The sequence below is a fragment of the Caulobacter sp. GW821-FHT10E02 genome, assembly GCF_059415225.1.
This window is the reverse complement of the sequence record NZ_JBWKMV010000002.1, coordinates 833,183-887,071: the sequence shown is the minus strand read 5'-3', so window position 1 is coordinate 887,071 and position 53,889 is coordinate 833,183. Positions and strand designations below refer to the sequence as shown.

58 protein-coding genes and 3 pseudogenes (2 of these 61 only partly in view) are annotated in these 53,889 nt (G+C 67.7%); 28 read left to right on the top strand and 33 right to left on the bottom strand.

The features are described 5' to 3' along the window. The 4 genes from rho to hemE all read right to left on the bottom strand — a co-directional run. On the bottom strand, positions 1–231 hold the beginning of the coding sequence (rho, locus tag AC07NI_RS14020; protein WP_494620020.1) for a transcription termination factor Rho. Its footprint begins 1,203 nt before the window's first position; the window shows 231 of its 1,434 coding nt (coding positions 1–231); the start codon lies at positions 229–231; its stop codon lies beyond the left edge, outside the window. Between the two features lie 267 nt (positions 232–498). After that, positions 499–966: a CopD family protein gene (locus tag AC07NI_RS14015; protein WP_494620018.1), complete on the bottom strand. Its 468-nt coding sequence runs from the start codon at positions 964–966 to the stop codon at positions 499–501. Next, positions 963–1,991, bottom strand: coding sequence for a ferrochelatase (hemH, locus tag AC07NI_RS14010; RefSeq protein WP_494620016.1), 1,029 nt, complete (start codon positions 1,989–1,991; stop codon positions 963–965). The genes AC07NI_RS14015 and hemH overlap by 4 nt, the downstream gene beginning before the upstream one ends. Beyond that, entirely contained in the window at positions 1,991–3,034 is a 1,044-nt protein-coding gene (hemE, locus tag AC07NI_RS14005) for a uroporphyrinogen decarboxylase (protein WP_494620014.1), read from the bottom strand. The genes hemH and hemE overlap by 1 nt, the downstream gene beginning before the upstream one ends. A 447-nt stretch (positions 3,035–3,481) precedes the next feature. On the opposite strand from hemE, the gene AC07NI_RS14000 reads away from it, so the two are divergent. From AC07NI_RS14000 to dnaQ, 5 genes are read left to right on the top strand one after another with little or no spacing between them, the layout of a single operon-like run. Continuing rightward, the gene (locus AC07NI_RS14000) at positions 3,482–4,387 is read left to right on the top strand and encodes a pyruvate, water dikinase regulatory protein (protein WP_494620012.1); all 906 of its coding nucleotides are present in this window, start codon (positions 3,482–3,484) and stop codon (positions 4,385–4,387) included. Beyond that, positions 4,384–4,977 (top strand): Maf family protein, encoded by a 594-nt coding sequence (locus tag AC07NI_RS13995; RefSeq protein WP_494620010.1) that lies wholly within the window; start codon positions 4,384–4,386, stop codon positions 4,975–4,977. The genes AC07NI_RS14000 and AC07NI_RS13995 overlap by 4 nt, the downstream gene beginning before the upstream one ends. After that, positions 4,974–5,825 (top strand): shikimate dehydrogenase, encoded by an 852-nt coding sequence (aroE, locus tag AC07NI_RS13990; protein WP_494620008.1) that lies wholly within the window; start codon positions 4,974–4,976, stop codon positions 5,823–5,825. Before AC07NI_RS13995 ends, aroE begins: the two co-directional genes overlap by 4 nt. Position 5,826: 1 nt before the next feature. Then, on the top strand, positions 5,827–6,426 hold the full coding sequence (gene coaE / locus AC07NI_RS13985; RefSeq protein ID WP_494620006.1) for a dephospho-CoA kinase: 600 nt from the start codon (positions 5,827–5,829) through the stop codon (positions 6,424–6,426). A gap of 31 nt (positions 6,427–6,457) precedes the next feature. Beyond that, positions 6,458–7,168 (top strand): DNA polymerase III subunit epsilon, encoded by a 711-nt coding sequence (dnaQ, locus tag AC07NI_RS13980; RefSeq protein WP_494620004.1) that lies wholly within the window; start codon positions 6,458–6,460, stop codon positions 7,166–7,168. Here the strand turns inward: dnaQ and AC07NI_RS13975 are convergent. Continuing rightward, positions 7,165–8,001, bottom strand: a complete 837-nt coding sequence (locus AC07NI_RS13975) for a helix-turn-helix transcriptional regulator (RefSeq protein ID WP_494620002.1) — start codon at positions 7,999–8,001, stop codon at positions 7,165–7,167. The two genes, dnaQ and AC07NI_RS13975, sit on opposite strands and share 4 nt — an antisense overlap. A gap of 94 nt (positions 8,002–8,095) precedes the next feature. On the opposite strand from AC07NI_RS13975, the gene AC07NI_RS13970 reads away from it, so the two are divergent. Continuing rightward, positions 8,096–8,962, top strand: a complete 867-nt coding sequence (locus AC07NI_RS13970; RefSeq protein WP_494620000.1) for an SDR family oxidoreductase — start codon at positions 8,096–8,098, stop codon at positions 8,960–8,962. Here AC07NI_RS13970 and AC07NI_RS13965 read toward each other — a convergent pair. Further along, entirely contained in the window at positions 8,959–9,765 is an 807-nt protein-coding gene (locus tag AC07NI_RS13965) for an exodeoxyribonuclease III (RefSeq protein WP_494619998.1), read from the bottom strand. The two genes, AC07NI_RS13970 and AC07NI_RS13965, sit on opposite strands and share 4 nt — an antisense overlap. Positions 9,766–10,018: 253 nt before the next feature. Continuing rightward, positions 10,019–10,666 (bottom strand): outer-membrane lipoprotein carrier protein LolA, encoded by a 648-nt coding sequence (locus tag AC07NI_RS13960; RefSeq protein ID WP_494619996.1) that lies wholly within the window; start codon positions 10,664–10,666, stop codon positions 10,019–10,021. A gap of 111 nt (positions 10,667–10,777) precedes the next feature. On the opposite strand from AC07NI_RS13960, the pseudogene AC07NI_RS13955 reads away from it, so the two are divergent. After that, positions 10,778–10,913, top strand: a pseudogene (locus AC07NI_RS13955) (hypothetical protein); the annotation flags it as partial. Positions 10,914–10,928: 15 nt separating this feature from the next. Here the strand turns inward: AC07NI_RS13955 and AC07NI_RS13950 are convergent. Both AC07NI_RS13950 and AC07NI_RS13945 read right to left on the bottom strand, forming a co-directional pair. Then, entirely contained in the window at positions 10,929–13,421 is a 2,493-nt protein-coding gene (locus tag AC07NI_RS13950) for an FtsK/SpoIIIE family DNA translocase (protein ID WP_494619994.1), read from the bottom strand. A gap of 204 nt (positions 13,422–13,625) precedes the next feature. Further along, positions 13,626–14,474, bottom strand: a complete 849-nt coding sequence (locus tag AC07NI_RS13945; RefSeq protein WP_494619992.1) for a glutamate racemase — start codon at positions 14,472–14,474, stop codon at positions 13,626–13,628. Between the two features lie 122 nt (positions 14,475–14,596). On the opposite strand from AC07NI_RS13945, the gene AC07NI_RS13940 reads away from it, so the two are divergent. Then, positions 14,597–16,723 carry a M3 family metallopeptidase gene (locus AC07NI_RS13940; RefSeq protein WP_494619990.1) on the top strand — a complete coding sequence of 709 codons (2,127 nt, stop codon included), beginning with the start codon at positions 14,597–14,599 and terminating at the stop codon, positions 16,721–16,723. Between the two features lie 11 nt (positions 16,724–16,734). Here the strand turns inward: AC07NI_RS13940 and AC07NI_RS13935 are convergent. Continuing rightward, a pseudogene (locus AC07NI_RS13935) lies at positions 16,735–16,845 on the bottom strand (hypothetical protein); the annotation flags it as partial. Positions 16,846–16,888: 43 nt separating this feature from the next. Here AC07NI_RS13935 and AC07NI_RS13930 point away from each other — a divergent pair. Then, the gene (locus tag AC07NI_RS13930) at positions 16,889–17,860 is read left to right on the top strand and encodes a TraB/GumN family protein (RefSeq protein ID WP_494619988.1); all 972 of its coding nucleotides are present in this window, start codon (positions 16,889–16,891) and stop codon (positions 17,858–17,860) included. 31 nt (positions 17,861–17,891) lie between these two features. Then, on the top strand, positions 17,892–18,416 hold the full coding sequence (locus tag AC07NI_RS13925) for an SRPBCC family protein (RefSeq protein ID WP_494619986.1): 525 nt from the start codon (positions 17,892–17,894) through the stop codon (positions 18,414–18,416). 56 nt (positions 18,417–18,472) lie between these two features. Here AC07NI_RS13925 and creS read toward each other — a convergent pair whose 3' ends face one another. Together creS and ahpD are read right to left on the bottom strand one after the other, a co-directional pair. Next, complete coding sequence (gene creS, locus AC07NI_RS13920) at positions 18,473–19,846, bottom strand: crescentin (RefSeq protein WP_494619984.1); 1,374 nt, start codon at positions 19,844–19,846, stop codon at positions 18,473–18,475. Between the two features lie 150 nt (positions 19,847–19,996). After that, the gene (ahpD, locus tag AC07NI_RS13915) at positions 19,997–20,533 is read right to left on the bottom strand and encodes an alkylhydroperoxidase, AhpD family (protein WP_494619982.1); all 537 of its coding nucleotides are present in this window, start codon (positions 20,531–20,533) and stop codon (positions 19,997–19,999) included. Positions 20,534–20,766: 233 nt separating this feature from the next. Here ahpD and AC07NI_RS13910 point away from each other — a divergent pair, with 233 nt between their 5' ends. Beyond that, entirely contained in the window at positions 20,767–21,669 is a 903-nt protein-coding gene (locus AC07NI_RS13910) for a hydrogen peroxide-inducible genes activator (protein WP_494619980.1), read from the top strand. A gap of 142 nt (positions 21,670–21,811) precedes the next feature. Here the strand turns inward: AC07NI_RS13910 and AC07NI_RS13905 are convergent, their stop codons facing one another. The 6 genes from AC07NI_RS13905 to AC07NI_RS13880 are packed head-to-tail and all read right to left on the bottom strand — an operon-like array spanning position 21,812 to position 25,903. Beyond that, positions 21,812–22,267: a hypothetical protein gene (locus AC07NI_RS13905; RefSeq protein WP_494619977.1), complete on the bottom strand. Its 456-nt coding sequence runs from the start codon at positions 22,265–22,267 to the stop codon at positions 21,812–21,814. Further along, positions 22,257–23,027, bottom strand: coding sequence for an ABC transporter ATP-binding protein (locus AC07NI_RS13900; protein ID WP_494619975.1), 771 nt, complete (start codon positions 23,025–23,027; stop codon positions 22,257–22,259). The genes AC07NI_RS13905 and AC07NI_RS13900 overlap by 11 nt, the downstream gene beginning before the upstream one ends. Next, positions 23,024–23,833: an MlaE family ABC transporter permease gene (locus tag AC07NI_RS13895; RefSeq protein WP_494619973.1), complete on the bottom strand. Its 810-nt coding sequence runs from the start codon at positions 23,831–23,833 to the stop codon at positions 23,024–23,026. Before AC07NI_RS13895 ends, AC07NI_RS13900 begins: the two co-directional genes overlap by 4 nt. Before the next feature lies 1 nt (position 23,834). Further along, complete coding sequence (mlaD, locus tag AC07NI_RS13890; RefSeq protein ID WP_494619971.1) at positions 23,835–24,353, bottom strand: outer membrane lipid asymmetry maintenance protein MlaD; 519 nt, start codon at positions 24,351–24,353, stop codon at positions 23,835–23,837. Between the two features lie 27 nt (positions 24,354–24,380). After that, on the bottom strand, positions 24,381–25,046 hold the full coding sequence (locus tag AC07NI_RS13885; RefSeq protein WP_494619969.1) for an MlaC/ttg2D family ABC transporter substrate-binding protein: 666 nt from the start codon (positions 25,044–25,046) through the stop codon (positions 24,381–24,383). Further along, complete coding sequence (locus tag AC07NI_RS13880; RefSeq protein WP_494619967.1) at positions 25,043–25,903, bottom strand: MlaA family lipoprotein; 861 nt, start codon at positions 25,901–25,903, stop codon at positions 25,043–25,045. The genes AC07NI_RS13885 and AC07NI_RS13880 overlap by 4 nt, the downstream gene beginning before the upstream one ends. Before the next feature lie 246 nt (positions 25,904–26,149). On the opposite strand from AC07NI_RS13880, the gene AC07NI_RS13875 reads away from it, so the two are divergent. Continuing rightward, the gene (locus tag AC07NI_RS13875) at positions 26,150–26,737 is read left to right on the top strand and encodes a PadR family transcriptional regulator (RefSeq protein WP_494619965.1); all 588 of its coding nucleotides are present in this window, start codon (positions 26,150–26,152) and stop codon (positions 26,735–26,737) included. 13 nt (positions 26,738–26,750) lie between these two features. Continuing rightward, on the top strand, positions 26,751–27,086 hold the full coding sequence (locus AC07NI_RS13870; protein WP_494619960.1) for a DUF2218 domain-containing protein: 336 nt from the start codon (positions 26,751–26,753) through the stop codon (positions 27,084–27,086). Positions 27,087–27,095: 9 nt separating this feature from the next. On the opposite strand, the gene AC07NI_RS13865 is transcribed toward AC07NI_RS13870, so the two are convergent. The 5 genes and pseudogenes from AC07NI_RS13865 to AC07NI_RS13845 all read right to left on the bottom strand — a co-directional run bounded on the left by AC07NI_RS13865 (position 27,096) and on the right by AC07NI_RS13845 (position 33,987). Then, the gene (locus AC07NI_RS13865) at positions 27,096–28,181 is read right to left on the bottom strand and encodes a GNAT family N-acetyltransferase (protein ID WP_494619959.1); all 1,086 of its coding nucleotides are present in this window, start codon (positions 28,179–28,181) and stop codon (positions 27,096–27,098) included. Positions 28,182–28,279: 98 nt separating this feature from the next. Continuing rightward, positions 28,280–30,388 carry a prolyl oligopeptidase family serine peptidase gene (locus AC07NI_RS13860; protein ID WP_494619954.1) on the bottom strand — a complete coding sequence of 703 codons (2,109 nt, stop codon included), beginning with the start codon at positions 30,386–30,388 and terminating at the stop codon, positions 28,280–28,282. Positions 30,389–30,430: 42 nt separating this feature from the next. Further along, positions 30,431–32,598, bottom strand: a pseudogene (locus AC07NI_RS13855) (prolyl oligopeptidase family serine peptidase). 38 nt (positions 32,599–32,636) lie between these two features. Continuing rightward, the gene (locus AC07NI_RS13850) at positions 32,637–33,413 is read right to left on the bottom strand and encodes a potassium channel family protein (protein ID WP_494619951.1); all 777 of its coding nucleotides are present in this window, start codon (positions 33,411–33,413) and stop codon (positions 32,637–32,639) included. Next, the gene (locus AC07NI_RS13845) at positions 33,406–33,987 is read right to left on the bottom strand and encodes a hypothetical protein (RefSeq protein WP_494619947.1); all 582 of its coding nucleotides are present in this window, start codon (positions 33,985–33,987) and stop codon (positions 33,406–33,408) included. The genes AC07NI_RS13850 and AC07NI_RS13845 overlap by 8 nt, the downstream gene beginning before the upstream one ends. Before the next feature lie 60 nt (positions 33,988–34,047). Between AC07NI_RS13845 and dapF the strand changes: the two genes are divergently transcribed. From dapF to AC07NI_RS13820, 5 genes are all read left to right on the top strand, one after another. Then, a complete protein-coding gene (gene dapF / locus AC07NI_RS13840; RefSeq protein ID WP_494619945.1) occupies positions 34,048–34,902 on the top strand; it encodes a diaminopimelate epimerase in 855 nt (284 codons plus the stop codon). After that, on the top strand, positions 34,815–35,720 hold the full coding sequence (locus AC07NI_RS13835) for an SDR family NAD(P)-dependent oxidoreductase (RefSeq protein ID WP_494619941.1): 906 nt from the start codon (positions 34,815–34,817) through the stop codon (positions 35,718–35,720). The genes dapF and AC07NI_RS13835 overlap by 88 nt, the downstream gene beginning before the upstream one ends. Beyond that, positions 35,717–37,048, top strand: a complete 1,332-nt coding sequence (mtaB, locus tag AC07NI_RS13830; protein ID WP_494619939.1) for a tRNA (N(6)-L-threonylcarbamoyladenosine(37)-C(2))-methylthiotransferase MtaB — start codon at positions 35,717–35,719, stop codon at positions 37,046–37,048. Before AC07NI_RS13835 ends, mtaB begins: the two co-directional genes overlap by 4 nt. Positions 37,049–37,122: 74 nt before the next feature. Next, entirely contained in the window at positions 37,123–38,016 is an 894-nt protein-coding gene (locus AC07NI_RS13825) for an endonuclease/exonuclease/phosphatase family protein (RefSeq protein WP_494619937.1), read from the top strand. 4 nt (positions 38,017–38,020) lie between these two features. After that, positions 38,021–38,452 (top strand): GFA family protein, encoded by a 432-nt coding sequence (locus AC07NI_RS13820; protein ID WP_494619935.1) that lies wholly within the window; start codon positions 38,021–38,023, stop codon positions 38,450–38,452. Here the strand turns inward: AC07NI_RS13820 and AC07NI_RS13815 are convergent. Beyond that, the gene (locus AC07NI_RS13815) at positions 38,440–39,081 is read right to left on the bottom strand and encodes a trimeric intracellular cation channel family protein (protein ID WP_494620536.1); all 642 of its coding nucleotides are present in this window, start codon (positions 39,079–39,081) and stop codon (positions 38,440–38,442) included. The two genes, AC07NI_RS13820 and AC07NI_RS13815, sit on opposite strands and share 13 nt — an antisense overlap. 91 nt (positions 39,082–39,172) lie before the next feature. Between AC07NI_RS13815 and ftsY the strand changes: the two genes are divergently transcribed. The 3 genes from ftsY to AC07NI_RS13800 all read left to right on the top strand — a co-directional run bounded on the left by ftsY (position 39,173) and on the right by AC07NI_RS13800 (position 41,396). After that, positions 39,173–40,114 carry a signal recognition particle-docking protein FtsY gene (gene ftsY, locus AC07NI_RS13810; protein ID WP_494619933.1) on the top strand — a complete coding sequence of 314 codons (942 nt, stop codon included), beginning with the start codon at positions 39,173–39,175 and terminating at the stop codon, positions 40,112–40,114. A gap of 3 nt (positions 40,115–40,117) precedes the next feature. After that, on the top strand, positions 40,118–40,729 hold the full coding sequence (locus tag AC07NI_RS13805; RefSeq protein ID WP_494619930.1) for an inner membrane-spanning protein YciB: 612 nt from the start codon (positions 40,118–40,120) through the stop codon (positions 40,727–40,729). Positions 40,730–40,835: 106 nt separating this feature from the next. Next, positions 40,836–41,396: a MarR family winged helix-turn-helix transcriptional regulator gene (locus AC07NI_RS13800; RefSeq protein WP_494619924.1), complete on the top strand. Its 561-nt coding sequence runs from the start codon at positions 40,836–40,838 to the stop codon at positions 41,394–41,396. A 10-nt stretch (positions 41,397–41,406) separates the two neighbouring features. Here AC07NI_RS13800 and AC07NI_RS13795 read toward each other — a convergent pair whose 3' ends face one another. Then, on the bottom strand, positions 41,407–41,682 hold the full coding sequence (locus AC07NI_RS13795; RefSeq protein ID WP_494619922.1) for a hypothetical protein: 276 nt from the start codon (positions 41,680–41,682) through the stop codon (positions 41,407–41,409). A gap of 106 nt (positions 41,683–41,788) precedes the next feature. Here AC07NI_RS13795 and AC07NI_RS13790 point away from each other — a divergent pair, with 106 nt between their 5' ends. After that, positions 41,789–42,172: a hypothetical protein gene (locus AC07NI_RS13790; RefSeq protein WP_494619920.1), complete on the top strand. Its 384-nt coding sequence runs from the start codon at positions 41,789–41,791 to the stop codon at positions 42,170–42,172. Here the strand turns inward: AC07NI_RS13790 and AC07NI_RS13785 are convergent. The 4 genes from AC07NI_RS13785 to AC07NI_RS13770 form a co-directional block, all read right to left on the bottom strand. Continuing rightward, entirely contained in the window at positions 42,169–42,681 is a 513-nt protein-coding gene (locus AC07NI_RS13785; protein ID WP_494619918.1) for a DsbE family thiol:disulfide interchange protein, read from the bottom strand. The two genes, AC07NI_RS13790 and AC07NI_RS13785, sit on opposite strands and share 4 nt — an antisense overlap. Further along, positions 42,678–42,842 (bottom strand): heme exporter protein CcmD, encoded by a 165-nt coding sequence (gene ccmD / locus AC07NI_RS13780; protein WP_494619916.1) that lies wholly within the window; start codon positions 42,840–42,842, stop codon positions 42,678–42,680. The genes AC07NI_RS13785 and ccmD overlap by 4 nt, the downstream gene beginning before the upstream one ends. Further along, positions 42,839–43,582 carry a heme ABC transporter permease CcmC gene (ccmC, locus tag AC07NI_RS13775; RefSeq protein ID WP_494619912.1) on the bottom strand — a complete coding sequence of 248 codons (744 nt, stop codon included), beginning with the start codon at positions 43,580–43,582 and terminating at the stop codon, positions 42,839–42,841. Before ccmC ends, ccmD begins: the two co-directional genes overlap by 4 nt. 107 nt (positions 43,583–43,689) lie before the next feature. Continuing rightward, a complete protein-coding gene (locus tag AC07NI_RS13770) occupies positions 43,690–44,313 on the bottom strand; it encodes a Spy/CpxP family protein refolding chaperone (protein ID WP_494619910.1) in 624 nt (207 codons plus the stop codon). Positions 44,314–44,548: 235 nt separating this feature from the next. Here AC07NI_RS13770 and AC07NI_RS13765 point away from each other — a divergent pair, with 235 nt between their 5' ends. Further along, entirely contained in the window at positions 44,549–45,442 is an 894-nt protein-coding gene (locus AC07NI_RS13765) for a DMT family transporter (RefSeq protein ID WP_494619907.1), read from the top strand. Here AC07NI_RS13765 and ccmB read toward each other — a convergent pair. Then, the gene (gene ccmB, locus AC07NI_RS13760; RefSeq protein WP_494619905.1) at positions 45,439–46,104 is read right to left on the bottom strand and encodes a heme exporter protein CcmB; all 666 of its coding nucleotides are present in this window, start codon (positions 46,102–46,104) and stop codon (positions 45,439–45,441) included. The genes AC07NI_RS13765 and ccmB overlap by 4 nt on opposite strands. Next, on the bottom strand, positions 46,101–46,715 hold the full coding sequence (gene ccmA, locus AC07NI_RS13755) for a heme ABC exporter ATP-binding protein CcmA (RefSeq protein ID WP_494619903.1): 615 nt from the start codon (positions 46,713–46,715) through the stop codon (positions 46,101–46,103). The genes ccmB and ccmA overlap by 4 nt, the downstream gene beginning before the upstream one ends. Before the next feature lie 183 nt (positions 46,716–46,898). On the opposite strand from ccmA, the gene acnA reads away from it, so the two are divergent. The 3 genes from acnA (at position 46,899) to AC07NI_RS13740 (ending at position 51,380) form a co-directional block, all read left to right on the top strand. Further along, positions 46,899–49,589, top strand: coding sequence for an aconitate hydratase AcnA (acnA, locus tag AC07NI_RS13750; protein ID WP_494619901.1), 2,691 nt, complete (start codon positions 46,899–46,901; stop codon positions 49,587–49,589). 173 nt (positions 49,590–49,762) lie between these two features. Next, positions 49,763–50,494 carry a DUF1223 domain-containing protein gene (locus tag AC07NI_RS13745; RefSeq protein WP_494619899.1) on the top strand — a complete coding sequence of 244 codons (732 nt, stop codon included), beginning with the start codon at positions 49,763–49,765 and terminating at the stop codon, positions 50,492–50,494. 553 nt (positions 50,495–51,047) lie between these two features. Then, entirely contained in the window at positions 51,048–51,380 is a 333-nt protein-coding gene (locus tag AC07NI_RS13740) for a DUF2794 domain-containing protein (RefSeq protein WP_494619897.1), read from the top strand. A gap of 3 nt (positions 51,381–51,383) precedes the next feature. On the opposite strand, the gene AC07NI_RS13735 is transcribed toward AC07NI_RS13740, so the two are convergent. Further along, entirely contained in the window at positions 51,384–51,743 is a 360-nt protein-coding gene (locus AC07NI_RS13735; protein WP_494619895.1) for a hypothetical protein, read from the bottom strand. Between the two features lie 136 nt (positions 51,744–51,879). Then, a complete protein-coding gene (locus tag AC07NI_RS13730) occupies positions 51,880–52,632 on the bottom strand; it encodes a Bax inhibitor-1/YccA family protein (RefSeq protein WP_494619893.1) in 753 nt (250 codons plus the stop codon). Positions 52,633–52,831: 199 nt separating this feature from the next. On the opposite strand from AC07NI_RS13730, the gene AC07NI_RS13725 reads away from it, so the two are divergent. Continuing rightward, a complete protein-coding gene (locus tag AC07NI_RS13725) occupies positions 52,832–53,884 on the top strand; it encodes an aldo/keto reductase (protein ID WP_494619891.1) in 1,053 nt (350 codons plus the stop codon). 2 nt (positions 53,885–53,886) lie between these two features. Beyond that, a protein-coding gene (gene thpR / locus AC07NI_RS13720) for an RNA 2',3'-cyclic phosphodiesterase (protein ID WP_494619889.1) crosses the window boundary here: on the top strand, positions 53,887–53,889 show its beginning. Its footprint extends 543 nt past the window's final position; the window shows 3 of its 546 coding nt (coding positions 1–3); its start codon is at positions 53,887–53,889; its stop codon lies beyond the right edge, outside the window.

The following is a 53,889-nucleotide window of genomic DNA, read 5'->3' as shown; positions in this document are numbered from 1 at the left end:
GGCGAACGCCAGCAGGTCGGCCGGGGATTTCTCCTTCAGCTCCTGCAGGGACATGGACTTCAGGCCCAGGGCGGCGACGGCGTCGGCGATGCCCGAACCGTCGTCTTCGCCTTCGGCCTCGGCTTCCGCATCGGCGGACGCGGCCTCGACCGTGGTGTCGATGTCGACAGTGGTCTCTTCGGTGGCAGCTTCTTCAGCGGCCGGGATTTCGTTTTCGGTTTCTTCGGTCATGACAAGACTCAAGGAGGGCCGCGGACCCCAAGACGGAGTCCGGCCGGTAGAACTTTGAAAGTCATGCTGGCCAAACCCGTCGGGCAGACCAACATGCGCGTCGATTGGCGATGACGCGGTCGCTTGGGGGACAGACCTTGGAGCGGATTGCTCGCGGGGCGCGCCAGGACGGGCGCCGGTCCGTGAAGAGAGACGGTTTCCTGGAAAGAAACCCTCTCCGGATGCAAACCACGCGCGGGACGGCCGGTCAAGCGCCGGCCGCTCTCGCTAGTGGTTCAGGAACTTCGTCGTCACCGAGATGACGATGACGATCGCCAGCACGAACGGGATCTCATTGGTGATCCGCCAGAACTTCTCCGAGCGGACATTCTCGCCGCGCTCGAATTTCTTGCGCGCGGCCGACAGGAAGCCGTGCCAGCCATAGAGGCCGACCAGGGCGATCAGCTTGGTGACCATCCAGGGCTGAGCCAGGAAGCCCCAGCCGCGGATGGCGCTGTCGGCCAGGATCAGGCCAAGGCCAAACACCGCCGTGGCGATCGAGGCCGGGTTGATGATCCCGCGCAGCAGCCGGCGCTCCATGACCTTGAAGGTCTCGTCCATCTCCGAGCCCGGCGTAGCCTTGGTGTGATAGACGAACAGGCGCGGCAGGTAGAGCATCCCGGCCATGAAGGCGATGACCGACAGGATGTGCAGCCCGCGCACGACGTTGAAGTGCGCCACCAGGAAATCGATCACGCCGAGTGTTCCTCATTGCAGGGACAGTTTTCGGGTCCGCGCCAATCACCGCCAGGAATAACCCCGCCGGTGGTCATGGCCTTGGTGACCATCCCCGCCAGGCCAGCGATGAACTCCGGCGCCACACCTAGGGCCGGCACGCGGATGTAGGGGGCGACCCCGACCTCCTGCGCCAGCTCGGCGTATTCGTGGTCCAGCTCGACCAGGGTCTCGACATGCTCGGAGACGAAGGCGATCGGAGTGACGATCACACCCTTCCCCTCCTCGCCGGCCCGGCGGATCTCATCGTCGGTCGAGGGACCGATCCACTTCATCGGCCCGACCCGGCTCTGGTAGCAGACCGTCCAGTCCAGACCGGGCGGCAGCTTGGCGGCGACCGCGGCGGCCGTGGCCTCGACCTGCTTCTGGTAGGGGTCGCCGGCCAAGATCACCTTCTCCGGCAGACCGTGGGCCGAGAACAGCAGCCGCACGTTCGTCGGCGAACCGGCCTTCTCCCAGGTCTCGCGGATCAGTCGGGCGTGGGCCTCGACCAGGCCGGCCTCGTCCGGATAGCAGCAGACCGTCGTCTGACGGCCACCGCCCTTGTAGGTCTCGCGCCAGGCCTTCAGCGAAGACGCGGTCGTGGTCGCCGAATATTGCGGATAGAGCGGCAACAGCACGATCTCATCCGGTGCGAATGCACCGACCTTCTTGGCCGTCTCACCGGTCAGCGGGTTCCAGTAACGCATGGCGATGAAGCACTTGGCCTCGACGTCCGGCAGCGCCTTGGCCAGCTCGGCCTCCAGCGCCCGCGCCTGCTTCTCCGTCTCCGGCAGCAGCGGCGAGCCGCCGCCCATGATCGCGTAGTTGGCCTTGGCGGTCTTCTCGCGGGTCGTGGCGATCAGCGCCGCGATCGGATAGCGGGCGATCGCCGGCAAGCCGATGATCGCCGAGTCCCGGAACAGGTTGAACAGGAACGGCCGCACCGCGCGCGGACCATCCGGCCCGCCGAGGTTGAACAGGACGACGGCGAGCTTCTTGCCCACTAGCCGCCGACCTTCTGGCCGGTGACCCGCTCAAGCACCAGCTCGACGTTGGCGATCGGCGTGTCGGGCAGGATGCCGTGGCCCAGGTTGAAGATGTAGGGACCCTGGTTCCACTGCTCCAGCAGTTGGTCGACGCGACGAAGGAGTTCATCGCCGCCGGCCCGCAGCAACAGCGGGTCGAGCGCGCCCTGGATGGTCTTGGTCTTCTGGATCGATTGGCCCAGCTTCGCCGACGCCGAGGTGTCCAGCGCCACGCCCTGAACCGGGACCTTGGCCGCGTAGTCCTCGACCAGCGTGCCGGCCCCACGCGGGAAGCCGATGATCGGAGCCGTCACGCCGCGCGCGCGCAGGCCTTCGATGATCCGGATGTGCGGCTGGGTGACCAGGCGATCGAACAACGGCTCGGACAAACCCTCGGCCCAGCTCTCGAACAGCTTCAGGGCCTGGGCCCCGGCGCCGACCTGCATGGCTAGGTAGTCGACCGTCGAGTCGACCAGCACCTGGATCAGGGCGTCCAGCTTCTCGGGGTTCTGGTAGGCGTAGGTCCGCGCGCCGCTGCGATCGCTGGAGCCGCCTTCGATCATGTAGGTCGCCACGGTCCACGGCGCGCCGGCGAAGCCGATCAAGGCCTTGGACGGATCGAGCGCCGATCGAACCCGGGTCAGCGTCTCCCCGACGAGCTTGAGGGCCTCGCCCGCATTCCCGGCCTTGTCGGCCATGGACTCGATCGACGGCATCTCGCCCAGCTTCGGGCCTTCGCCGGCCTCGAACCAAACCTTCTGGCCCAGCGCGCCGGGGATCAGCAGGATATCGGCGAACACGATCGAGGCGTCGTACGGGAACCGCCGCATCGGCTGCAGGGTGACTTCCGCCGCCTTTTCCGGATCGAAGCAGAAGCTGATGAAGTCCGGCGCCGTCGCTCGCACCGCGCGATACTCGGGCAGATACCGGCCCGCCTGACGCATGAACCAGATCGGCGGGTTCGCGTGCGTCTCGCCAGCGAGCGTTGAGAGAAATTTAGGAGTTTGCGTGGGAGACGTCATGGCTCGGGTTAAAGCCCGGTCCTCGCTTGGGCTCAAGCCCGTAAGACCCTTAAGACCCTCCCTTCATATCTTAATAAGAATTTAAGATTTTAAAGAGGGAGTTGGAGGGCAACTGCATAGTGGGGAAAACGCCTGACGGGCGAGTGACTCGCACAGCTGATCCGCCTTTTCCCCCAGGCCTTCCCACATGTGGTTAAGGGTCTGTTAATCATGTGGACAGGCTTGCAGGGCCTTGAAGGTCTTAATGAAATCTTAACTCGCGACGGCGGGACAAAGAGCCTTCACAGGACTCATTCCCAGGCCTTGGATAGCCGGGATTCACGCTTCAGGGGATGCGGGGTGAGCCTGGGGATGGTACGCGAGCAATGCGACCGTTGATCACAGCGGCGCCATGACACGACACCTTCTGGGCCATTTGGCGCCCGGGCGTCCCCAGAGGCACGGCAAGTGGTTAAGCAACCGTTAACGGATGATCCACAGGAGAGTCTGGCTCAGGGGGAGGGGGAACGGCTGCCGCCGCGCTTCGCCACCTACTTCCATATCCACCTGGTTTCGGACTCCACGGGCGAGACCTTGAACGCCATGGCGCGGGCGGTCTGTGCGCGTTTCACCGACATCCTGCCCATCGAACACATCTACGCGCTGGTTCGTTCCACGCGTCAGCTGGACCGAGCGCTCGAGGAAATCGCCGGTGCGCCGGGCGTGGTGATGCACACCATCGTCGATCCCAACCTGCGCGCGGCGCTGGAAGAGGGCTGCCGCAAGCTGGAAATGCCCTGCATCGCCGCCCTGGATCCGGTGATCAGCGCCATGTCGCGCTATCTGGGCGCGCGGATCTCGACCCGGGTCGGGGCCCAGCATGCCCTGACCAACGACTATTTCGACCGCATCGAAGCGCTGGACTACGCCATCGCCCATGACGACGGCCAAGGCGGTCAGGACCTGACCCAGGCCGACGTCATCCTGGTGGGCGTGTCGCGGACCTCCAAGACTCCGACCTGCATCTATCTGGCGCACCGGGGTGTGCGCGCCGCCAATGTGCCGCTGGTCCCGGGCCGGCCGCCGCCGCCCGAGCTGTTCGAACTGAAGAACACCTTGATCGTCGGCCTGATCACCTCGCCCGATCGCCTGATCCAGATCCGTCGCAACCGCTTGCTCTCCCTCAAGGAGAACAGAGAGAGCGACTATGTGGACAGCGACGCCGTCCGCCAGGAGATCATCGCTGCTCGCCGGCTGTTCGAGCGGATGAACTGGCCGACCATCGACATCACCCGCCGTTCGGTCGAGGAGACGGCTGCGGCGATCATCAACCTGCTGTCGGGCGGCCGCGGCAAGGTCGAGGTCCTGGGATGACGCCTGTTACCCTCGCGTCGAAGAGTTCGGCGCGCCAGATGATCCTCAAGAACGCCGGCGTCGCCTTCGAGGCCGTCAGCCCCGGCGTCGACGAGGACGCCGCCAAGGCCGGCCTGTTGGCTGAAGAGGTCACGCCCCGCGACATCGCCGACGCGCTCGCGGAGATGAAAGCGGTCAAGGTCTCGGCCAAGCGGCCGGGCCTGGTGATCGGGGCGGACCAGACGCTCGACCTCAAGGGCAAGCTGTTCGACAAGGCCGAAACCCTGGCCCAGGCGCGCGAGCATCTGCTGGAGCTGCGCGGCACGACCCACAAGCTGCATTCGGCCGTGGTCGTGGCCCGCGATGGCCAGCCGATCTGGCGGATCGTCGAGAGCGCCAAGCTGTCGGTGCGCCCGTTCAGCGAGGAATGGCTCGACGCCTATATAGAGCGTCGCGGTGAGGCCCTGCTGTGGTCGGTCGGCTGCTACGAGCTGGAGAGCGAGGGCGTGCAGCTGTTCGACGCCGTCGACGGCGACTATTTCACCATCCTGGGCCTGCCGCTGATCGGCCTGCTCGACTTCCTGCGCCTGCACGGAGCGCTCGCGGCATGACGATCTCTGGAGCCGCCTTCGTCGGCGGCGTCTGCGGTGCGCCGATCAAGCATTCGATGAGCCCGGTCCTGCACAACGCCTGGATCGATGCGGCCGGCCTGGACGCGGCCTATGTCCCGTTCGCCCCAACCCTGGACGGGTTCGAAGCCTTCATCGGCGGCCTGCGCGGCGGGGCGATCAAGGGACTCAACGTCACCATCCCGTTCAAGGAACGCGCCCTGGCCCTGGCCGACACCGCCAGCGATCTGGCCAAGATGGCTGGCGCGGCGAACCTGCTGGTCTTCAACGCGGACGGCAGCGTCCACGCTGACAACACCGACGGCCCCGGCCTGCTCGACGCGATCGCCGTCCAAGCTCCGGGCTTCGATGTCACCGCCGCGCCGGTCGTGATCCTCGGGGCCGGCGGCGCTGCGCGGGGCGCGGTGGCGGCGCTGCTGCTGGCCGGCGCGCCCAAGGTCACGATCGTCAACCGCACCGTGGCCCGCGCCCAGGAGCTGGTGGACGCCTTCGGGGCCAAGGTCGTCGCGGCCGACGAAACCGCCCTGCCCGGCCTGCTGCCCGAGGCCGGCCTGATCATCAACGCCACCTCGCTCGGCCTGAACGGTGGCGACGGTCCGGCCGCCGACTTCGCCCTGACGCCGCGGACGGCCGTGGTCATGGACATGGTCTACAAGCCGCTGCGCACCGAATTCCTGCGCCGCGCCGAAGCGGCCGGCCGTCGCACGGTTGACGGCCTGGAGATGTTGCTGCGCCAGGCGGTCCCATCCTTCGAAGCCATCTATGGCGTTGCTCCGCCGGCGCAGGTCGACGTGCGGGCCATCGCGCTGAAGCTGCTGGGCGAGGCCTAAGATGCTGATCCTGGGCCTCACCGGTTCGATCGGCATGGGCAAGTCGACGACCTCGACCTTGTTCCAGGCCGAGGGCGTGCCGGTCTACGACTCCGACGCGGCGGTCCACGCCCTCTACGCCACCGGCGGCGCGGCGGTCGGGCCGGTGGAAGACGCCTTCCCCGGCGTAGTGGTGAATGGCGCGATCGACCGCGCCAAGCTCAGCGCCCAGGTGGTCGGCAATTCCGAGGCCCTGGCCAAGCTGGAGCAGATTGTCCACCCACTGGTCGGCGCCCACCGCATCGGCTTCTTCGAGACGGCCCAGGCCGAGGGCCACGAGATCGTGGTCCTCGACATCCCGCTGCTGTTCGAGACCGGCGGCGAGAAGAAGGTCGACAAGGTCGTGGTCGTCTCGGCCCCGGCCGACGTCCAGCGCGCCCGTGTCCTGGCCCGCCCCGAGATGACGCCGGAGAAGTTCGAAGCCATCCTGGCTCGCCAGACGCCGGACGCCGAAAAGCGCGCGCGCGCCGACTTCGTCATCGACACCAGCCGTGGCGTCGAGGCCGCCCACGATCAGGTCCGCGACCTTCTGACTCTGTTGAGAACTCCCGGCTCCGCTTGAAGCCGGCGACGAAGCGGGCCATTGAAAAGCGATGGCCCGGGAAATCATCCTCGACACCGAAACCACCGGCTTCGATCCGAAGACGGGCGACCGCCTGGTCGAAATCGGCTGCATCGAGGTGGTCGACTTCATGCCGACCGGCCGCTCATTCCACGAATATTGCGACCCGCTGCGGGACATGCCGGCCGAGGCCGAGAAGGTCCACGGCCTGTCGTCGGCCTTCCTGACCGGCAAGCCGAAGTTCCACGAGGTCGCCGACAAGTTCATCGAGTTCGTCGGCGACAGCGTCGTCGTCGCCCACAACGCCGCCTTCGACCGTAGCTTCATCAATTTCGAGCTGGAGAAGTGCGGCCGCGCGCCGATCCTGGAAGAGCGCTGGATCGACACCCTGGCCATGGCCAAGAAGCGCTTCCCGGGCATGTACAACTCGCTCGACGCGCTCTGCAAACGCTTCAAGATCAGCCTCGACAGCCGCGACAAGCACGGGGCGCTGATCGACTCGCACCTCCTGGCCGAGGTCTATCTGGAACTGCAGGGCGGCAAGGAACGCGCCCTGGAACTGACCCACGTCGAGTCCCTGTCGGTCTCGGCCGCGATCCAGGGCTCGTACGGCGCCCGCCCGCGTCCCCTGCCCCTGCGATCGACCGACGCCGAACGCGAGGTCCACGCCGCCTGGATCCGCAAGAACCTCAAGGACAAGGCCCTGTGGATCACCCAGGGCGTCGTGGCGCTCGAAGGCTAGACGCTTTCAACCAGCGCTCGCACGCGCTCCAGGTCCTCCGGCGTCGCCGGGTTGTAGACGATCATCCCCAAGTCCGGCCGGCCATCGACGGCGAAGGCGGAATATTCGAACGACACCTGGCCTAGCGCCGGATGGCGCAGGGTCTTGATGCCGTCGCCATAGTAGCGGACGTCGTTCTCGGCCCACATGGTCGCGAAGTCCGGGCTGCGGCGGGTCAGCTCCTCGACGAGAGCGTTGACCGAGGCCTCGGCCCCTGCCCCGGCGCGGGCGACATCGGCGCGGAAGGCGGCGACCACGAACCGGGCGACGTGTTCCCACTCGGTGTTGAACGCCCGCGCGCGGGGATCGCAGAAGATCCGCCGCAGGATGTTGCGCTCCTCCAGCGGCAGGTCGCCATAGTCGGCCAGCACCACGGTGGCGGCGCGGTTCCAGGCGATGACGTCCCAGGTCAGGGTCTTGATCATCGCCGGGCTGGGGTCCAGCGCGTCGAGCACACGCTGTAGGCGGGGCGAGACGCCTTCGGTCTCGCGGTAGCGGACCTCCGGCGGCCGGCCCAGGCCTAGCAGGTAGAGGTGCTCGCGCTCGACCTCGGTCAGCATCAGGGCGCGGGCGATACGGTCCAGCACGTCGGCCGACGGCGCCCCGCCCCGGCCCTGTTCCAGCCAGGTGTACCAGGTGGCGCTGATATGGGCGCGCTGGGCGACCTCCTCGCGGCGCAGGCCCGGCGTGCGGCGGCGCGCGCCCGGAAAGCCCAAGGCGGCGGCGTCCAGCTTGGCCCGGCGGTCGCGCAGATAGGCGCCCAGTCTATTATCGGTCAGGTGCGGCGCGTTCATCCTGTTAGGCCTTATACCCGTATAAGATCACTACTTTAACAGGATGATCTTAGCGCACAGGGTGTTCCACGTGAAATCCTTGGAGCGTTTTCCCATGCGTGTTTTCGTCACCGGCGCGACCGGCTTCGTCGGCTCGGCCGTCGTCCAGGAACTGCTCGCCCACGGCCACCAGGTGCTGGGGCTGTCGCGCTCCGACGCCGGCGCGGCCCAGCTGCAGGCGGCCGGCGCGGAGGCCGTGCTCGGCACGCTCGACGACCATGACGTGCTGGCCAAGAGTGCGGCCGCTTGCGACGGCGTGATCCACACGGCCTTCAATCATGACTTCTCCAAGTTCGCCGAGAACGCCCAGCAAGACGGCCGGGCGATCGGGGTCTTGGGCGGCGCGCTGGAAGGCACGGCCAAGCCGATCCTGGTGACCTCGGGCACAGCCATGCTGGCCTCGGGCCGAATGGCCACCGAGGAGGACCGGCCCGGCGGCGGCTCGCCCCGCATCTCCGAGCCCTCGGCCGACGCCCTGGTCGCCAAGGGCGTCCGCGCCTCGATCGTCCGCCTGGCGCCGACGACCCACGGGGCCGGTGACCACGGCTTCGTGCCGATGCTGATCAACCTGGCCCGCGAAAAGGGCGTCGCGGCCTATATCGGCGAGGGCGCCAACCAGTGGTCGGCCGTCCATCGCTCGGACGCCGCCCGCCTCTACCGCCTGGCGCTCGAGCGCGGCGCGGGCGGCGAGCGCTATCACGCCGTCGCCGAGGAGGCCGTGCCGTTCAAGGTAATCGCGGAGGCAATCGGCAAGGGTCTTGGCATTCCCGTCGAGAGCCGCACCGCAGATCACTTCGGTTGGTTCGCGATGTTCGCCGGCATGGACGCGGCGACATCGGCGGCCTGGACGCGGGAGACGCTGGGCTGGGGGCCGACGGGACCGAGCCTGGTCGAGGACCTGGAAAACGCCGGCTACTTCTAGACCTTCAGGTCGGCCGTCACCGGCGCGTGGTCGCTGGGGCGCTCCCACTCCCGGACCGTATCGTGGACGCGCGAGGACACCTTGCCGTCCACGATCGCCGCGTCGCGCAGGCCGGGGCTGGCGAGAATGTGGTCCAGGCGCAGGCCGCGGTTGGACTTGCGGAAGTCGGCGGCGCGGTAGCTCCACCAGCTGAACAGCTTTTCCGGCTCCGGCGTCGCCAGACGCGGCAGGTCCAGCAGGTCCATCGACTTCATCATGGCGTCGAAGGCTTCCAGTTCAGCCGGCGTGTGGCTGACCACCTTCAGCATCTGGCGGTGGCTCCAGACGTCGTTCTCGCCCGGCGCGATGTTCAGGTCGCCGGTGACGATCAGCGGCGCCTTGGGGTCGCGCTTCTTCAGGGCGGCGGTCAGGGTCTCGTAGAAATCGAGCTTGTGGTCGAACTTGGGATTGCCGATCCGGTCGGGCGTGTCGCCGCCGGCCGGGATGTAGAAGTTCTGGATGTCGACGCCGGCGACCTTGACCGCCACGCAACGGGCATGGCCCTCGCGGCAGTTCATCAGGCTCGGCACGTCCTCGAACGGCAGGCGCGAGGCGATGGCCACCCCGTGCCAGCCCTTCTGGCCGGCGATCTTCAGGTGCGGCAAGCCCATGGCCTCGAAGGCCTCGCGGGGGAACTCGCCCTCCTGGCACTTGATCTCCTGCATGCACAGGACATCCGGGCCCTGCTCGTCGACGAAACGCGCGGCCTGTTCGGCGCGGAGGCGGACGGAATTGACGTTCCAGGTGGCGATACGGAGGCGCATGCCAGCGCTCTAGCCCGGAACCCGACGACCGGAAAGAAAAATGCCCCAGGAGCCTTGGCGCCTGGGGCAAAAGTCTAGTCTCTCATGCCGCCGCCGGGAGGGGATAGGATCCGGCACGGTTTGCGAGGAGCGGGTCGGTCGCTCATCGCCATGCGTGTTAAATATGCCACGTCCAAACTTTAAGTCAAGCCCAGAACAGGTTGATTCTTGCCTGTTGTGGTAATGTCACATTCACGACAGCTGTACGGCAGCGCTACGGCTTGCCGACTTTGCGGCGCGGATCGGTCAGCACGAAAAGCTTGGGATCCAGGTCCGAAGTCTCGGCGAAGTCGATCAGGCGCACGCGGATCTGGCCGCCCTTGATGTCGGTGACGGTCCAGCCCATCAGCGCCACGGGGCTGCTCGAGAAGTCCATCGAGATACGGCCCAGCGCCTGGCGCTTGGCGTCCTGGGCGACGATGGTGAAGCCGTCGGCCAACTGGCGGATGTCGGTGATGACCACGCCGCGATCCAGGCGGACCTCGCGGGCCAGCAGCAAGTTCAGCGGCGTCTTGCTGAGCGGATAGCTCTCGAAGGTCTTCAGCCGGCTGTCGAAGATGTTGACGTTGTTGCCGTTGCTGACGACCAGCAGGCCGGCCGGCGGGTCATAGGCGAACCGCGCCTTGCCCGGACGCTGCATGTAAAAGGCGCCCTGGGTCTGGGTCCCGCGCTGGTCGGTCTGCACGAAGCGGCCCTTGGCCGAGGACAGGCCCTGGATATAGGCGGTGGCCTTGTCCATCAGCACCTTTTGCTCAGGCGTCAGCGCGGCCGGGACCGGCTTGGCGTCCTGGGCGAAGGCCATGGCCGGCGAAACGATGGCGGCGGCGAGGCCGGCCGCGAGAAGAAGACGGCGAGTGGTCATGCGAACTCCTTAGCCGCAACCTTGGCCTGCGCGAAGGCCGCCGCAAGGCCATTTTCCGGCGCCCCGATGAAGGGGCGTTCAGGTTTGGATGTGGGGAACGTCGCGGCCAAGGTGAAGGTTGCCTCCACCCACCGCACTAACGCTTGTCATCCCGGCCGCAGCGAAGCGGAGAGCCGGGACCCAGGGGCGACCGCACGGGGCTTGGCCCCTGGGTCCCGGACAAGCGCTACGCGCTTTCCGGGATGACAAGAATTGGGGCGGCCTAAAGCGGCGGCGGAGGCGGCGCCAAGATCTCGCGCTTGCCCGCATGGTTGGCGGCGCCGACGACGCCTTCCTTTTCCATCCGCTCCATCAGCGAGGCGGCGCGGTTGTAGCCGATCTGCAGGCGGCGCTGGATGTAGCTGGTGGAGGCCTTGCGGTCGCGGGTGACCACGGCCACGGCGTGGTCGTAGAGGTCGTTGGACCCGCCCTCGCCGGCGAACGCGCCCTCGATGGCCTCTTCCTGCTCCTCGTCGCCGCCGGCGGTGACTTCTTCCAGATATTGCGGGATGCCCTGGTCGCGCAGGAACTTGGCGACCTGCTCGACTTCACCGTCCGAGACGAACGGACCATGCAGGCGGGTGATGCGGCCGCCGCCGGCCATGTAGAGCATGTCGCCCTGGCCTAGCAGCTGCTCGGCGCCCTGCTCGCCCAGGATGGTGCGGGCGTCGATCTTGCTGGTGACCTGGAAGCTGATCCGGGTCGGGAAGTTGGCCTTGATGGTGCCGGTGATGACGTCGACCGACGGGCGCTGGGTGGCCATGATCAAGTGGATGCCGGCGGCGCGGGCCATCTGGGCCAGACGCTGCACGGCGCCTTCGATGTCCTTGCCGGCCACCATCATCAGGTCGGCGACCTCGTCGATGACCACGACCAGATAAGGCATGGCCTCGGGGCGGATCTGCTCGGTCTCGTAGATCGGACGGCCGGCGTCGTCGAAGCCGGTCTGGACGGTGCGCTCGAAGTGCTCGCCCTTCTCCAGCGCCTCGTTGGCCTTCTCGTTGTAGCCGGCGATGTTGCGCACGCCGATCTTCGACATCCGGCGATAGCGGTCTTCCATCTCGCGGACGGTCCACTTTAGGGCCACGACGGCCTTCTTCGGATCGGTCACGACGGGGGCCAGCAGGTGCGGGATGCCGTCATAGACCGACAGTTCCAGCATCTTCGGGTCGATCATGATGAAGCGGCACTTCTCGGGCGGCAGCTTGTACAGGATCGACAGGATCATGGCGTTGACGCCGACCGATTTGCCCGAGCCGGTGGTGCCGGCGATCAGCAGGTGGGGCATCTTGGCCAGGTCGGCGATATAGGGCTCGCCGCCGATGGTTTCGCCCAGGGCCATGGGCAGGATCTGGCTGGCCTTCTCGTAGTCGGCGCTGCTGAGCAGGTCGCGCAGATAGACCGTCTCGCGCTTGGAGTTGGGCATTTCGATGCCGATGGCGTTGCGGCCTTGGGCCACGGCCACGCGGCACGAGATCACGCTCATCGAGCGGGCGATGTCGTCGGCCAAGGCCACGACGCGGGCGGTCTTCACCCCCGGAGCCGGCACCAGCTCGTACATGGTGACCACGGGACCGGGGCGGATCTGGTCGATCTGGCCCTTGACGCCGAACTCGGCCAGCACGCTTTCCAGCAGGCGGGCGTTCTGGCGCAGCGAGCCGGCGTCGACTTCCGACGAGCGCGGCTTGGCCTTGGCCAGCATGGCCAGCTCGGGCAGCTGGAAACCGGCGTCTTCCTCGAAGTCGAAGGTCTTCTGCTGCTCACGGGCCTCGCGGCCGGATTCCTTGGGCGCGGTCTTGGGCTTGGCGATCGCCATCGGACGGGCGTCGAGCATGTCCTCGAACTCGTCCTCGTCGTCCTGAGGCGGCGGCGGGGTATAGGCGCGTTCGGGCGCGCGCTCGGAGATCGGGGTCGGGGCGGAGGCGGCGACCACGGCCTCGTCGTCGCCGTCGATCGGCGGCAGGCGGCCGGGACGCTCGCGCGGCGGCGCGGGCTGGGCCTTTTCCTTGCGGATACGGACTGGCTTGGCGGCCGGCTCGGGCATCGGCTCCGGCTCGGCGCGGACGCGCGGTTGCAGGGCGTTGCTGACAGCGGTGTGGATGGCGTCGGGATCGACCTCGCGCACGCCGATGGCGAAGCCCAGGGCGACGATGGCGGCGACGGCGAACAGCAGGGCGGCGACGATGGTCGCGCCGGGGATGTGGGCGAAGCGCAGGACGCCGGCCACCATGTGCAGGAGCGCATCGCCCCAGAAGCCGCCCAGGCCCTTTTCCAGCTGCCAGATGGCCGGCGGCGGCGGGGCCGCGAGGGTGGCGGACAGGGCCAGAAGGCCCAGGGCGCCGATGCCCGCGCGCTGGCGCAGGTCCTTGCGCTCGGCGTCCGGGTCGGCCTGGGCCACGCGGGTGACGCCGAAGACCAGCATGAACAAAGCGACGCCCCAGCCGGACAGGCCCAGCGACTGCATCAGGAGATCGGCGATGGCCGCGCCCGGACCGCCCAAGGCGTTGCGGGCCGGCTCGCCGGTGGCGGCGTTCAGGCTGGGGTCGGTGGCGTTGTAGGTGGCGATGGCCAGCAGCAGGCCGGCCCCGATCACGGTGATGATCCCGCCCCGGAACCGGGCGGTCCAGGGCTGGACCCAGCCGTAACGGATCGCATCCCAAAGGAGCTCCGTCGTGGATCGCCGCGCGGCTCGCGCCATGAAAGTCTCCGAACTCAACTTCGCCGTCGGACCCTCAGAATGGGTCGAACCGCGATGTTGTGCCCGAAGAGCGTTAAGAGGCGTTTACGGCGTTCGTCAGGAAATGATTCACAACGTCGCGGAAGTAGCCCTCGTCCTTCGACAAGCTCAGGATGAGGGCTACTTTGAATGGCGCACTAGAAACCTCATCCTGAGCCTGTCGAAGGACGAGGTTTCGGGCCCTCAGGCCTGCTCGAACGCGACCGGGCCGCCCCAGAACCCCTGGACCAGGCCATTCTGCGGACCGGGCGTCCCGGTGGTCAGGAACACTCGGCTTCCGCCCGTCCCCACGCCGTACTCTGGGTGCCGCTCCAGATAGAGCTCTAACGCGTCGGCCGTGGCTTCGGGCTGCTGGATCAGCGGGGTGCCGGCCGGCAAGGCGGCGCGGAACAGGTCGGCGATGATCTCGTAGTGGGTGCAGCCCAGCACCACGCGGTGCGGATAGCGGCCGATGCGGGTCTTCAGGGCCTGGACGTGGCTTTCGACCGCCTTGGCGATCTCGACCACCGAGGCGTCGGCCTCGATCAACGGCACTAGCTCCGGGCAGGCTTCGGAGAACACCGCCAAGTCCTGTTTGCGCTTGTCGATCTCGATCTCGTAGACGCGCGAGCGGACCGTGGCCTGGGTGGCGAACACGCCCAGGATATCGAGCTGCTCGACCTTGTCGCCGCGCCGTTCGGCCTCGTGCTCCCACGGCAGGCCGGTGGCCTTCTCGATGGTCGGCACGATGATGCCCAGGATGTTGACCGGCCGGCCGATCTCTTTCCGGTAGCCGGGCAGCCAGGTCTGTTGCAGGCGGCGCAGGGCGATGGCCGAGGCGGTATTGCAGGCCAGGACGACCAGGCTGGCGCCGCGGTCGAACAGGCGGATGCAGCCGGCCTTGGTCAGCTCGACGATGTCCTCGCCGGTGCGCACGCCATAGGGCGCGTGGGCCTGGTCGGCCAGGTAGGTGAAGTCCGCCTGCGGCAGACGCTGCACGAGGGCGCGGTGGACCGAGAGGCCGCCCACGCCGGAGTCGAAGACGCCGATCATGGCCAAAGCTGTAGCCGCCAAACCCGGCGTCGTCCACGGATCCGGGAAGGTTACAGCCGTGTCATGTGACAGGCCGCTGAACCTTGTTAGGGTCGCGTCCAAATCTTCACCGGAGACACTCCGTGCAACGTCGTACGTTCCTAGCTTCAGCCGCCGCCGTTGGGGCCTCGGCCGCCCTCAATCCGAGCTTGTCCATGGCCCAAGGCGCGAACCCGATGACCCAGAAGTGGGTCGGTCCCTATGGCGGCGTGCCGGCCTTCGACAAGGTCAAGGTCGCCGACTTCAAGCCGGCCCTGGAAACGGCCATGGCCAAGAACCTGGCCGAGATCGACGCGATCACCAGCAACAAGGCCGCGCCGAACTTCGACAACACCATCGGCGCGCTGGAAGACTCCGGCCGGATGCTGAACGACGTCCAGACCTTCTACGGCATCTGGGGCTCGACCATGAGCACGCCGGAATTCCAGAAGGTCGAGGAGGAGATGGATCCCAAGCTCTCGGCCCACGGCGACAAGATCAACCAGAACGTCGCCCTCTTCGCCCGCATCGAGGCGGTCTACAACTCGCCGGACAAGGCCAAGCTGACGCCGGAACAGCAGCGCGTGCTGTGGATCTACTACCGCAACTTCGTGCGCTCGGGCGCCAAGCTGAGCCCCGGGGCCAAGACCCGGGTCGGCGCGATCAACACCGAACTGGCCGGCCTCTACACCAAGTTCAGCCAGAACCTGCTGGCCGACGAGAGCACCTGGATCGAGCTCAGCGACGCCGATCTGGTCGGCCTGTCGGAAGGCCTGAAGGCCGCCGCCGCCTCGAACGCCGCCTCGCGCAAGCTGCCGGGCAAGTTCATCATCGTGAACACCCGCTCCAGCGTGGATCCGTTCCTGGCCGCCTCGCCGGTCCGCTCGGCCCGTGAGAAGGTCTGGCGCGCGTTCGTCAACCGCGGCGACAACGGCGGCGCGACCGACAACAACGCCATCATCGCCAAGATCCTGAAGCTGCGCGTCGAGCGCGCCAAGCTGCTGGGCTACAAGACCCACGCCCACTGGCGCCTCGAGAACGCCATGGCCAAGACGCCCGAGAACGCCATGGCGCTGATGGAGGCGGTGTGGACCCCGGCCATCGCCCAGGTCGCCATCGACGTCGCCGACATGCAGGCGATCATCGACAAGGAGAACGGCGGCTTCAAGCTGGAGCCGTGGGACTACCGCTTCTACGCCGAGAAGGTCCGCCTGGCGAAGTACGCCCTCGATATGAACGAGGTGAAGCCGTACCTGCAGCTGGACAAGCTGCGCGAGGGCATGTTCTGGGCCTCGGGCCAGCTGTACGGCTTCCAGTTCAAGAAGCTGGAAGGCATCCCCGTCTATCACGAGGACATCACCGTCTATGAGGTGACCCGCGCCGGCAAGCATGTCGGCCTGTGGTACTTCGACCCCTATGCCCGCCCGGGCAAGCGCTCGGGCGCGTGGATGAACGCCTACCGCACGCAAGAGCGGTTCAAGGGCGAGATCACCACGATCGTCTCGAACAACTCCAACTTCATCAAGGGCAAGCCCGGCGAGCCCCTGCTGATCTCGTGGGACGACGCCACCACCCTCTTCCACGAGTTCGGCCACGCCCTGCACGGCCTGAACGCCAACGCCACCTACCCGTCGGTGTCGGGCACGGCCGTGGCCCGCGACTATGTCGAGTTCCCCAGCCAGCTGAACGAGCACTGGCTGCCGACGCCGCAGGTGCTGAACCAGTTCGCCCTGCACTATCAGACCGGCAAGCCGATCCCGCAGGCCCTGGTCGACAAGATCGAGTCGGCCGGCAAGTTCGGCGAGGGCTTCGGCACCACCGAATACCTGGCCTCGGCCCTGATCGACATGAAGCTGCACCTGGCCGGCGACGTGGATATCGATCCGGACGCGTTCGAACGCGACGAACTGGCCAAGCTGAAGATGCCGCATGAGATCGTCATGCGTCACCGCACCCCGCAGTTCGGCCATGTGTTCTCAAGCGACGGCTATTCGGCCGGCTACTACAGCTATCTGTGGGCCGACACCCTGACCGCCGACGTCGCCGAGGCGTTCGAGGAAGCGCCGGGCAAGTTCTACGACAAGCCCACCGCCAAGCGCCTCTACGAGACGATCATGTCGAAGGGCAACACCGTCGATCCGGTCGATCAGTTCCGCGCCTTCCGCGGCCGCGACGTCAAGATCGGGGCGCTGATGCGCAAGCGCGGCTTCCCGGTCCCGCCGGGGGCGTAAGCCTTAGAGTCTCCCTCTCCCCTTGCGGGAGAGGGTGGCCCACGAAGTGGGTCGGGTGAGGGGTTGCACGACGCGTCCAGTGCGACCCCTCATCCGTCGCTTCGCGACACCTTCTCCCGCAAGGGGAGAAGGGTTAGATCACTTCAGGGGGCTGAAGGAGTTTCGATGGTCGCGTCCGCCGCTCTAGCCCTGTCCCTGCTGCTTTCCGGCCAAGCCGCCCCTCCCCCACCCGTGGTCGAGCTCGGCCAAGCCCCGGCCCAGGACGAGAGCGCGGTGGTCGCCGAGCTGACCGTGGTGGCCAAGCCCAAGGGGCCGGCCATCTGGCTGGTCGAGAAGGACGGCGCCAAGCTCTACATCCTCGGCTCCGCCACCCCCCTGCCCCACCAGCTGAAGTGGGAAAGTCCACGCCTGAACAAGGCCTTGGACAAGGCCAGCCTGGTGCTGGTCCCGCCCCAGGCGGCGGTCGGCGTCACCCAGGCGGCGGGTTTCCTGCTCAGCTTCGGCGGCGGCCTGCGCCAGCCGATGGGCAAGAACCTCGAAGACCAGCTGCCGGCCGACCTGAAGGCCCGCTTCGTCGAGTCCCGCAACCAGGCCCGCAAGGGCGCGGGCGACTACAAGAACTGGAAGCCGGGCGTGGCGGGCTTCCTGCTGCTGTCGGATTTCCGCCAGGCGGCGGGCCTCTCCGAAGCCAAGCCGATCAGCACCGTCGAGCGCATGGCCAAGGCCCGCAAGCTGAAGGTCAAGTCGGTCGGTCAGTACCGGATGAGCGCGGTGACCTCGATCGCCGCCAAGCTGTCGCCCGAGGACCAGCTCTTTTGCCTGCGCGTGGCCCTGGACGAGATCGCCTATGACGGCGCCCATTCCACCACGATCGGCCAGGACTGGGCCGAAGGCGACCTGGGCTCGGTCCGCGCCCGCTACCGCGCCAGCGGCGCTCAGCGTTGCCTGCTGCGCGCACCCGGCGGCGCGGCGCTGCTGGAGAAGGGCGTCGACCAGACCACCGATGCGATGACCGACGCCCTGAAGCGTCCTGGTGTCACCGTGGCGGTGGTCGATCTCGGCTTCCTGTTGCCGGCCAACGGTGTGCTGGATCGGCTGAAGGCCAGCGGCGCGACGGTGAGTTCGCCTGTAGAGTAGGTTCATCGCGGTTCCGGGGAGGGAAACCAGCATGAAGACAATCGCTATCGCCGCCATCGCCCTGACGCTGCTGGCCGCAGGTTCGGCGCGGGCCGAGGTCGTGGACGCCCAACCCAACGGCTTCGAGGTCAAGCATCAGGTCGTGATCGCCGCGCCCGCCAGCGCCGTGTGGTCGATCCTGGTGACGCCGTCGAAATGGTGGGCCTCGGCCCATACCTGGTCGGGCTCGGCCGCCAACCTGTCGCTGGGCGCGGCCTCTGGCGGCTGCTTCTGTGAGCGGCTGCCCAACGGCGGCTCAGTACTGCACATGACCACCGTCAACGCCGTCCCGGGGCAGAAGCTGGTGCTGACCGGCGCGCTCGGTCCGATGCAGAGCTCCGGCGCCAGCGGGGCCCTGACCTTCCTGCTCGCCGAGAAGGACGGCCAGACGACGGTCACCGTCACCTACGACGTCGGCGGCTACTTCAAGGGCGGCCTGGACAAGATCGCGGCCCCGGTTGACGGCGTGCTGGGCCAGCAGGTGGCCGGGCTGAAGGCGGCGGCGGAAGCCAAATGAGAAAAGCCCGCCAGACCCAGAGGTCGGCGGGCTTTCGATCTTTCAGACCGTGAGGCTTACGCGCTCTCGGCCATCCCGTCGTCGCTTGCGCCGAGCAGAGCCATCTGCAGACGCGAGCGGTCGCGGCGGGCCGCTTCGAGGGCGCCTTCGGCCAAGGCGGCTTCCGAGGTGAGGCGCTCGATCGTGGCCTGCAGGTCGGCGACCTTGTCCTCGTGTTCGCGGCGCAGCTGGTCCTGGGCTTCCTGCATGCCGTCGAGACGGGTGCGCAGTTGCTGGGCCCGTTCTTCGGCGCGCTTCATGGCCTTGTCCTGGGCCACGGTGCTCTTGGCCAGCTGGTCAGCGCGTTCGATCGCCGTGGCGCGGGCGGTGTCGACGCCGGCATGACGCTGACGCAGGCCGTCCGACTCCTCTTCCAGCGCGCGGATGCGTTCCAGGGCGCGCTCCAGGGCGACGTTGAGGTCGCCGGCGCGGCGCTCGACCGCCTTCTGGTGAGCCGAGGACTCGGCGAGACGGGCCGAGATCTGGCCGTTCATCTCTTCCAGCTTGTCGGCGCGGCCCGTGGAGGTTTCCAGGCGGGTCTGCAGGGCCGAGATCTCGGCGCGCGAGGCTTCGACCTGGCTTTCCAGGCCGCGGATGATGCGGCCGCTGTCGGTTTGGTGGGCGTGCAGGGCGTTCTCGATCGCCTGGACGCGGGCGCGTTCGCCGGCCAGCTGGGCTTCGAGGTCGGTCTCGATGCGCGACAGGCGGGCCACGTCCAGGCCAGCCTGGTCGACGCGCTTCTTCAGGGTCGCGGTCTCGTCGCCCAGCAGGGCGTTGTCCTGGTTGGCGCGGGCCAGGGCGGCCTCGGCGTCGCCACGACGGGTGTCGATGTCCTGGGCCTGGACGCGCAGGCCTTCGACGTCCTGCACCAGGTGCTCGATGCGGGCGTTGGAGTCGCGCAGGGAAGCGTCGAGGCTGGAGACCTTGAGGTCCGACTGCAGCAGGGCGTTGCGCAGGCGGTCGATCTCGAGGGCGTTGTCTTCCAGCGCCGCATCCTGGGTCTGGCGGCGGGCGTCGGATTCACCGAGGGCGGTTTCGGCGGCGGACAGGCGGGCGCTGACGTCGCGCTCCTCGGCCTGGATCTGGGCGACCTGGCGCTGGGCGTGCTCGTAGTTGGCGCGCAGGGCGATCAGCTCGGCGTGCTCGGCGCGGCGGGCGTCGAACTCTTGGGCGACCGGACCCCGGATCTCGGCGATCAGCGGCTCGATGGCCTTCAGGTGCTCCATGACGCGACCGATGCTGTCGAGGCCACCATGAATGGTCTCGTAGCGTTGGCCGATCGCCTGGGTGGATTCGATCTGGTGCTGCACGGTCTCGACCTGGGTGTCCTCACCCAGAACGATCGGCTTGCCGTTCTTGTTCTCGCGAGAATTCTTCGACAGCAGTCTCATGTCGCCCACTTTCGCCCCGTGCGAGTCCATCGCGACCTGACAGGTCGCTTGCGGACGCCGCGAATCTCTTACCCAGAGGTTAACAACTTAGTTTACGGGCAAGGTGAATGTCGAGGGGCCGACGCCGCGACGGGGAGTCGCGGATAGCCTTCAAACGCCCGAAAATTGGGGACGATCCGAGGTTTCAGCCCCGATGACCCGGGCGACGGCGTTCACCACGGCGCCGATGCGCAGGGCGGCCTGGATCTGGACGGGCTCCACGCCCCGCCGGCGGAGCTCGGCTTCGTGGCTGTCGAGGCACGCGCCGCAGCCGTTGATCGCCGACACGGCCATGCAGCAAAGCTCGTAGGCGGTCGAATGATCGCGGCTGAAACGCAGGCGCGCGGGCAGATGCTCGTATTCGGTCGCGGTCATCAGGTGGACGGCGCGGAAATAGACATTGGTCATGGCCATGGTCGCCGCCGCCGTCTTGGCGTGGTCGAAGGCTTCCGGCGATAGGCCCGCCTCGCGCGCGGCCAGGGTGATGGCCAGCAAGGTCTCGAGTTCGCCGACCGCGCAGGCGCTGGCGACGAAGCAGCTCCACTTGGTCACGTCGTCCAGGACGGTCTCGCTGGCCAGGACCTCCAGATTGCGGGCGGTGTCCTTGGCGTAGGCGGGCAGCTGGGCGCGCAGGGCCTCGATCGGCATGGGAACGCTCCGTGGGGTCTAGAGCGGGCTTAGCATCTTGGGGAAAGGTTCGTCCCGGCCCGCGCCGCTGGGAGGGGAGACGCGGGCGGACCGGGATCGACGGGGTGGGGGTCCGGCGGCGGAGGGGGAGACGCGCCGGAACTTTTCCCGTGAGGAATGGAGTACGCCTCGGCCAGTCAGATAGCCAATCGATAGTTTTTGGCTTTCCGATAGATGAGGCCTATATCAAGGTCATGCTTCTCCCGACCCTTCGCCAGCTGCAGTACCTCAAGCTCCTGTCGGAGCACGGCTCGTTCAGCCGGGCCGCCGAGAGCGCCTATGTCACCCAACCCACCCTGTCGGCCGGCATCCAGGAACTGGAGAAGATCCTGGGCGCGCCGGTGGTCGACCGGGCGCGCTCGGGCGTGATCCTGACCGCCGCCGGCCAGGAAGCCGTTCGCCGGGCCGAGGACATCCTGGCGCGAGCCGAGGACCTGGTGCAGGCCGCGCGCGGCGCCGGCCAGCCGCTGGCGGGGCGTTTCCGCCTGGGCGTGATCCCGACCGTGGCCCCCTATCTGCTGCCGCGCGCCCTGCCCGTGCTGCGCGACCGTTTTCCGAAGCTGAAGCTGTTCCTGCGCGAGGACCTGACCAACCGCCTGATCACGGCGCTGAAGAACGGCGCCCTGGACGCGGCCCTGATCGCCCTGCCTTACGACATGTCCGGCCTGGACTGGGCCCATGTCGAGGATGACGAGCTGCTGGCCGCCGCGCCGGCCAACCACCCGATGGCCGCCTCGACCCGCGTCGATCCCGATAGCCTGCGAGGCGATGACCTGATCCTGCTGGAAGACGGCCACTGCCTGCGCGACCACGCCCTGGCGGCCTGTGGCCTGGAGCCGCCGCGCGGCGTCGGCGATGACGAGACCTTCGCGGCCACCTCGCTGCCGACCCTGGTGCAGATGATCGGCTCGGGTCTGGGCGTCTCGTTCCTGCCGGCCATGGCCGTGCATGCGGGCCTGACCGACAAGACGGCCCTGACGATCCGGCCCCTGGCGACCGAACATCCCAGCCGCGAGATCGTGGTGGCCTGGCGGGCCGGCTCGAGCCGCGGCGTCGAGGGCCGCCTGCTGGCCGAGACCCTGCGCGAAGCGCCCTAGCCCAAAATCCGATTTCCCCGGCGAACGCCGGGGCCCAGATCGTAGGGCGCTTGGGCTGATCGGAAGAGCGCTTCAGCCTTTGCGGTGGGCTCTGCGCTCTTCCATCTGGGTCCCGGCTTTCGCCGGGAAGATCGGTAGAGGGTCAGCGCGGCGCCAGCTTGATGCGGGCGGCCTGCTCGACCTTGTCGAGACCCTTCAGGGTGTCGTCGGTGCTTTCCAGCGTGGCGTTGAAGCCGCGCAGGTCGTGGGTGTCGATCTTGCGGACCGCTTTCTCGCGCGACCATTCCAGGCCGATCAGCTGACCCAGGCGGCAGGCCTTGGGCAGGATGGCCACGCGCTCCGACGGGCCGCCCTTGACCAGCAGCTTGCCGACGATGTCGTTCCAGTTCGGCGAGCCGGGCACGCAGAAGGCCAAGTGGTCGCAATTGCCGGTCCAGAACCGCTGGTACCAGCGCGCGTGCTCCGACGAGTCGTAGCGATTGGGCGAAACCCCGACCAGGCCCTGGCAGTCCGGGCGGACATAGGCCTGGGCCTGGGCGGCCTCAGCGACCAGCAGGCCCGTCGCCAAGGCGGCGAGGGCGACGAGCTTAAACCGCATGCGAAATCGGACCGTCGGCGCGTCCTTCGACGAACTGGCGGACATAGGGGTTGTCGGTCGTGCGCAGCTCGGCGGCCGGTCCGCGCCAGATGATCTTGCCCCCGTGCAGCATGGCGATCTCGTCGCCGATGGTCTGGGCCGAGGCCAGATCGTGGGTGATCGACACGGCGGTCGAGCCCAGGCGACGCACCTGGTTGGAGATCAGCTCGTTGATCGCCGCGGCCGTGATCGGATCCAGACCCGTGGTCGGCTCGTCGAAGAACAGGATCTCCGGCTGAGCGACGACGGCGCGGGCCAGGCCGGCGCGCTTCTGCATGCCGCCCGACAGCTCGGACGGGAAGCGGTCGGCGACGTCCGGGGCCAGGCGCACCTGCTCCAGAGCCTCGATCGCCCGCTCCTTGGCTTCCTTGCGCGGCACGCCGTCGGCGTTGATCAGGCGGAAGGCGATGTTTTCCCAGACGGTCAGGCTGTCGAACAGGGCCGCGCCCTGGAACAGCACCCCGACGCGGGAGAACAGCTTGCGGCGGGCGCCTTCGGACAGGTTGACGGTGTTCTTGCCGTCCAGCTCGATCTTGCCGGCGTCCGGGCGCATCAGGCCCAGAGCCGTCTTGATCGTCACCGACTTGCCCTGGCCCGAGCCGCCGATGATCACCAGCGACCGGCCGGGCGCGACCGACAGGTCGAGGCCGTCCAGGACCGGGCGGCCCTCGAAGCGCTTGCTGACGCCCTTCCAGGCGAGTTTCGGGATCGCGTCGGTCATGAGGCGTGCGTGAAGAGCGTGGTCAGGAGATAGTCCGAAGCGAAGATCAGGATGGCCGAGGAGACCACCGCGTGGGTGGTGGCCCGGCCGACGCCGCGCGCGCCGCCCTTGGCGTTGTAGCCGTGATAGCAGCCCATCAGCGCGACGATGAAACCGAACACGGCGGCCTTGACCAGGCCCGAGCCGATGTCCCAGCCCTGCAGGAAGTCCAGCGTGTTGCGGATGTAGACGGCGGAGCTGAAGTCCAGCACCCGCGTGGCGACCAGCCAGCCGCCGGCGATGCCGATGGTGTCGGCCACGGCGGCCAGCAGGGGCATCATCAGCACGCCGGCCAGCAGGCGCGGGCCGACCAGATAGCGGAACGGGTCGGTCGACAGGGTGCGCATGGCGTCGATCTGCTCGGTCGCGCGCATGGCCCCGATCTCGGCGGCGATGGCGGCCGAGACCCGGCCGGCCAGCATCAGCGACGCCAGCACGGGACCGAGCTCCCGGGTGATCCCCAGGGCCACGATCTGCGGCATCACCTGCTCGGCGTTGAAGCGCCCGCCGCCGGTGAAGATGTTCAGGGCGAGGGCCGCGCCGGTGAAGATGGCGGTCAGGCCCACGACCGGCAGCGAGAAGAAGCCGATGGCCACGAACTGGCGCATCAGCTGGCCGAAGAACCAGGGCGGGGTCAGGGCGGCGGTGACGCCGCGCACGGCGAACACGCCGACCGAGCCGACCATGCGCACGGCGCCCAGGGTCGACCGGCCTAAAGCCCGGACAGGATTGGTGGCGACCTTCCGGGCCGCCTCGCCCGCGGTCACGCTAGTAGCTCACGGCCGGTTGCGAAGCGGCCGGGGCCGGAGCAGCCGCAGGCGCCGCCGCGTCCGAACCACCGCCTTGCGGACGGATCACCGAGCCGATCAGGCCGAACAGGTCCACCGCGCCCTGGGTGTTCTCGATCTGGCCGCCCGGCTTGATGTCGTCCATGGCCGCGCCCGGGGCGATCGACACGTGGGCGCCGCCCAGGATGCCGTCGCTGGTGATCTTGGCTGTCGAATCCGACGGCAGCTTGACGGTCGGGTCGATGGAGAGCTTGGCCACGGCCAGGAAGGTCTTCGGCTCCAGCGTGATCTCCGAGACCGTGCCGACCTTGACGCCAGCCACGCTCACCGCCGCGCCGGGCGCCAGCGAACCGGCCTCCCCGAACTTGGCGGCGATCTCATAGTTGCCGCGCTTCATGTGGACGCCGCCCACGCTCAGCGAATAGGTCAGGAACCCCGCCGCCAGGGCGAGGACGACGACGCCCATGGCCGTCTCGGCCCATTGTTCGCGCAATGCCAAATCCCCTTAAATCTAGCCCCGGCCGCGCTATTTGCGCTTGCCGCCAGAAGAGCCCGAGCCGCTCTTCTGGAGTTGATTGATCAGCACGTCGATATTGCCGCCAGCGTTGTCGATGGTCGACACGAAGTCCTGCTGCTGGGTGATGGCCAGCCAGATGCCCTTGAACTGGACGTCGACGACCTTCCAGGTCTGGCCGCCGCCCAGCACGCGCCACGAGACCGGCAGGGGCTGGGTGATCTGGCCGCCCGAGATCACGGTCTTGACCGTGACGTCGCCCGGCTTGTTGACCACCGAACCGACCACCTTCAGCTGCTCGCCGCGATAGTCGTCGATGCGGCTCTGATAGACGTTCTCGGCATAGGTGCGGAAGATCGGCGTGAAGCGGGCGCGCTGTTCCGGCGTGATGGTGCGGGCGTACTTGCCCAGCACGAAGTTGGTGATGCGCGGCACGTCGGCCAGCTCGTCCACCGCCTGGCGGAAGACCTGGGCCTTCTGGCCGTCGCTCATGCCCTTGTTGGCCAGCACGGTGATCACGCGCTGAGCCTTGGTCTGGACGAAGGCCTCGGCGCCGGCGTCGCGGGCGCTGTTCTGGGCGAAGGCGGGAGCGGCGATCGCGGCGGCCCCGAAGAAAGCCAAAAGCGCGGCGTTGGCGCCGCGCCGGGTGGTGGTGTTGGTCATGGTCATACCGGTCATGGTTTGGGGGCCTCCGCCGGAGCGCCTTGGGGCGGCGCTTCCGGGGGCGGCGAGTCGAAATCGGGAAGCACCTCGGCGTCGCCGGTCGCTTCGCGCACGAAGGCCTCGCGATACTGGGTGTAGGCCGAACGGGTGGTGACGTACGGGTCGGCGGCGTCCTTCAGGGCCTGGAACGCCGGGTCGGTCTGGGCGCGCAGGTCGACGATGGTGACGCCGGTGCGGGCCTTGCCGAAGTCGGTGCTCAGCCCGCCGACATAAAACGAGACGGGATCGGTGAAGATGTCCAGCGCGCGGCCGACGCCGTCGCGGACGTTCAGCGGACCCATCAGCGGCACATAGACATAGGGGCCAGCCTTGGCGCCCCACTTGCCGAAGGTCTGGCCGAAGTCGGAGTCGCGGCGCGGCAGGTGCATCTTGGCGGCCACGTCGAACAGACCCAGCACGCCGACGGTCGAATTGACGATGAAGCGGGTGGTCGAGCGCGCCGCGCCCTTGGGCTTGCCCTGCAGCACCAGGTTCATGACGGTGTTGGGCTCGCCCAGATTATAGACGGCCGAGCTGACGCGGTTGCGGACCACGCGGGGCGTGACGGCCATGTACCCATGGGCGACCGGCGACAGGATCGCGCGATCCAGGCCCATGCCCAGCTTGAACGAGCCGCGATTGAAGCCTTCCCACGGATCGTTGGCGGTCTCGACCGAGGCGGTGGTGCCGACCGACTGGCCGGGGACCGCTTGATCTTGCGCGAGGGCCGGCGCGAACGTCGCCAGGCTGGCGGCCACGGCAAGCCCCGCGGCGGCGATGTGCCTGCCGGTCGCCTCGTGGCGCGGGCTTTGGTGCTGGTGGCTCAAGCTCATGCTCCTGCTTCTACACGCGGCATGTATTCACGCCGCAATCCGTATCAAGACTGATTACGTTGTATTTCGGTCACGCTCGGGGGCCTTGCTTCAAATCGCCCTCACTTGAACGGGCCCGCTCCAAAAAGAGAGCCCGTGGCGTCCCGTTTGATCGACACAATCAGATATATCTAAAATAGCTCTTGACGATCCGGTGATCCGATATATCTATCATTTCGATATAACGGAATAGGATCTAAATCACACATGTTTGGACGACATCATCACCACCGCGGTCACTGGCGCGGTCACGCCGACGAGCATCACGGCCGTCATCCCTTCGGCTTCCATGGCGGCCACGGTCATCACGGCGGCGGCCCGCGCGGTCGCGGCGGCCGGATGGGCCGGTTCTTCGATCACGGCGACCTGCGCTTCGTGGTCCTCAAGCTGATCGCCGAGAAGCCCAGCCACGGCTACGAGCTGATCAAGGCGATCGAGACGGCGGCCGGCGGCGCCTATACGCCCAGCCCGGGCGTGGTCTATCCGACCCTGACCCTGCTGGAAGAGCTGGGCTACGTCACCGCCAGCGACGCCGGCGGCGGCAAGAAGCTCTACACGATCACCGCCGAGGGCGAGGCCTTCCTGGCCAGCAACGAAGCCCCGGTCCGCTCGCTGTTCGAGCGCATGGCGGAGGCCGCCCAGGCCAGCGCCGCCTTCTCGCCGCAGATCCTGCGGGCCCGCGAGAACATCAAGACCGCTCTGCGGCTGAAGCTTCACGGCCAGCTGACGGCCGAGCAGATCGCGGCGGTGGCCAAGGTCCTGGACGACGCCGCCCAGGCGATCGAAGCCATCTAGGGGAGGGGAGCGCATGGAAAGCCACGCCCGCGTCGCCACCGACAAGGCGGCTCGCTACATGACCCAGCTGGCCAAGCACTGGGCCCACAAGTTCGAGGTCCGTTACGACGAGACCTCGGCCTTCTTCCCGCTGCCGGCCGGGACCTGCCGGATGACGGCTCACCCGGACGGTCTGGACATCACCGTCGAGGCCGCCGATCTCGAGGGCCTGGCCCGACTGGAAGACGTGGTGGCCAAGCACCTGGACCGCTTCGCCTTCCGCGAGGGCGAGCTGCAATACGGCTGGACCCGCGCCTGGCCGGCGGGCGGCATCGATCCGCGCGCCATGCGGATCAACGTGGTCCACTGATCTCTTGAGCTAGTGCAGGCCGCGCAGCAGGTCCATGCGGCGCATGGCCTTGCCGGGGATCTCGGAGATGCGGCCCAGGGGCAGGGACTCGGCGACCTGCCGGACGCCATAGACCGCGTGGCGGACCAGGGTCGGAACCGAGGGCGAGCCCAGGAAGCCGAACACCACCTTCTGCTGGGCGTTGGAAAGCTCGCGCTTGAAGCGGTAGTCGCCGGTGCCCAGGTCCAGGCGCGTATAGGGCGTGCCGTCCATGCTCTTCAGGATGTCCTGGAACAGCATCAGACCCGGCGAATAGCGCTCCAGGTCCGGATTGTGGGCGATCAGCCAGCCGTGGATCGTGTGCTGACCGCGCAGATGCAGGTGCACGGCGGCCAGGCGCTCGCCCAGGTGCAGGGTGTAGAGCCCGCCGCCAAACTCCGGGCCGCGCATCTGGAAGAGATCGTCCAGCAGCTTGTTGACCCAGGGCGTCTTGAAGAGGTCGGTCTGGTGGGTCAGCAAGAGCTGCACGCGCTTCCAGGCCACCAGCTGGTCGAAGGCCGCGCGACTTTCCGACATGGCGGTGAAGCGGCAGGGGCCGACCTCGCGCTCGGCCTTGCGGCGCTTCTTCTCGATGTCCTTCAGCACCCCGACGCCTGCGGTCTTGCGCTCGGCGGCGTAGGCCTCGTAGCCGTCCGGGGCCTCGACGACCCAGCTGTCGGCCTGGCCGCGGCCGTGGCGGGCCAGGGTCACGTCGTCGGCCATCATGTGGCAGAAGTCGATGCGGTGCGCGCCCAAGGCGGTCAGCAGGTCGCGCGGATCCATGGTGACGCCGGGCGCGGTGACCAGGGCCTGGTAGTCGCACATCGGCGCGCCGACGGGCATGGCCACATCCTGGCGGACGCGGGCGGGCAGGAAGCCGATGGCCTCGCCCTCGGCGCCGCGCTGGATGGCGACCCGGACCTCATGGCCCTTGTCGCCTTGAGCCCGGGCCACGGCCAGGGTCCATTGCGGGGACAGGAACGGCGAATCCAGTCGGCTCTGGCCACGTCGCAGCTCTTCCCACCGCGCGATGTCGGCAGGCGAGAGGTCCAGGGCTTTGACGACTTCGATAGGCACGGCGGTTGTCCCGACGGTTTTGTCGGGCGCATCCTGACGCCGATAACTTTCAGTAGGGTTGACGGCGCGGCGTTATCCGAAACGGCCGCGCCGCCTGGTCAGTCCATCAGCTTGCGGCTGAGATAGACATATTCCAGCGCCTGGCGGCGGGCGGTCTCGGCCAGGTTGGCGCTGGCGGCGTGGCCGCCGTCGATGTTCTCGTAATAGAGCACTGGGTAGCCCAACTCTTCCAACCGGGCCGCTGCCTTGCGGGCGTGGGCCGGGTGGACGCGGTCGTCCTTGGTCGAGGTCTCGATGAACACCTCGGGATACCTCTGGCCGGCCTTGAGGTTGGAATAGGGGTCGTACTTGGCGATAACGGCCCGCTCCGACGGTATGGCCGGGTCGCCATACTCGCCCACCCACGAGGCGCCGGCCCCGATCTGGCTGTAGCGGATCATGTCGAACAGCGGCACCTGCACGACGATGGCGTTGTAGAGTTCGGGCCGCTGGGTCAGGGCCACGCCCATCAACAGGCCGCCGTTGCTGCCGCCCATGATGCCCAGGTGTCGCGGCGAGGTGATCTTGCGGGTGATCAGGTCCTGCGAGACGGCGAAGAAGTCGTCATAGACCTTCTGGCGGTTGGCCTTCAGGCCCGCCTCATGCCAGGCCGGGCCGAACTCGCCGCCGCCCCGGATGTTGGCCACGACGTATGTGCCGCCGCGCTCCAGCCACAGCTTGCCCATCACGCCCGAATAGCCGGGAGTCATTGGCACCTGGAAGCCGCCGTAAGCGTAGAGCAGGGTAGGGGCCTGGCCGTCGTACTTGATGCCTTTCGGGCGCACGACGAAGTACGGAATCTTGGTCCCGTCGGTGCTGGTCGCCTCGAACTGTTCGACCACGTGGGTCGAGGCGTCGAAGCGGGCGGGCGAGGCCTTGATCTGCTCCAGCTTCAGCGACCCGGCGTCGGCCAGCCAGTAGGTGCTGGGAGCCAGGTAGCCGGTGACGGTGACGAACAGGCGCTCGTCCTTCTCGGCGGTCGAGCCCAGGCCGATGGCGCTGTTGGCCGGCAGGTCCAGGATCTGGGACGTCCAGCCCTTTGGGCCGTGGGTTAGCACCCGGGCCGCGCCCTTGACGTTGTCCAGCAGGCCCACGACCAGCTTGGTGCGGGTGGTGGTGACCTGTTCGACCGACTGCTTGGCGGTCGGGCGCAAGACCAGGGTCGCCACGGCCGTCTCCGGCGAAGCCTTCAGCTTGGCCAGGTCGTAGCTGATCAGGTCGCCGGTCTTGAAGCCCTTCCAGTCCTGCTCCATCAGCACGACCATCTGGCCGGCGACATAGCCCTGGATCGAGGCCTTCAGCGGCAGGTCCAGCTTCACCGGCTTGGGCCCGTCGATCAGGTAGGTCTCGGTCTCGAAGAAGGTCACGCCCCGGCTGGCCAGGGCCGCCACGAGCTTGCCGTCGCTGTCGCGCAGGACGAACGGGCTGACCGAGACGTCGGTCTCCACGCCCCGATAGACCTCGACCGCCTGGTCCAGGGCCTGGCCGCGCTTCAGGGTCTTCAGGACATAGGCGTAGCCGGACTTGGTCAGCTCGCCTTGTGTCCACTCGCGGGCGACCAGCAGGGTGTCCTTGTCCAGCCAGGTGTAGTTCTGCTTGCCCTCGGGCAGCACGAAGCCACTCGGCACGAAGCTCTTGGTCGTGGTGTCGAACTCGCGGACGGTCACGGCGTCCTTGCCGCCGTTCGACAGGGTGACCAGGCACCGCGTGTCCTCGGGCGGCAGGCACGAGGCGCCCTTGAACACCCAGTTGGCGTCCTCGGCCTTCGACAGCGCGTCGATGTCGAGGATGGTCTCCCAGGCCGGATCGGCCGTGCGGTAGCTCTCGAGGCTGGTCTTGCGCCACAGGCCGCGCACGTGGTCGGCGTCCTGCCAGAAGTTGCGCAAGGACCCGTCGCCGGCGAACGAGACGCCGGGCACGCGGTCCTTGGCGTTCAGGATCGCCAGGGCCTTGGCTTCCAGGTCCGCATAGCGCTTGTCGCCTTGCAGCACCGGCAGGGTCTTGCCGTTCTGGGCCTTGGCCCAGTCCATGGCGCGCGTCCCCTCGATCTCCTCCATCCAGAGATAGGGATCGTTCTTGCCCAGCTCGGTGAGCGGGGTGCGGGTTTCTTCGGCCTTGGGGGCCACGGACTTGTCGGCTTCGGCGGCGGTCGCGGGGGTGATGGTCATCAGGCTCGTGGACGCTAGGAAAACAGTCAGCAGCCTACGCACTTAGTGATCCATCAGCTGACGCGACAGGTAGGTGTAGTGCAGCGCCCACCGGCGGGCGTTGTTCTTGGGGTCCGCGCCGTTGGCGTGGCCGCCGTCGGTGTTCTCGAAATAGAGGTGGTCGACCTTCAGGTCATCCATCTTGGCGGCGAACTTGCGGGCGTGGCCCGGGTGGACGCGGTCGTCCTTGGTCGAGGTGGTGATGTAGGCCAGCGGGTATTTCACGCCCGCCTTCAGGTTCTGATAGGGGCTGTACTTCTCGATCCAGGCGCGTTCGGCCGGGATGGCCGGGTCGCCATACTCGCCGATCCACGAGGCACCGGCCGGCAGGTAGGTGTAGCGGATCATGTCCAGCAGCGGGCTTTCGACCACCACCGCGTTCCACAGGTCGGGACGCTCGGTCAGGGCGACGCCCATCAGCAGGCCGCCGTTCGAGCGGCCATAGGCGCCCAGGTGGCGCGGCGTGGTCGCCTTGTCGGCGATCAGCTTCTCGGCCACGGCGAAATAGTCGTCATAGGCGCGCTGGCGATTGGCCTTCAGCGCCGCCTCGTGCCAGGCCGGGCCGAACTCGCCGCCGCCGCGGATATTGGCCACCACGAAGGCGCCGCCGCGTTCCAGCCACAGCTTGCCGATCAGCGGGTCGTAGACCGGCAGCTTGGACAGGTTGAAGCCGCCATAGGCGTGCAGCAGGGTCGGGTTCTGGCCGTCCAGCTTCCAGCCCTTCTTGTGGACCACGAAATAGGGGATCGCCGTGCCGTCCTTTGAGGTCGCCGACTTCTGCTCGACCACCAGGTCCTTGGTCTCGAACTGGGCGGGGAGGGCCTTGACCGCCTGGGCGGTGGTCCCGGTCGCGTCGGCCAGCTTCAGCTCGGTCGGCGTGAGGAAACCCTCGTTGGTGTAGAAGACCTCGTCGCCCTCGTCGGAGTGCGAGACCAGGGCCACCGAGGCGTTGTCGATCACCGGCAGGGCCTGCGCCTTCACGCCGAACTCGCCGCGCATCTGCAGGCTGACCAGGCTGCCCCGGACATTGTCATACACCACGGCCACCACGCGGTGGTCGGTCACGGTCACCTGGTCGATCGACTGGCGCGGACCGGGGGTCAGCAGCTGGCAGGGATCGCAGCTATTACTGATGACGATCTCGTCGCCGGGCTTGCGCTCGTTGTTGACGATCATCCGGGCGGGCGAGGCCGCCACGATCGAGCCGGCCGGATAGGTCACGGTCTTCATGCCGGTGTTGACGGCCCACGGCTCCTCGATCTTCAGCACCAGCATGCCGTCGATCAGGCCGCGTACCCCGACCTTCTCCGGGATCGGCAGGCGCTTGGCCGCCTTGCCGTCCCACAGATAGGTCTCGTCGTGGAAGAAGTCGGTGGCGCGGGTCAGCAGCACCACGGTGTTGCCGGCCGCGTCACGCAGCACGTTCGGCCGGGCCGAGACGTCGGACGCTTGGCCGCGATAGACCTCGACCGCCTGGTCCAGGGCCTGGCCGCGCTTCAGCGTCTTGATCACGAAGCCGTAGCCGCTCTTCGTCGTCGTGCCCTCACCCCAGTTACGGGTCAGGATCAGGGTGTCGGGGTCCAGCCACTCGATCGACTGCTTGCTCTCGGGCAGCACGAAGCCGCCGGCGGCGGGATCGATGAAGGCCTTGGCAGCCAGGTCGAACTCGCGAACCGTCACGGCGTCCTTGCCGCCGTTCGACAGGTTCACCAGGCAGCGGTCATGGGTCTTGGGGCGGCAGTCGGCGCCCTTCCAGATCCAGTTCTTGCCCTCGGCCTTGGCCAAGGCGTCGATGTCGAGGACCGTTTCCCACTGGGGATTGGCGGTCTTGTAGGACTCCAGGCTGGTGCGCCGCCAGACGCCGCGCACGTGGGTCTCGTCCTGCCAGAAGTTGAAGACGTCCTTGCCGATGAAGTTGGGCATGGCGATCCGGTCCTTGCTGGACAGGATCTTCAGCGCCTGGTCCTGCAAACCGGCGAACCGCTTGTCGCCCGACAGGACCGGCAAGGTCTTGTCGTTCTGGGTCTTCACCCAGGCCAGCGAGTCGGGGCTTTCGACCGCCTCCAGCGCCAGGTGGGGATCGGTCTCCTGCGCGTACGCTGCGGTGGAGAGCATGGCGGCCAGGGCCGCGGCGGAACAGGTGCGGAGCAGGGTCATGCCGTAGACGGTATCCGAAAATTCCGCCCGCGCCAGAGCTTGGCAGGAACGTTTAGACCCCGTCGTCGGGAATGTTCAGCAGAACGCCGCACGCCTTGCAGTGGACGGCGTCCGGATCGTGCCGGCGCAGGCCGCAATCGTGGCACTGGTAGATCACCTTGTGCGGTCGCAGGATCGACTGGATCAGGCCGATGAACAGCGACACCCCGCCCAGCATCACCGCCATCGACAGCAGCTTGCCCCACACGCCCGGCAGGGTGACGTCGCCATAGCCGGTGGTCGTGAGGCTGGTGACGGTGAAATAGAGCGCGTCGACATAGCCGCTGATGCCCTCATGCCTCCCGGCGAAGCTCGTATAGACGAAGCCGGTGACCACGAAGACGAAGGTCGCTAGCGAGCTGGCCGCCCGGGTGATGTCCTCGACCCGGGTGTCGTCATAGCGCCGCCCGACCGTGCGCCAGAAGAACTCGCTGTGGATCAGGGTCCACAGCCGCACGACGCGCAGGAAACCGAAATTGAACAGCCAGGCCGGGAACAGCAGCGTGGCCAGCACGAAGAGATCGACCCAGACGATCGGCTTCTTCAGCCAGGACTTGATGTCGCCATGGGCGACGGCGCGGGCGGCCAGGTCCAGGGCCAGGAACGCCGCCACCCCGTAGTCGATCAGATAGAAGGTCAGGCCGTGTCGCTGCATCAGCGGCGCGGCGATGAAGAAGGCGATCAAGGCCAGGTCGATCAGGATGATCGCATAGCGGAACCGCACCGCCGCTGGCGAGGCGCCGTGATAGAGCGCCCGGAGGCGGGCGCGGAGACGCAGGTCCTCAGTCATGGCTGGAGACCAGCCGCAGCGGCGCGGCCTCGATAGGTGCGGTCGGCAAGCCGCCGACCAGGGCCAGGGCGGTCTCGTAGGCGCCGCCGAAGTCGATCCGGGTCACTTCATCGAGCCGCCGGGCCTTGGGCTGGGCGTCCCAGGCCGCGTCGGGTCCGATCTCGCGCAGCCAGACAACGCCGCCCTCCAGGCTGACGAACGCGCCGATGTGGACCTCCGCGTCACCGTAGACCGCAATGACGGGAAAGAGGTTGCCGGCGGTCGCCAGGATGTCCTCGACGCTGTTCAGCGCCACGGCCGGCGTCTCGGGCTGTGTCTGTCCCAGTTTCTCGAGCGCGGCCTCCACGAACTCGGGATAGGGCGCAGGCTGCAGGTTCTTGATCCCGTCGAGGCGATAGCAGCCGAAGCCGCTGAACCGCAGATGGTCACCGACCTCGCCCAGCATCAGGAAATCGGGCCCGATCCCGACCACATAGCCCCGCACCCAGCCGTCCTCGAACCGTCGGTGGAAGCGCGTCAGCCGGCGATCCCGCATGGCGCTGGCCAGCTGCTCGCGAATGTCAGTCGCCGTCATCTTTGCTGCGTCGTCCCGCTGCGGTGCAATTGCCGCTGCTTTCCACTATATAGCCCGGCCATGAGCCGCACCTTCCTGAAGATGAACGGGCTGGGCAACGACTTCGTCGTCATCGAGACCCAGACCCAGACCTTTGATCCGACGCCTGAGGAGATCCGCAAGATCGCCAAACGCGGAGACGGTGGTGTGGGCTGCGACCAAGTCATCGCCATCGATCCGCCCAAGGCGGCGGGCGCGTCGGCCTATGTGCGCTTCTGGAATTCCGACGGCGAGGAGACCGGCGCCTGCGGCAACGGCACCCGCTGCGTGGCATGGCTGCTGATGCAGTCGTCCGGCAAGGACGCCGTGGCCTTCGACACCGTCGCGGGCCGCCTGTCGGGCGTCGCCGCCGGTGAGAAGCTGGTGACGGTTGACATGGGCCAGCCGGGCCTGGACTGGACTCAGATCCCGTTGTCGGAAGAGATGAACACCGAGCGGGTTGAGCTGCAGGTCGGTCCGATCGACGCGCCGCTGGTCCACACGCCGGTCTGCGTCTCGATGGGCAATCCGCATGTGGTGTTCTTTGTCGACGCCCCGGTCAGCGACGCCTTCGCCACGGGCACTGGCTCGCTGGTCGAGCATCACCCGCTGTTCCCGGAAGGCGTCAATGTCGGCTTCGCCCACATCGCGGCGCGCGATCACATCCAGCTGAAGGTCTGGGAACGTGGCGCGGGCCTGACGCTCGCCTGCGGCACCGGCGCCTGCGCGGCCCAGGTCGCCGCCGTGCGTCGCGGCCTGACCGACCGCAAGGCGCGCGTCGAGTTCGAGAGCGGCTCGCTGACCATCGAATGGCGCGAGAGCGACGGCCACGTGATCATGACCGGCCCGATCACCATGGAATATGCCGGCAAGCTGCCCGAAGCGGTGGCCGCATGACCCATCCCGCCATCGCCGCCGGCAAGACCGCGGTCATCACCGGCGCCGCCGACGGCATCGGCCTGGCCGCCGCCAAGGCGTTCGGGGCGCTCGGCCTCAACGTCGTCATGGCCGACATCACCGGCCGCAAGCTGAAGCAGGAAGCCGAGGCCATCGGCGCCCTGGCCGTGCCGACCGACGTCGCCGACCGTACGGCGGTCGAGGCGCTGAAGGCCGCCGCGATCGCCGCCTATGGCTCGGTCGACATCCTGATGAACAACGCCGGGGTCGGTGGCGGCGGTGACGCCTTCGCCGGCGACGACGCCTGGAAGCGCATCCTCGACGTCAACCTGTGGGGCGTGATCAACGGCGTCCAGGTGTTCGGCGAGGACATGGCCAACAGCGGCAATGCGGGCCTGATCATCAACACCGGCTCCAAGCAGGGCATCACCCAGCCGCCGGGCGATACGGCCTACAACGTTTCCAAGTCGGCGGTGAAGTCGCTGACCGAGGGCCTGGCCCACACCCTGCGCGAGACAGAAGACTGCCAGGTCAGCGCCCACCTGCTGATCCCGGGCTACACCTTCACCGGCATGACCAAGCGCGGCCCGGGCGAGAAGCCCGCCGCCGCCTGGACGTCGGAACAGGTCGTCGAGTTCATGCTGGAGAGCATCGGCCGCGGCGACTTCTACATCCTGTGCCCCGATAACGACGTGCCGCGCGCGACCGACGAGAAGCGCATGGCCTGGGCCATCGGCGACATCATCGAAAACCGCCCGGCCCTGTCGCGCTGGCACAAGGACTGGAAGGACGCCTTCGCGGCGTTCATGGGCCAGTGACCACCTACACCGTCATCAAGGCGACCCCGAAGCCCAAGCCTGAAGTGGGCGAAGAGGGCGGTCCTGCGACCACGATGTCGGGCCCGGACGGCGTCGACGTCGTCACCTTCGGCTGCCGCCTCAACGCCTATGAGAGCGAGGCCATGCGGGCCCGCGCCGCCGCTGATGGTCTCTCGGACGCGGTGGTGTTCAACACCTGCGCGGTGACCAACGAGGCCGTGCGCCAGGCCCGCCAGGCGATCCGCAAGGCCCGCCGCGAGCGGCCGGGCGCGCGGATCATCGTCACGGGCTGCGCCGCCCAGGTCGATCCGACCGCCTTCGCCGCCATGCCCGAGGTCGACCTCGTGCTGGGCAACGCCGAAAAGGCCGCGCCGGGCGCGCTGACGGACACCTCGACCCGTGTGCGGGTCAACGACATCATGTCGATCAAGGAGACCGCCGGTCACCTGATCGACGGGCTGAAAGACCGCGCCCGGGCCTATGTCGAGGTCCAGAACGGCTGCGACCATCGCTGCACCTTCTGCATCATCCCCTATGGTCGGGGCAATTCGCGCTCGGCTCCGGCCGGCGAGGTCGTCGAGCAGGTCCGTAAGCTCGCGGCGGAAGGCTATCGCGAGGTCGTGCTGACCGGCGTCGATGTCACCTCGTGGGGGACGGACCTGCCGGGGACGCCGACCCTGGGCCAGTTGGTCGGTCGAATCCTTCGTATGGTTCCAGACCTCCCCCGCCTGCGGCTATCGTCGATCGACGCGGCCGAGATCGATCCCGATCTCTTCAAGCTGCTGGAGACGGAAGTCCGCCTGATGCCCTACCTGCATCTGTCGCTCCAGGCCGGCGACAACATGATCCTCAAGCGCATGAAGCGCCGCCACAGCCGCGAGGACGCGCTGAAACTGGTCGCCGAGGTGCGCCGCGTGCGTCCCGACACCGCCTTCGGCGCCGACCTGATCGCCGGCTTTCCGACCGAGACCGAAGAGGCGTTCCAGAACACGCTGGACCTGGTCGAGGAAGCGGGCCTGGCCTTCCTGCACGTCTTCCCCTACAGCGCCCGCCCCGGCACGCCGGCCGCGCGGATGCCGCCGGTGAAGGGCCCGCTGATCAAGGAGCGCGCCAAGCGGCTGCGCGAAGCCGGACAACGCGGCCTGGAGCGCCATCTCCAGCGCCAGGTCGGCCGCACCCTGCCGGGCCTGGTCGAACGCGACGGCGTCGCCCGCGCCGACGACTTCACCGAAATTCGTTTCACGGGCGAAGCGCCGCTGGGCGAGATTGTAACCTTCACGGTCACTGGCCATGACGGGGCTCACGTCATAGCGGAGCGTGTAAACTGATCCGGTCAGCCTGGGCTCTCTTTGCGATTGCCCTACTCACGGCCGCGCCAGCGCGCGCCGACGAGTCCAAGCCCGTGACGCTCAGCGTCATGACCTACAATGTCGAGGGCCTGCCCTCGCTGGTCCGCAAGGGGCGCGGCAAGGCGCTGAAGCAGATCGGCGCCGAACTCGCCGAGATGCGCGCCCAGGGCAAGGAGCCGGACGTCGTCCTGATCCAGGAAGGCTTCCGCGACGAGATCTGGGACCTGATCGACCAGGCCGGCTATCCGTACGTCGCCCGGGGGCCGCGCAAGGGCCAGCGCGACGAGAACTATCTGAAGAGCGAAAAGCCGGACTACCGGCGCGTGAAGTACCGCCGCCAGGGCGAGGGCTGGGGCAAGTGGGGCTCTAGCGGCCTGTGGGTGCTGTCCAACCACCCGATCGACTGGGTCAAGTCGCACGCCTATCGCTACTGCGCGGGCCTGGACTGCCTGGCCAACAAGGGCGTGATGCTGGTGTCGATCCAGGTCAAGGGCCTGCCGACCTCGGTCGAGATCGCCGACACCCATATGAATTCGCACGGCGCCTCGAAGGTGCCGCGCAAGCGCTACAACGAGGCCCACTTCCTGCAGACCCAGGAGTTGGGGCGGTTCCTGCAGGCCAGCCGCACGCCCGGCGCGCCGCTGATCGTCGGCGGCGACTTCAATGTCCGCCGCTCGCCCGACCGCTTCGACAAGATGATGAGCGACTATCCGTTCATGGTCGTCAGCCGCTGGTGTCACGAGAACCCGGGCAAGTGCGACACTCAGATCTCGTACACGGGCGAGGCTCCCTGGCTGAACACCCAGGACCTGATCGGCTTCCTCAACGGCGACGCGGTCGAGGTCATCCCCAAGGCGGTCGAGGCCACCTTCGACGGCGCCGACGAGCCAGTGCTGTCCGACCACAACGGTTACAAGGTCACCTTCAGGCTGACTCCCAAGGGCTGAGATCATGGGCTTGAGCGGGGGCTGCCAGTGCGGCGCGGTGCGGTTCAAGGTCGAGGGTGAGCCTGGCCGCGCGTCGATCTGCTGGTGCCGCATGTGCCAGAAGGCGTTCGCGGGTCCGTTCGGGGCGCTGGTGTCGGTGGACGTCGCGGGCCTGACCTGGACGCGCGGCGAGCGCGCGACCTTCCAGAGCTCGGACGCGGTGAAGCGCGGCTTCTGCGCCGCGTGCGGCACGCCGCTGACGTTCGAATACAGCGCCGAGAAGATCGACCTGTCGGTCTTCGCCTTCGACGACCCGTCGGCGGTGCAGCCGGTGGTTCAGTTGGCGATCGAGGGTCGGCCGACCTGGACCGAGCACCTCGCCGACATGCCAGTCCGCCCACCGATGGGACCGACTGGGCCGGTGGTCAGCCGGCAGCATCCGGATCACGACACCTGATCGTCTTCCCCATGGAACCCCGGCAGGCTCCATCCAAATCGGATCGCGCACGCTCGCAGCCCAAACGCCGCCACGAACCCCGCGACGCCCGCCGGCCAGAACGGCGCGCCGAGCAGTTGCAGCACCGCGAACACCCCCGCGCCCAGCAACGCGGCGGTGATGTAGATCTCCCGGCGCAGCAGCAGGTTCGGCTCCTCGGCCAGGACGTCGCGGATCACGCCGCCGAAGGCGGTGGTCAGAACCCCCATGACCACGGCGCTGAACGGGTGGACGCCCAGGCTGAGCGCCTTGGCGGTGCCGACCACGGCATAGGCGGCCATGCCCAGCGCATCCAACCACAGCAGGGCCCGGAACCGCCAGCCGCGCTTGCCCAGCAGCCAGACCACCGTGGCCGCCGCCAGGCAGGCGATGATGTAGCCCGGCCGCTGCACCCAGAAGACCGGCGCCCCGATCAGGAGGTCGCGCAGGGTGCCACCGCCTACGCCGGTGATGGCGGCGAAGAATCCGAAGGTGATGATGTCATGCTTGCGCCGGGCGGCCGCGAGGGCGCCGGTTGCCCCGAAAACGGCCACGGCGGCGTAGTCGAGCCAGAAAAGGGCGGTTCCAAGCGGGTCCAGGTGCACGTCCATGCCCGTACATCGCATGACGGCGCCGGTTCCGTGAACCATGCGCCGGTAATATCCGATTTACACTTTCGCCCGTTCCCCTAAAGGAGCGCGGATGAGCGATAAGCCCGAGCAGAAAAAAGGCTGGTTCCAGCGCCTCACGTCAGGCCTGACCCGGTCTTCCCAGCAGATGACCGAGCAGGTCACGGGGGTCTTCACCAAGAAGCCCCTGGACCAGGAGCAGCTGGACGCGCTGGAGGAGATGCTGATCGAGGCCGACCTCGGTCCGCAGATCGCCGCCCGCATCACCGAGGCCTTCGGCAAGGCCCGTTTCGGCAAGTCGTCGACCGACGACGAGGTCAAGGAGGCCCTGGCCGACCTGATCGCCGCCGAGCTGGCGGACCGCCAGGGCAGCTTCGACCCGCTGGCCGGTCCGCGCCCCTATGTCGTGCTGTTCATCGGCGTCAACGGCTCGGGCAAGACCACGACGCTGGGCAAGATCGCCGCCGACCTGACCGAGAAGGGCGCCCGCGTCCTGATCGCCGCGGGCGACACCTTCCGCGCCGCCGCCGTCGAGCAGCTGAAGGTCTGGGCCGACCGGGCCGGGGCCGACTTCATGTCCAAGCCGACCGGCTCCGACGCCGCCGCCCTGGCCTATGAAGCCGTCGAGCGCGCCAAGGCCGAGCACTATGACGTCGTGCTGATCGACACCGCCGGCCGCCTGCAGAACAAGCAGGGCCTGATGGACGAGCTGCTGAAGGTCATCCGTGTGGTGAAGAAGGTCGATCCCGACTACCCGCACGAGACCCTGCTGGTGCTGGACGCCACGGTCGGCCGCAACGCCCTGGCCCAGGAGAAGATCTTCGGCAACCAGGTCGGCGTGTCCGGGATTGTCATGACCAAGCTGGACGGCACCGCGCGCGGCGGGGTGCTGGTGCCGGTGGCGCGCGCTTCGGACAGCCCGATCAAGCTGATCGGCGTCGGCGAGGGCGTGGAAGACCTGCAACCGTTCGACGCCCGCGCCTTCTCGCGCTCCCTTGTCGGCCTGAAGGACTGATCCGTGAGCGAAGCGCCCACTGAGACCAAGAAGAAGAACAACGGCTGGGTCCGGACGGTCGTCGACTACGGCGCGGCCATCGCTTTCGGCGTCGCCTATTTCGCCACCAAGGATTTCCAGAAGGCCACCTGGATGCTGGTCGCCGCCTCGGCCCTGGCCCTGGTCATCGGCTATGCGGTCGAGCGCCGCGTGGCCCTGCTGCCGCTGTTCTTTGGCGGCATGGCGCTGATTTTCGGCACGCTGGGCCTGATCTTCCACTCCGACGTCTTCGTGAAGATCAAGGTCACGGTGATCAACCTGGCCCTGGCCGCCTTCCTGTTCGGCGGCGTCTTCACGGGCCGCCAGCCGCTGAAGCTGCTGATGGGCGAGGCCCTGCACCTGTCCGACGCCGCCTGGCGCACCCTGACCCTGCGCTATGGCGGCTATTTCGGCGTCGTGGCGCTGATGAACGAGATCGTCCGCAACACCCAGGACACCGACACCTGGGTGAAGTTCCGCCTCGGTCTGCTGCCTTTGGCGCTCGTGTTCGTCGCCACCCAGGTGCCCTTCATGATGAAGCACATGGCCAAGGACGACGAGCCGTCTGCCGTCGAACCGCCGGACGCCGGCTTCTAGGCCCGGGTATCCACCGTCCACGGACCGTTGTCGTCAAATCGACGTGTATTAGTGTTAGCGTTCATCCGTCGGCCGAGCGACGGCCGTGCGAAACGGGGGCGCGAGCATGGCCAAGAGCAAGGGTGAGAAGACGGTCGGGGGTCTCCTGGAGCGCTCGCCCAGCCACCTGCTTCACCGGGTCCTGCAACTGGCGCTCGACATCTATGCCGAGGAATGCGGCGAGGCCGGGGTGACCCAGCGCCAGTTCGCCGTGCTGGCCGCCGTGGCCGAGAACGAGGGCGTCACCCAGACGGCCCTGGTCCGCGCCACCGGCATCGACCGCTCGACCCTGGCCGACATGGTCGCCCGCATGATCACCAAGGGCCACCTGGAGCGTCAGCGCTCCAGTGAGGACGCCCGCGCCAACAGCGTTCGCCTGACCGACGCTGGCCGCGAAGCGCTGGAAACCATCCGCCCGATGGTCGGCATGGCCGATGCCCGCATCCTGGCCCTGCTGAAGCCGGGCAAGCGCGAGGGCTTCCTGGACCTGCTGTCGGACATGGCCGGCGCCGAACTGCACCCGGCCGAGCCCGAAGCCAAGGCCAAGAAGCCCAAGGCTCCGAAGGCTGAAAAGCCGAAGAAGGACAAGAAGCCCAAGAAGGACAAGGCCGCGAAGAAGGCGGCCTAAACCTCCGGGTTTAGACCACGATATTCAGCAGCGAGCCCGGGCGCAGGATCTTCTGCGGCTGGGCGTCCGGCTGCACGAACGGCTTCTGCGGCGCCTGACGCTGCTGCGGCTGGGCCATGGTCTGCATCTGCACCGTCGACGGCGCGACGGCCGGACGGGTCGGGGCCGCGTCGCCCAGGGCCGACTGGAAGAAGGCCGCGCGCGTCTGAGCGCCCGCGCCGCCAGACGGCGTGGAAGCGGGCTGCGACGGGACGGACGGCCAACCGGCGGGACGAACGTTGCTCATGACGCGGACTGTAACATGGTTAACGAACACTCGGCGAGTATGGTCAACGCGGAGTTAACAGGATAGGTCCGCGACCAGTGAGCGCACCCTTTCTGCTGGAGTCCCCGTGAGCCGGTACAAGATCGTCTTCCTGATCGTGCTGATCGCGGTCGGCCTGTTCATCGCCTCGGTCGTGGCCTCGATGTTCGCGACCAAGCAGAAGCTGACGAACGGCTACGAGCTGTCGGTGGGCGGCAAGGGCGAGGTCTGGATCCGCTCACCGGACCGCCAGACGCAGGTGACGGACGTGACCGCCGTCTGGATGTCCGCCGATCGCATGCTGGTCGAGCGCCGCACCGCCGACGACAAGCCGCCCTTCAAGGATCGCGACTGCGACTACCTGGTCGCCGAAGGGCGTGGCGCGCTGCATCCCGTCTCGACGACGGACGCGCAGGCCTTGGCCAAAACGCTGGAGCCTCGGGCCGGTTCGGCCCGCGCCTGCATCCGCTAGCGAGCCTTTTTCAGCAGGTCCTCGGCCACGTCTGGCGTCAGCGGACCGGTGTGCTTGGCCAGGATCACGCCGTCCGAGCCGATGAGATAGGTCTCCGGCACGCCGGTGACGCCGAACTCCAGCCCCGCGCGGCCGTCGCGATCGACCAGTCGGGCGGCGAACGGGTCGCCCATGCGGGTCAGGAAGGCCTGGGTGTTGGCCGGGGCGTCCTTGTAGGCGACGCCGACCACCTTCACGCCCTGAGCCTTCAGCGCCATCAGCTGCGGATGCTCGACCTCGCAGGGGGCGCACCACGAGGCGAAGAAGTTCACCAGGATCGGGCCTTCGGCGCTGCCCCGGATCGGGGCCGGGCGGCCGCTGTCGAGCTCGGGCAGGGCCAGGGCCGGCATCGGCTTGCCGACCATGGCGTGGGGCTGGACGTGAGGGTCGCGCTTGAGGGCGAAGCCGGCGAACAGCGCCGCCAGGGCGATCAGGATGACCAGCGGGGTGAAGGCCAGCCAGCGCTTCACTTGTTCTCGTCCAGTTCGGCCTGCAGGCGCTCGGCTTCGCGCTTCCAGCGGCGGGCGGTCAACAGGCTGTCGCTGATCATCCAGGCAAAGGCCAGGGCCGAAATCCCGAAGGCCGGCCACAGATAGACGGCGTACTTGCCAGCGTCGAAGTCGAAGCTCATCGTTCGCTCTCCGCCAATTTCATGGAGAGGCTGCGGGCCTTGCGCCGCCAGACCAGGGCGCGGATGCGGACCAGCCACAGGGCGCCGAAGCCGCCCAGATAGGCCAGGCCCATCAGCACAGCCGGCCAGGCATAGATGGCCGGCAGGCCGTCGCCGTCCTTGGCCATGAAGGTCGAGGAGCCCTGGTGCAGGGTGTTCCACCACTCGACCGAGAACTTGACGATCGGCAGGTTGATCAAGCCGACCAAGGCGAGAATGGCGGCGGCGCGGGCGGCCTTCTGCTCGTCTTCCAGGGCGCCGCGCAGAGCGATGTAGCCGAGATAGAACAGCAGCAGCACCAGCACCGAGGTCAGGCGCGCGTCCCACACCCACCAGGTTCCCCACATCGGCTTGCCCCACAGCGAGCCGGTGATCAAAGCCAGGGCCGTATAGACCGCGCCGATCGGGGCGCAGGCCTGGGCGGCGAGGTCGGCCAGGGCTTGGCGGAACACCAGCGCCAGGAAGCTGGCCACGCCAAGGCAGACATAGATGAAGAGGGCGATCGAGGCGGCCGGGATGTGGATGAACATCATCCGCACCGTGTCACCCTGCTGATAGTCCTCGGGGACCAGGAAGGTCATGACGAGACCAGCGACGCCAGCCAGCGCCGACAGCGCGCCCAGCCACGGCGCGGCCCACCGCGAGAAGGCCATGAACCGCTCGGGATTAGTCAGGAAGTCGAACGTGTGGCGCGCGTCCATGTCCGCTGCTTAGAGGCGCGCGGCGGCGCGGGCAATGGTCGTATGTCTACGGAAGAGGAGAAGGCGCGGCGGTTACAGGCCCGCCGCGCCTTCGTGCTCGGTCGGGGTCAGCCGACCTTGCGCTCGATGATGACCTTGCGATCGTCGCGCTTGATCATCGGGGCTCGCGTGTCGAAGCGGCGGACGAAGACATGCTGGTCGCCCTCGCCTTCGCCCATGCCCAGGATGTCGAAGGTCTTCTGCTGGGCCGGGGTCAGGGCCGTGTAGAAGGCGCGGGTGGCTTCGGCGCGCCTCTTCATGGCGTCGGCGGCCTTGGTCATGCGGTCCAGGCGCTCCAGCGTGGTCGGCGGCGTCCGTTCGGCGCGCTCCATCCTGTCGCCGTCCTTCTTGCCGTCCTTCACGACCTCGCGCTTTTCGATGACGAACTTCGGCGTGGTGGCCTCGACATAGGTCTTCAGGGCGCTGTCCTGGTCGCCGCGCAGCTGCAGGATGTCGCGCAGGCGCTGGGCGCGCTTTTCCGGATCGGCATGGCGGTCGCCGTGCATGAACATCATGTCCGGCCCCATCGCCATCATCATGTCCATCGGGGGCAGGGGCGGCATCGGCGGGAGCGGGGCTTCCGGCGGCGGAGGAGGCGCGGGCGGGGGCGGCGGGACCTGGGCCAGGGCCGAGCCGGCGATAAGGGTGGTGACGGCGCCCGCGAGCGCCAGGCGGGTAAGCGTTTTACGCATGGTTGTGAGCTCCCTGTCGTAATGATGACGGGGAGCTTGGCCATCGGCTTATGGCGCGAAAATGTCCGAGTTCATGAACAATGTTCAATGTTTGACGAAGTCCGGAAATGGTTCCGTCCTTGCGCTGAAGCTGGCGCGCGTTATGTCAGCTGCCAGTTCCGGGATCGCTGCGATCTAGAGGACGCCCGGCTTGCCCGCGCGTCCGCGTCGGGCCGTCGCCGTCTGGAGCCCCCGCATGAAATCGCTCGCCTTTGTCGCCCTGGCGCTCGCGGGGATCTGCTGGGGCCTGGGCTTTCCGACCGGCAAGCTGATCCTGACGCAGATGAGCTCGGCCCACATGGTGCTGCTGCGCTTCGCCGTCGCCGCCCTGGCCGCCGCGCCGTTCGCCCTGCGCGATCCGCAGGTGCGGGCGCTGTTCAAGTCGCCGGTCGTGCTGCTGGCGGGCGTGCTCTACGGCGTGGCCTTCATGGTCCAGTTCGAGGGCCTGGCGCACGTGTCGGTGACGGTCGCGGCCCTGCTGGTCGGGGCCATGCCGGCCCTGATCGCGGTCAGCGCCAAGCTGCTGGGCGAGAAGGTCTCGAGGATGTCGTGGGCCGGCGTGGCGGCGGCGACCCTGGGCGCGGCCCTGATCGCCGGCAAGCCGGACGGGGCCAGCTCGCCGCTGGGCGTGGCCCTGTCGCTGGGCGCGCTGCTGCTGTTCCTGGCCTGGCTGCTGACTCTGCGCCGCGCGCCGAAGGCCCCGAACGCCATGGCCATCCCGGCGGTGTCGATCATCATCGCGGCCGCGACCGTGCTGCCGATCGCCTTCGTCATGCACGGCGCGCCGAAGCTGGCCCTGAGCGCCCCGGTCTGGACCGCGATCGTCGCTCAGGGCGTGCTGGCGACCTTGCTGGCCACCGCCGCCTGGCAATATGGCGCCGCCCGGGTCGGAGCCGCCAGCGCTGGGGTGTTCATCAATATCGAGCCGCTGATCGGCGCCTGCTGCGGCGTGCTGCTGTTCGGCGACCACCTGACCGCGGCCCTGTTCGCCGGCGGCCTGCTGATCATCGGCGGTTCGCTGACCGTGGTGCTGGGCGAGAAGAAGGCCGCGCTGGGCGACGTCCAGGCGACGGTGGCGCCGACGGCCTAGTCGAGCGCGTTCCGGCAGGCCGCGCCCATGGCCAGCGGCGACAGGGCGATCGCCCCGACGCAATAGGCCAGCAGCAGGAACAGGCCGCCCGTCCACGGCAGGCCGGCCGAATAGGCGTCCAGCGCGCCGGCCCCGAAGATCACCGGCGGGGCGAACAGCGGTAGGACGATCACCGCCACCAGCAGACCGCCGCGCTTGCTGCCCAGGGCCAGCGCGGCGCCCAGCCCGCCCAGGAAGGCGAAAGCCAGGCCCCCGGCCAGGGCGCACAGCACCAGCAGCGGCATGACCTTGAGGTCCGCGCCCAGCATCAGCGCCGCGATCGGGGCGGCCAGGGCCAGGGGCGCGCCGGTGGCCAGCCATTGGGCCAGACACTTGGCGACGGCGACAGCCTCCAGTGGCGCGGGACCCAGGGCCAGCAGGTCCAGGGCGCCGTCCTCGTAGTCGCGCTCGAACAGGCGCTCCAGCGACAGCAAGGCCGCCAGGGCCAGTGCCAGCCAGGCGATGCCCGGGGCGATGGCGGCCAGGCGTTCGGGCGCGCGGCCCGAGGCCATCGGCAGCAGCACGACGACGCAGGCATAGAAGGTCAGGGCTAGCAGCGGCCCGCCGCCCCGGCCCCAGGCCAGGGCCAGCTCCCGCCGCAGGAGGACGCCGAACGCCTTCATGCGCCGATCTCCACCGAACGGGTCGGCACGGGCAGAGGGTCGTGCACCGAGGCCAGGATCATGCCGCCGGCGGCGAGATGCTCGGTCATCACCGTCCCGAACGCCGCGCGTTGTCCGGCGTCCAGCGGGGCCATCGGTTCGTCCAGCAGCCATAGCGACCGGGGGCTGGCGACCAGTCGCGCCAGGGCCAGGCGACGACGCTGGCCGGCCGACAGCCGGCGGACCTCCAGGTCCAGCAGGCGGTTGAGATCGAAGCGCTTGGCCGCCGCGCGGGCGCCGTCCTCGGTCCCGCCGGTCCAAAGGGTCTGGAAGCGCAGCTCCTCCCAGGCCGTGCGGCTGGATTTCAGTCCGTCCTGGTGGCCCAGCAGGTGCAGGTGTTCCGCCCGCGCCGTGTCGGCCTCGATCGGTCCGGTTTCACCCTCGAAAGCGACCGTCCCCTCGACCGGACGCAGCAGGCCGGCGACGGCGCGCAGCAGGCTGGTTTTCCCCGCCCCGTTGCGCCCGACCAGCGTCGCGGCCTGGCCGGCCTCAAGAGTCAGATCCAGCTGCGAAAACAGCCTTCGCTCGCCACGGGAAATCGCCAGATCCTTAATGAGAACAACTCTCAACATGCCAAGACCCCGCGCGCGACATGGACGTTGGACCGAGGTGACGCTAAGAAGCGCGCGGTCGTCCCCCTCCAGTCGTTTTGGGTGGTACGCGGCGCGGAGGCGGAACCTGTGTGTCCCTTCCGATCAGCGCGTGATCCCGGGAGCGGTTTTCGGGCGGCCGTGGACAGAGAAGGATCCTTGAGAATGGCGTCTGTTGACAGCCTGAAAGCCCGCCGCGAGCTTAAAGTCGGCAACAAGTCCTACGTCTATTACAGCCTTCGCGCCGCCGAGGAAGCCGGTCTGACCGGAACTTCGTCGCTGCCGGTCTCGATGAAGGTGCTGCTGGAGAACCTGCTCCGCAACGAAGACAGCGTCTCGGTGTCGGAAGACGACCTGAAGGCCGTCGCCGCCTGGCTGCAGAACAAGGGCTCGGTCGAGCACGAAATCAGCTTCCGCCCCGCGCGCGTGCTGATGCAGGACTTCACCGGCGTTCCCGCCGTCGTCGATCTGGCCGCCATGCGCGACGCCATGGTCGCCCTGGGCGCCAACCCGGCCAAGATCAACCCGCTGAACCCGGTCGACCTGGTCATCGACCACTCGGTCATGGTCGACAACTTCGGCAACCCGAAGGCTTACGACGACAACGTCAAGCGCGAGTACGAGCGCAACATCGAGCGCTACCGCTTCCTGCGTTGGGGTTCGTCGGCGTTCAACAACTTCCGCGTCGTCCCGCCCGGCACCGGCATCTGCCACCAGGTGAACCTGGAATACCTGGCCCAGACCGTCTGGACCAACGAAGTCGACGGCGCCGAAGTCGCCTATCCCGACACCGTCGTCGGCACCGACAGCCACACGACCATGGTCAACGGCCTGGCCGTCCTGGGCTGGGGCGTCGGCGGCATCGAGGCTGAAGCCGCGATGCTGGGCCAGCCGATCCCGATGCTGATCCCGGAAGTCATCGGCTTCAAGCTGAACGGCGCCATGCCGGAAGGCGCGACCGCGACCGATCTGGTGCTCACCGTCACCCAGATGCTGCGCAAGAAGGGCGTGGTCGGCAAGTTCGTCGAATTCTACGGCGAAGCCCTGGCCAACCTGACCCTGGAAGACCAGGCGACGATCGCCAACATGGCTCCGGAATACGGCGCCACCTGCGGCTTCTTCCCGATCTCGGCCTCGACCATCGCCTATCTGAAGGGCACCGGCCGCACCGCCGAACGCGTCGCCCTGGTCGAAGCCTACGCCAAGGAACAGGGTCTGTGGTGGGAGCCCGGCGTCGCCGAGCCGACCTTCACCGACACTCTGGAACTTGACCTGTCGACCGTCCAGCCGTCGCTGGCTGGTCCCAAGCGCCCGCAGGACCGCGTCCTGCTGGCCGACGCCTCGGTCAAGTTCGCCGAGTCGCTGGCCGGTGAGTTCGGCAAGGGCGACCAGCCCGACCTGCGCGCCCCGGTCGAGGGCGAGAACTTCGACGTCGGTCACGGCGACGTGGTCATCGCGGCCATCACCTCGTGCACCAACACGTCGAACCCGAGCGTCCTGATCGCCGCCGGCCTGCTGGCCAAGAACGCGGTGGCCAAGGGCCTGAAGGTCAAGCCGTGGGTGAAGACCTCGCTGGCCCCCGGCTCGCAAGTCGTCACCGACTACCTGGCCAAGGCCGGCCTGACCAAGCACCTGGACGCCCTGGGCTTCAACCTGGTCGGCTACGGTTGCACCACCTGCATCGGCAATTCGGGCCCGCTGCCGGAAGCCATCAGCAAGACGATCAACGACGCCGACCTGGTGGCGTGCTCGGTCCTGTCGGGCAACCGCAACTTCGAAGGCCGCGTGAACCCGGACGTCCGCGCCAACTACCTGGCCTCGCCGCCGCTGGTGGTGGCCTACGCCCTGGCCGGCTCGCTGAAGATCGACCTGGCCACCCAGCCGATCGGTCAGGACAAGAAGGGCAACGACGTCTTCCTGAAGGACATCTGGCCTTCGAACGAAGACATCGCGACCCTGCAGCGCAAGGCCATCAACGAGAAGATGTTCGCCACCCGTTACGGCGACGTCTTCAAGGGCGACAAGAACTGGCAGGGCATCAAGGTGACCGGCGGCCAGACCTACGCCTGGGAAGGTGACTCGACCTACGTCCAGAACCCGCCGTACTTCCCCAACATCTCGATGACCCCGACCCCGGTCACCGACATCGTGGAAGCCCGCGTCCTGGCCGTGTTCGGCGACTCGATCACCACCGACCACATCAGCCCGGCCGGTTCGATCAAGACCAGCAGCCCGGCCGGTCAGTACCTGATCGACCAAGGCGTGCAGCCGGTGGACTTCAACGGCTACGGCGCCCGCCGCGGCAACCACCAGGTGATGATGCGCGGCACGTTCGCCAACATCCGCATCCGCAACAAGATCACGCCGGACATCGAAGGCGGCGTGACCAAGCACTTCCCGACCGGCGAAGTGATGTCGATCTACGACGCGGCCATGAAGTACCAGGCCGAAGGCCGTCCGGCGGTCGTGTTCGGCGGCAAGGAATATGGCACCGGCTCGTCGCGTGACTGGGCCGCCAAGGGCACCAAGCTCCTGGGCGTCCGCGCGGTGATCTGCGAAAGCTTCGAGCGCATCCACCGCTCGAACCTGGTCGGCATGGGCGTGCTGCCGCTGCAGTTCGTGCAGGACGGCTGGCAGAAGCTGGAACTGACCGGCGAGGAGATCGTCTCGATCCGTGGTCTGACCGATCTGGCGCCGCGCAAGCAGCTGATCGTCGAGCTTTACCGCCCGACCGACGGCCGCATCGCCCGCTTCCCGGTCCGCTGCCGCATCGATACGCCGACCGAGCTCGAGTACTTCAAGAACGGCGGCGTCCTGAACTACGTGCTGCGCAACCTGGCCAAGTCGGCCAGCTAAGCGAAGCGCGTTCAGACGCACGGAAAAAGGCGGCCGGCTCCTTCGCGGGGCCGGCCGTTTTTCATTGGCGGAGCCCGTGACAACGATGTCTCCGCGTTTTCTCCCCATGGACCGGCGCTATTCACGGCCTCGTGAACGGCTATCCGGGGCGTTCTTGGCTTAAGTGACCCGCAATGCGTAAGGCCGCCCTCCCCCTGTTCGCCCTGGCCCTGTCCGGCGTCACTGCTTCCCTGTGCTGGGGGAGCGCCGCTTGGGCCGAGAAGGCTCCGGTGGTGGTCGAGCTGTTCACGGCCCAGGGCTGCTCGTCCTGCGGCAAGGCCAACCAGCTGGCGGCCGACCTGTCCAAGCAGGACGGGGTCCTGGCCCTGACCTATTCGGTCGACTACTGGGACTATCTCGGCTGGAAGGACACCTTCGCCAAGCCGACCTTCGCCGAGCGCCAGCGCGCCTACGCCAAGAAGTTCGCCCTGCGCGACGTGCCCACGCCCCAGATGGTGGTCGGCGGCAAGGTCCAGGCTTCGGGCACCAAGGCCGAGGCGGTCGAGGACCTGGTCAAGACCGCCAAGCGCACGCCGCTCAACGCCCCGGACATGCAGTTCGTCGGCAAGGTCCGCGTCGCGGTCGGTTCGGGCCCGGCGCCGCGCGGCGGGGCCGATGTCTGGCTGGTCCGCTATGATCCGCGCGAGCAAGACATCGCCGTCAAGCGCGGCGACAACAAGGGCCAGACCCTGGTCCATCGCAATGTGGTGCGCGAGCTGACCAAGCTGGGTCCCTGGGCGGGCCGGCCCAAGCTCTATCGCCTGCCGGTCACGGCCGACGACGGGCTGGAGAGCGTGATCCTGGTGCAGGGCGCCAAGGGCGGCCGCATCCTGGGCGTGCTGGAAACCACCACTCCCGAGCGCTAGGCGCTTCCTCAAATCCTTCAGGCAAAGAAAAACCCGCGTGACCGGAGGGGACGGGTCACGCGGGTTCCTTTTGCATGCCGACGAGAAGCGTCTCGTGACCGGGCGGGCTGAGGGGCTGGACAGGAACCCGGTCCGCTCTTCGTCGACACTGTCTTTATCGCCGCCCAAACAGGCGAGGGCTGGACCAAACAAAGGTCGTTTCAGGGCGGCGCATGTCAGGACTGAGACCTGAATCCACGCGCAAAAAGCCCGCGTGGTGGGGGAAGTCCACGCGGGCTCATTTGGGGGAGGGGATATAGAGTTTGTCGGCTGACCGGCCCGCGATCTGGGGGGCTGGGGGGGCTGTTCAGGATCCTGGACCACAGGGTGTCCGATCAGCCGACAATCACTTTATCGACCCGCAAACAGGCGGCCAAAGGTTCGAAATAAGGTCATATCGGGGCGCAGCATGGCCATGGCGTGTCTTTTCGCCCGGGCGTGACCATCACGACACGAAAGCGCTTTCGTGCGGCCAGCCTGTTCCAATCGTCCGATTTGGGATTAGATTCCAGCGATGGCCCTGGAATCCCACTCCGCGCCCGTCGGTGGCGTTGTCTTCTTCGAACGGCGCGAGCTGGACCAGTTGATGCGCCTCTACGGCCGCATGGTCGCTGCTGGCGAGTGGCGCGACTACGGCATCGCCGGTCTCTCCGACCACGCGGTGTTCTCGATCTTCCGCCACACGGCCGAGGCGCCGCTCTATCGCGTCGAGAAGCGCCCGGCCCTGGCCCGCAAGCAGGGCGCCTGGGCGGTGACCGGCCAAGGCGGCATGATCCTCAAGCGCGGCCATGAACTGGCCCAGGTGCTGAAGGTATTCGAGAAGGGCAAGTTCTCGGTCGTGGACTGAGGCTTAGAAAGAGAAGCCCAGCTTGGCGCCGACGAAGCGGCCGTCGTTGTCGTAGCCACGCGCCGTGCCGATGCCGCTGGTGTCGGCGCTGGGCTGGATACCGCACAGCACCCCGACTCCACCCGAAACGCCGCCTTCCTTGCGCTCGATCGCCGTCCGGGCGACGCCGCGCGGCAGCGGCGTGCGCGCATTGGCGTAGCGCAGTTCGACCGGGCCGATGGGCTTGAGGTTCAGCGGTGTGGAGAGGTTTGGACCCTTGGTGATCGGCGGATAGGCCGGGATCGCCGTCTCGGCGTGGACGCTCGTCGCCAGTAGCAGGCCGGCGGCCACTAGAGCGGTGGTGTGGACAATGGCTCGGATCATGCTCGTCTCCATCTCCGACAATGTGGGCGCGATGAGGTCAAAGAAAAAGCCCCGGCGGTTTCCCGCCGGGGCTTCGTCGTTTCGAACCGCTTCCTTGAAGACCCGGTCCGCCCTTCCGGTCGAACCGGCGGTCGTCTTAGCGACGGCTGCCCAGGATACTGAGCAGGAATTGGAAGAGGTTGATGAAGTTCAGATAGAGGTTCAGCGCGCCGTAGTTGGTGGCCACGGCCATCGACTGCTGCTCGCCGCCCAGCTGGTAGTAGGTCATCTTCAGGCGCTGGGTGTCGTAGGCGATCAGGCCCGCGAAGATCAGCACGCCCAGGACGCTGATGATGAAGCTCAGGCCCGGCAGGTGCAGGAACATCTGGACCAGCGAGGCGAGCACCAGACCGATCAGGCCCATGATCAGGAAGCTGCCCAGGCCCGTGAGGTCCTTCTTGGTCGTGTAACCGACCAGGCTCAGACCGCCGAAGGCGATGGCGGTGATCATGAAGGTCGAGGCGACCGAGGCGCCGGTGTAGGCCAGCAGCCACACGCCCGCGCCGGCGCCGATCGAGGCGACCAGTGCCCAGTACAGGATGCCCGACGAACGCGCCGTCGGGTTCTTCATGGCGAACATGGCCACCAGCATCATGGCCAGCGGGGCGAAGCGGACGATGGTGCCCAGCATGGTGAAGCCGGCCAGGCGGCCGTCCGGGGTCAGCACGTACAGCTGGCTGGCGACCGGCACATAGGCGCTGGTCAGGAAGGCCAGGCCGGCCGACAGCAGGAGACCCAGCGCCACCTTGTTGTAGACGCCGAGCATGAAAGTACGCAGGCCGGCGTCAACCGACATGTCGGCGCGATCCGCCGGGATCGAGCGCGCGTAGTCGCGGTTGAAGTCGTTCATCGAATTAAGCCCTTGAGCTAGAGCGTCCACGGTGGACGCCCGTTGAATATCGGGTGTCCCGGGCGAGCGCGCAATCCCCTCACGAAAGTGTTCATGGTATGCGTTCGTGAAAGCGGCTGAACGGCGCTCAGCCTTGCGGGACAACGGCAGACGCTCGTAGAAAGCTCCCCCGAGAAGGCAAAACAGGGGCGCGTCGCCGATGGAATACGTCAAGCTGGGCCGCACGGACGTGTCCGTCTCGCGCTGCTGCCTGGGCACCATGACCTGGGGCTCGCAGAATTCGGAAGCCGAGGCCCACGAGCAGATGGACTACGCGCTGGGTCGCGGGGTCAATTTCTGGGACACGGCCGAGATGTACGCCAGCCCGCCGAACCCGGAGACGCAGGGGCGCACCGAGCAATATATCGGCACGTGGCTGGAGAAGACCGGCAAGCGCCACGAGATCGTACTGGCCTCCAAGGTCGCCGGCCAGGGCGCGGCCTTCGGCGGCCTGCCGTGGATGCGCAAGGACGGCGCGACCACCCGCCAGACCAAGGCCCAGATCGACGAGGCCGTCGAGGGCTCGCTGCGCCGCCTGAAGACCGACTATCTCGACCTCTACCAGCTGCACTGGCCCGATCGCCCGGTGCGGGTGTTCGGCGGCCAGGGCTACAAGGACTACGCCCAGGACTATGAGAGCTTCGGCGACATCCTCGAGGCGCTGGACGCCCACGTGAAGAAGGGCTCGATCCGCCATGTCGGCGTCTCGAACGAGTTCCCCTGGGGCGTGATGAAGTTCCTGAGCGAGAGCGACGGCAAGGGCCTGCCCCGCATCGCCTCGATCCAGAACGCCTATCACCTAGCCAACCGCACCTTCGAGATGGGCCTAGCCGAGATCGCCATGCGCGAGCAGGTCGGCCTCCTTGCCTATTCGCCCCTGGCCCAGGGCCAGCTGACCGGCAAGTACCTGGACGGCGGCCTTCCCGAGGGTTCGCGCAAGGCGCTCTACAACCGCATGCAACGCTATGAGGGTCCCGGCGCGGTCGAGGCGTTCCGCGCCTATGTCGAACTGGCCAAGGCCAACGGCCTGGACCCGGCCCAGCTGGCCCTGAAGTTCTGCGACACGCGGGCCTTCGTCACCGCCACGATCATCGGCGCCACCTCGATGGCTCAGCTGAAGACCGACATCGACGCCTTCGATCTCTCCTGGACCGACGACCTGGAAAAGGCCGTCAACGACATCCACGCCCGCCAGCCGAACCCCTGCCCGTAAGCATG

What these genes read in the sequence shown, in the direction of transcription:
- hemE (WP_494620014.1), bottom strand. Translation starts at nt 3,034, where the DNA reads ATGACGTCTCCCACGCAAACTCCTAAATTTCTCTCAACGCTCGCTGGC.
- AC07NI_RS13995 (WP_494620010.1), top strand. Translation starts at nt 4,384, where the DNA reads ATGACGCCTGTTACCCTCGCGTCGAAGAGTTCGGCGCGCCAGATGATC.
- aroE (WP_494620008.1), top strand. Translation starts at nt 4,974, where the DNA reads ATGACGATCTCTGGAGCCGCCTTCGTCGGCGGCGTCTGCGGTGCGCCG.
- coaE (WP_494620006.1), top strand. Translation starts at nt 5,827, where the DNA reads ATGCTGATCCTGGGCCTCACCGGTTCGATCGGCATGGGCAAGTCGACG.
- dnaQ (WP_494620004.1), top strand. Translation starts at nt 6,458, where the DNA reads ATGGCCCGGGAAATCATCCTCGACACCGAAACCACCGGCTTCGATCCG.
- AC07NI_RS13975 (WP_494620002.1), bottom strand. Translation starts at nt 8,001, where the DNA reads ATGAACGCGCCGCACCTGACCGATAATAGACTGGGCGCCTATCTGCGC.
- AC07NI_RS13970 (WP_494620000.1), top strand. Translation starts at nt 8,096, where the DNA reads ATGCGTGTTTTCGTCACCGGCGCGACCGGCTTCGTCGGCTCGGCCGTC.
- AC07NI_RS13965 (WP_494619998.1), bottom strand. Translation starts at nt 9,765, where the DNA reads ATGCGCCTCCGTATCGCCACCTGGAACGTCAATTCCGTCCGCCTCCGC.
- AC07NI_RS13960 (WP_494619996.1), bottom strand. Translation starts at nt 10,666, where the DNA reads ATGACCACTCGCCGTCTTCTTCTCGCGGCCGGCCTCGCCGCCGCCATC.
- AC07NI_RS13945 (WP_494619992.1), bottom strand. Translation starts at nt 14,474, where the DNA reads ATGATCGGCGTCTTCGACTCCGGCGTGGGCGGCCTCTCGGTCCACCGC.
- AC07NI_RS13930 (WP_494619988.1), top strand. Translation starts at nt 16,889, where the DNA reads ATGGTCGCGTCCGCCGCTCTAGCCCTGTCCCTGCTGCTTTCCGGCCAA.
- AC07NI_RS13925 (WP_494619986.1), top strand. Translation starts at nt 17,892, where the DNA reads ATGAAGACAATCGCTATCGCCGCCATCGCCCTGACGCTGCTGGCCGCA.
- creS (WP_494619984.1), bottom strand. Translation starts at nt 19,846, where the DNA reads ATGAGACTGCTGTCGAAGAATTCTCGCGAGAACAAGAACGGCAAGCCG.
- ahpD (WP_494619982.1), bottom strand. Translation starts at nt 20,533, where the DNA reads ATGCCGATCGAGGCCCTGCGCGCCCAGCTGCCCGCCTACGCCAAGGAC.
- AC07NI_RS13910 (WP_494619980.1), top strand. Translation starts at nt 20,767, where the DNA reads ATGCTTCTCCCGACCCTTCGCCAGCTGCAGTACCTCAAGCTCCTGTCG.
- AC07NI_RS13905 (WP_494619977.1), bottom strand. Translation starts at nt 22,267, where the DNA reads ATGCGGTTTAAGCTCGTCGCCCTCGCCGCCTTGGCGACGGGCCTGCTG.
- AC07NI_RS13900 (WP_494619975.1), bottom strand. Translation starts at nt 23,027, where the DNA reads ATGACCGACGCGATCCCGAAACTCGCCTGGAAGGGCGTCAGCAAGCGC.
- AC07NI_RS13885 (WP_494619969.1), bottom strand. Translation starts at nt 25,046, where the DNA reads ATGACCGGTATGACCATGACCAACACCACCACCCGGCGCGGCGCCAAC.
- AC07NI_RS13880 (WP_494619967.1), bottom strand. Translation starts at nt 25,903, where the DNA reads ATGAGCTTGAGCCACCAGCACCAAAGCCCGCGCCACGAGGCGACCGGC.
- AC07NI_RS13875 (WP_494619965.1), top strand. Translation starts at nt 26,150, where the DNA reads ATGTTTGGACGACATCATCACCACCGCGGTCACTGGCGCGGTCACGCC.
- AC07NI_RS13870 (WP_494619960.1), top strand. Translation starts at nt 26,751, where the DNA reads ATGGAAAGCCACGCCCGCGTCGCCACCGACAAGGCGGCTCGCTACATG.
- AC07NI_RS13860 (WP_494619954.1), bottom strand. Translation starts at nt 30,388, where the DNA reads ATGACCATCACCCCCGCGACCGCCGCCGAAGCCGACAAGTCCGTGGCC.
- AC07NI_RS13850 (WP_494619951.1), bottom strand. Translation starts at nt 33,413, where the DNA reads ATGACTGAGGACCTGCGTCTCCGCGCCCGCCTCCGGGCGCTCTATCAC.
- AC07NI_RS13845 (WP_494619947.1), bottom strand. Translation starts at nt 33,987, where the DNA reads ATGACGGCGACTGACATTCGCGAGCAGCTGGCCAGCGCCATGCGGGAT.
- dapF (WP_494619945.1), top strand. Translation starts at nt 34,048, where the DNA reads ATGAGCCGCACCTTCCTGAAGATGAACGGGCTGGGCAACGACTTCGTC.
- AC07NI_RS13835 (WP_494619941.1), top strand. Translation starts at nt 34,815, where the DNA reads ATGGCGCGAGAGCGACGGCCACGTGATCATGACCGGCCCGATCACCAT.
- AC07NI_RS13820 (WP_494619935.1), top strand. Translation starts at nt 38,021, where the DNA reads ATGGGCTTGAGCGGGGGCTGCCAGTGCGGCGCGGTGCGGTTCAAGGTC.
- AC07NI_RS13815 (WP_494620536.1), bottom strand. Translation starts at nt 39,081, where the DNA reads ATGGACGTGCACCTGGACCCGCTTGGAACCGCCCTTTTCTGGCTCGAC.
- ftsY (WP_494619933.1), top strand. Translation starts at nt 39,173, where the DNA reads ATGAGCGATAAGCCCGAGCAGAAAAAAGGCTGGTTCCAGCGCCTCACG.
- AC07NI_RS13800 (WP_494619924.1), top strand. Translation starts at nt 40,836, where the DNA reads ATGGCCAAGAGCAAGGGTGAGAAGACGGTCGGGGGTCTCCTGGAGCGC.
- AC07NI_RS13795 (WP_494619922.1), bottom strand. Translation starts at nt 41,682, where the DNA reads ATGAGCAACGTTCGTCCCGCCGGTTGGCCGTCCGTCCCGTCGCAGCCC.
- ccmD (WP_494619916.1), bottom strand. Translation starts at nt 42,842, where the DNA reads ATGAGCTTCGACTTCGACGCTGGCAAGTACGCCGTCTATCTGTGGCCG.
- ccmC (WP_494619912.1), bottom strand. Translation starts at nt 43,582, where the DNA reads ATGGACGCGCGCCACACGTTCGACTTCCTGACTAATCCCGAGCGGTTC.
- AC07NI_RS13770 (WP_494619910.1), bottom strand. Translation starts at nt 44,313, where the DNA reads ATGCGTAAAACGCTTACCCGCCTGGCGCTCGCGGGCGCCGTCACCACC.
- AC07NI_RS13765 (WP_494619907.1), top strand. Translation starts at nt 44,549, where the DNA reads ATGAAATCGCTCGCCTTTGTCGCCCTGGCGCTCGCGGGGATCTGCTGG.
- ccmB (WP_494619905.1), bottom strand. Translation starts at nt 46,104, where the DNA reads ATGAAGGCGTTCGGCGTCCTCCTGCGGCGGGAGCTGGCCCTGGCCTGG.
- ccmA (WP_494619903.1), bottom strand. Translation starts at nt 46,715, where the DNA reads ATGTTGAGAGTTGTTCTCATTAAGGATCTGGCGATTTCCCGTGGCGAG.
- acnA (WP_494619901.1), top strand. Translation starts at nt 46,899, where the DNA reads ATGGCGTCTGTTGACAGCCTGAAAGCCCGCCGCGAGCTTAAAGTCGGC.
- AC07NI_RS13745 (WP_494619899.1), top strand. Translation starts at nt 49,763, where the DNA reads ATGCGTAAGGCCGCCCTCCCCCTGTTCGCCCTGGCCCTGTCCGGCGTC.
- AC07NI_RS13740 (WP_494619897.1), top strand. Translation starts at nt 51,048, where the DNA reads ATGGCCCTGGAATCCCACTCCGCGCCCGTCGGTGGCGTTGTCTTCTTC.
- AC07NI_RS13735 (WP_494619895.1), bottom strand. Translation starts at nt 51,743, where the DNA reads ATGATCCGAGCCATTGTCCACACCACCGCTCTAGTGGCCGCCGGCCTG.
- AC07NI_RS13730 (WP_494619893.1), bottom strand. Translation starts at nt 52,632, where the DNA reads ATGAACGACTTCAACCGCGACTACGCGCGCTCGATCCCGGCGGATCGC.
- AC07NI_RS13725 (WP_494619891.1), top strand. Translation starts at nt 52,832, where the DNA reads ATGGAATACGTCAAGCTGGGCCGCACGGACGTGTCCGTCTCGCGCTGC.